Origin of the sequence: Bacillus sp. UMB0893 (genome assembly GCF_002858905.1) — a bacterium.
In the GTDB taxonomy this organism is placed as follows: Bacteria; Bacillota; Bacilli; order Bacillales; family Bacillaceae; genus Bacillus_P.
Genome location: NZ_PKLB01000001.1, coordinates 404308 through 461053 on the forward strand (window position 1 = coordinate 404308; position 56746 = coordinate 461053).

A 56746-nucleotide genomic window follows, 5' to 3' on the forward strand; every position below is an offset into this window, starting at 1 on the left:
AATGATCAACGCAAAACCGCCGCCGTAACCACCGCCGTAGCCTCCGCCATATCCGCCATATCCGTACATATGTTCTCACCTCTCTTTTTTGTTTAGAGCTTATTCGCTCTCTCTAATAATGTATGTATTAAGAAGAAGTTGGCTTAGACAAACGTTCAATTTAATAGAAAATGGATGTATGTCTATGAGAGTTATTGATCACTATAATATAAATGCCTATATTTAGAGATAATGTTGCAACAAACGATAACTTTCATCTATAAAAATACGGGCAAAAATCAATATTAACAAAAATTATAGGATTTTTCTGATATCATACCTCACAACAAACCGAACAAAATTAATAAAAGCATATGTCTCAAACATATGCTTTTACCTTTGAAAGTGAAAAAGAGGTTCAGTATGGGTTACGGAGGAACCTGAGATACTTGCGTTCTCTTACTATAAGATACGGCATAAAACTAAAAAGGATTGGACGATTATTAAGGTAATAGCGGATATTTGAAAAGATAAGCAGAATTAATCAAGAGCATATATCTATAAATTATCTAGACTTATTCTGGGTACCAAAATAACAAGGTAAGGACGTTTCAGTTTTACAACATATGTAAAAATTCACTTATTATAAAAAACAAACAGACGTTGGTGAATGATGATCCATACAACCTGCACTAAAGTCTCTCTTTTTCATTAAAGTCAGCACTACTTTAAAAGTAATCCTGCTTTTATATCTAATAGGAAGCTTTACTTATTATTTGAAAAATTAAATCGAAAAAATGAACCTCTAGGCTCTCTTTTGGTAATAAATAAGTGAAAGGAGGCATTATTGTTATTCAACAATCGGGGGCTTCGTATTATAAGGTCAGTCAGATTTATTTCTGGTTGACCTATTTTTTATAGGTGCTATTTATAATGCTAATTAATATGTTTGCACCCCGCAACCGAACCCGTTAATTTTGGATTCACTCTTTTTTTTATTTAAGGGATGATATGGCTCCTATTATTTGATTTAAAAACTGAACGATTACAAAACAAGATAAGTATTATTCCCGATAGATTTAAACCTGAAAGGGGAAAAATTCAGACTGAACTCTTTTACCTCCTGTACATCTTTCTTTCTAAATAAATTCCACTTCTTTTGTCCGTTTCCACTTATACAATATGGGAAGGGGTAGTGGCTTAAATCACTATTATGTTTAATAACATAAGGAATAATTATATTGTTTGAAGTTAACATTATGACTTGATTGCTAAAAAAGCTCTTTTCGTAAAGTTTGTTGCTTTTAGAAAAAAATGGTTAAAACCTTTAGTGGATTGTAGCGGAAAGCAAGTGCCTGCAGCGGAAATCCACGGGTACTAATTAATAACCAAAAACAACAATCAATGCGAAAACAGCCTAATAAAAAGAGAGGGGGCTTTACTATGAACAAACAACGTGCACAAGAGATTGCTGCATCGCCAGTTATGGCTAATGTAACCTATAACGATGTTCCAATCTATATTCAGAATGTGGTCGAAAATAATGAAACAGCTAGAATTTATCCTATTGATGAACCACAGAATGAACAAGTGGTTCCTTTGTCTAACTTAAAAGAACATTAATTCTTCAAAGCGACTTTATTCGATGTTAGGGTTGAAATCCATTCCCACATTGGAATGACTGCGTAAACCCCGATTTGGTTTGGAATCTGTATGAATTTTTCAAGATCGTACTATATTTGCGGCCGTAAAGAAATTATTATTTACCCTGAAAAACATTGCAAAGTATAAGGTTGATGAAAGGTAAAACGATTAAAGCACTCTTCGAGAAAATGAATTTTCCTCTAAGAGTGCTCTAATTTAACGAATCGATCAATGAGGTAAAATTGCATGAACACCTTTAACCCCATTTACAAACTGTGTAATTCGTAAATCAACGGCCACACTTGAAAATGCCATTGTTTCTACTTTTTCAAGTTCCGTAAAACTCTTGCATGAGATGTACCATTTCATCCGATACTGCTGTTGCTTCATTTAAATCCTCATGAAATCCAAATGTTACCCATCCTGATGGAGTATTTGCTCTAGGCATATTGATTTGCATATCACCTCTAACGATTAAAGTGACATCAACAAAGTCCATCGGACATTCAATAGCCGTTCCGGAAACCTCCCCATTTCCCTGTACGGCATGACCATCACCAATAGAAAATAAAGCTCCATCTACTATATTGGAAAAAGGATACTGCCTCTAACAAGTTATTTGCAATCAATGCTCCCTCCACAATAACGTGGTGGTGATGTTGTGTGATTAAGGCTCTTTTCGTAAAGTTTGTTGCTTTTTGAGAAATGGTTAAACCCTTAAGTGGATTGTAGCGGAAGGCACTTGACTCCTGCGGGAAATAGAGGCTCCCATCCCTCCTGCGGAAAGCAAGTGCCTGCAGCGGAAATCCACGGCACCTTTCTTTTCAATTCTTTTCGTTTCTTTCACAATCATTTCAGTGATATCAAAAACTATCTCTTTATCACTCATACTTTGAGAATGATACATGGCGATAGCCTGATGCTGCTAATCTTGGGCGAAAGGAATCATTTGAACATAGAGAAAAGGAATTTTTATGAGAAACCTTGAATGTAGAGGGTGAGAGAAATTTAATCCTAAAGAGGTGAAAGAAATGAAAGCAGATGCCGTTTTTGAAGGCGGCGGAGTAAGGGGACTTGCTTTCACGGGAGCCATTTTGGCAATGGAAGATGAGCAGGTAGAGTGGGAAAGACTTGCAGGTACCTCGGCTGGTGCAGTTATAGCTGCACTTCTGGCCAGCGGTTACAGAAGTGCTGAAATTCTGGAGCTGCTGAAAGAGATGGATTTCTCAAAATTCAGAGGCAAATCATTTTTGAATTATATTCCGATTGTCGGCAGCTTGTTTGAGCTGATGATCCATTTAGGATTATATAATAATAAGTATTTAGAGGAATGGATGGACTCGATTCTTGCTGCTAAAGGCATCCGGACTTTTGCTGATCTTCCTGAAGATAAATTGAAGATTATCGCTTCAGATGTTTCGAATGGAGAAATCCTTATTATGCCTGATGATTTAAGTAAATACAGGATGACACCTGGAGATTTGAAAGTGTCAACAGCCGTCATGATGAGCGCTTCCCTGCCCTTTTTCTTTCGGCCAGTCATATGGAAATCAAAAGGGAGATATAAATCTTACATTTTAGATGGGGGACTTTTGAGCAACTTCCCTATCTGGATATTTGATTCAAAAGAAGAACCCCGTTTTCCGACGTTTGGCTTTCGGTTTGTGAAAGATGAGATTAAGATGGGAGCGGTAATCCCGACACCAGTCCATCTTTTTAAAAATATTTTTAAGACGATGCTGCAAGCACATGATCTTAGGCATCTGACGGAAGAGACAAAAGAACGCACGATACAAATTCCGACTGGAGGCATTAGCGCTACTGATTTTGAATTATCTGAAGAGGAAATGAATTTCCTTTATGAATCTGGGTATTCATCAGCAAAAGCATTTTTGGAAGGCTGGGATTTCGAAAAATACAAAGAAATGCGTAAAAAGAATAAAAAATTATAGTACTCGGGTATGAAGTATGAAATGTCAAAATCGAATGGTCATTATATCGGATTTTTTCGGTCATATATCGATCAATTTGGGTCATAAATACCGAGTGGTGTTCTGAGACAGGTCTATATCTAAGCGCGCTAATCTGAAATCGTTTTTAAGCACTTGAATCACGAAAATCACAAATTCAGGGTACCATAGGGGCAGTATTGTGCCCTCATTTCTCCAGGAAAAGAGCACATTTGCATGCGTAGCAGGTTCCACGAACAACAGGATTCCGGCTTTATTATCCGAGAAAGGCCACTCACTCTCCGCAGAATCTGTTTTATGATCCGAAAACCAGGTTTTATAATCTGAAATGCGCAGCTTATGATCCGAGCCGCAAACTCGATTGAAAATGGACCATTTTCCATAGCTCAATCTCACATTCCAACCCCAAAATGGCCCTTTTCTAGCTGCCCTTGGCCATTTAATGTAGTTACTGCAGGAAAAGAGCACATTTGCATGCGTAGCAGGATCCCGGAACAACAGGATTCTGGCTTTATTATCTGAGAAAAACCATAAACTCTTCGCAGGACCCGCTTTAAAACTGTACAACCTTACGCAATCATCTTGTGCATAATTAAAGTAGCATTTATACCCTCGAATCACGAAAATCGCAAATCCAGGGTACCAATGAAGCCGTATGGTGCCCTCAATTTTTTTATCTGCATTCATTATCTCAGGTTATTTTGGATAAAAAATCCTTCAAAAGATAGAGAATAGATAAAATGCGGCACCGTCATGGGACATCCTTTCTAGGAGTCTTTCGATTATCGAAATAATTGATATATCTTTTGAACCAATTTACGCTTATTCATAAAAGTAATGAAATTTTATGAGCAATATAAACTATTCTTAATTTTTTGAAAATAATTATTTTTTCCTCTATCATAATAAGGACAATATAAAATGAGGAGGCACTCTATGAAAAAGGTACTTCAGAAAAGCTCGATTCCAGTATTACTGACAGCCAGTTTTTTATTCGCTCCAGCCGTTCAGGCCCAAACGCCTTATTACGGAAAGGAATACAGTCAGCCAGAACAGGTTAGGCCATTATTTCCAGAAGTTGAGGTAACCGATGGCACACCAGCTTTTGTGAAAGGGGAAGAAGCATTTACAACCCAGGAGGAAATGCTTGCCTACATAGAAGAGCTGAAAGGGAAGAGTCCATATTTAACTGTTAAAAATATTGGAGCGTCACAGAATGGGCTTGAAATTCCGGCACTTTATTTTACTAAGGATCAAAAAATCAATCCAAGTTTCATGTCCCGCAAACCAACAGTCTGGATCCAAAGCCAGATCCATGGAAACGAGCCTGCCAGCGGCGAATCCGTCTTAGCAATTGCAAACCGCTTGACGGGGGAACTTGGTGAGGAAGTATTGGATAAAATTAATGTCATCGTCGTTCCGCGGGTTAATCCTGATGGATCCTATAATTTCAAGCGCCAGCTGCAAAATGGTCTTGATGGAAACCGCGATCATGTGAAATTGGAATCGCCGGAAGTACAGGCCATTCATCATGAATACAATCGATATACACCAGAAGTTGTCATTGATGCTCATGAGTATTCTCCATATACGAGTTCATTCGATCAATTTGGAGATGAGGGTTTATTGAAGTATCATGATATCCTGCTGTTATCTGGAAGAAACTTAAATATTCCTGAAAAGATTCGTACAATGTCTGACAGCTTATATGTTGATCCTACCTTGGACACGTTGGAACAAAACGGCTTCACGGGTGATCGTTACTATACAACAGGGGTAACAAATGGAGAAATTGATATTCTTGAAGGCGGCACAGAACCGAGAATCGGCCGCAACGCATTTGGCCTGCAGACGGCCTTCTCATTTTTAGTTGAAAGCCGTGGGATAGCGATTGGCAGAGAAGACTTTGGAAGACGGGTTGCTGCTCAGATTGCGACTCACGAGAATATTTTAAGACAAACTGCTGCGAATGCGAAAAAAGTAAAAACGACCGTAGCAGCCGAAAGAGCTAAGCTTATCAAAAAAGGTTTGGTTTCAAATGATAAAGATCCGATTTTTGTAAACAGCGAAGCAGCCGAAATAGAAAATCAGACACTTGAGATGGTTGATATCGCAACAGGAACCTTGAAAGATGTTCCAGTTAACTACTTCAGTGCAACAGAAGCAAAGCCAACTTTAACTAGAGAACGGCCAACTGCATATGTGTTAAACCCAGATCAGTCAGAAGTAGCAGCTAAGCTTCAGAATCAAGGCTTAAAAGGATTTAAGCTTCCGAAGCAGATGAAGCTTTCTGTTGAAGCATATGATGTAACATCAAAAGAAAATACTGAGAAATACGAAGGCAAACAGCTTGTAGAAGTAAAGACAGAGCTTGAGCGGAAAGACGTTCTATTCCCGAAAGGCACGTATGTATTCTTATCTGCTCAGCCGCAAAATAATCTGCTGTCGCTGTCCTTAGAGCCAGAATCGATCGACAGTTATGTAACGTTTGGATTTATTCCTTCAGAGGTTGGACAGGAACTGCCTGTTTATCGTTTTATGTTTGATGGGAAGAAGTTGAAATAAGCAGTAAAAAAAGCAGCCGGGGGATTGAGGTCCCGGCTGCTCTTCTTATTATAATACGATACTTACAATAATCGCAGATAAAATACTTACAAGCGTCGCACCGTAAAGCAATTTCAATCCAAAGCGGGCAACAACGTTACCTTGTTTTTCATGAAGACCCTTAACAGCACCAGCAATGATTCCGATGGAAGAGAAGTTTGCAAACGATACAAGGAATACCGAAATGATGCCAAGTGTACGTTCACTGAAGTTCTTAGACACGTTTGCCAAGTCCATCATTGCTACAAATTCATTTGTTACTAATTTTGTTGCCATGATTCCGCCGGCAGCAACTGCTTCACTCATTGGTACACCCATGATGAACGCAACAGGCGCGAAAATATATCCTAAAATACCTTGGAATGTAATTCCGAAAATCATATCAAAAATATTGTTTACAGCAGCGATTAAAGCAACGAAACCGATAAGCATTGCACCTACGATAATGGCTACTTTAAATCCGTCCATGATATATTCGCCGAGCATTTCGAAGAAGGATTGTTTTTCTTCTTCTTGAATAACGAGAATATCTTCTTCCTCTGATACTGTATAAGGATTAATGATCGAAGCGATAATAAATCCCCCGAACAGGTTGATGACGATAGCCGTTACGACATATTTTGGCTCGACCATTGTCATGTAAGCACCTACGATTGACATGGATACAGTTGACATTGCCGAAGCACAAAGAGTATAAAGACGCTGTGATGATAATTGGCCCAGCTGTTTTTTTACAGTAATGAAAACTTCTGATTGTCCTACAATGGCAGATGCCACAGCGTTATAAGATTCCAATTTACCCATTCCATTGATCTTACTTAGAACAAGTCCGATTCCTTTCATAATAAAAGGAAGAATCTTGAGGTATTGCAAGATCCCAATCAGTGCTGAGATAAAGACGATTGGAAGAAGAACATTTAAGAAGAATGGCATTTGTCCATCATTTGCAATTCCGCCGAAAACAAAAGAGATTCCTTCATTTGCATATCCAAGCAGTTTTCCAAATCCATTTGCAATGGCTGTAATCATTATTAGGCCAAATTTAGTATTCAGTAAAAGGAAAGTTAATAGAATTTGAATCACAATCATTAATGCTACAGGTTTGAACTTGATTTTTTTACGATCGCTGCTTGCAAGCCATGCTAATCCTAAAACAACAGCAAGTCCAAGAAGGGCTATTAGATATTTCATTTTTTTCACCTCTATGATGTATTTAAAAGAACTTTTGGACAGAATCTGTATACGCTTTCATCTATTGCCAAAAAGTGAGTCAGCGTCATCTGATGTCTGACCTCTGACCTAATCAACTATAATAGATTTATAGGAACAAAGCAACCCTATTTTTAAAGAAATTTTATACCGTCATTTTTTTATTTATAAGATAGTTTGCTGCTCATTTTAAATAATAAACCTTCAAATTTAGGGTGAAAATATTGAACAACAAAACCTAATGTCAGCGTGACAATAAAAGTTCCGATTCCAATGGCTCCTTGAAATAAGAAAGCTAGAAATAATGCAAAGGCTTCACTGATGATTCTTGAATTTCTAAGATTTAATCCAAAGCGTGTGTGTATGGCTACCATAAGTGTGTCCATTGGGCTTGCAGGGAATTTTGCCTGTAAATAAATCGCTACTCCAACTCCCATTGAAATGATGCCTGCTGCAAGAGCAGTTAGTTGGAAAAATAAAACTTCAGGAGAATAATGTTTTAAAACGACGAGAAGCCAAAAATCAATTAGGGCGCCAATTAGAAGAATACTGCCCGCTGCCATGATTTCAGGTTTTTTCTTAAGTAAAAACGCATTGATGAATATTAAAGCGATTCCATTTATGAAAATACAAGTGCCGACAGTAAGTCCGAATAAGTTTGATTCGCCTACTGCAAGAGCATCCCAAGAAGAGGCACCTAATCCCGATTTAATAATTAATGAAACACCTAGCGTCAGGATCAGTAATCCTGTAATAAAAAACAAAGCTCTTTCTTTCATTGAAAATCCCCTCTCAAGCTGTTATCTATTGTTAATTTTTGGATGTTAGTCATCAGACCTCTTAACCGTTTTCATCATACTGAATTCTTTTTGCAAAAGCAATATGAAATTTATTGAAGATGGGAAATAAAAAACGTGAGATATTGAAATCTCACGTCTCATATGGCTAATTTAATTGTGTCGTTTTTAGAAATTCTTTCGTGCGTTCTTCTTTTGGATTTGTAAAAAAATCTTCTGGATGTCCTCTTTCAATAATAGATCCTTCATTCATATAAACAATCCAATCAGCAACTTCTCTGGCAAATTGCATCTCGTGGGTTACCACAACCATCGTCATGCCTTCTTCAGCAAGTTCCTTCATTGCAGCTAAAACTTCTCCGACAAGTTCTGGATCAAGCGCTGAAGTTGGTTCATCAAAAAGCATGATTTCAGGCTTCATCGCAAGTGCACGTGCAATCGCAACCCGCTGCTTTTGTCCTCCAGATAATTTGTTTGGGTATATATCTGCTTTGTCTGAAAGTCCGACTTTTTCAAGGAGAGACCTGGCTTCAGCGAGTGCCTGTTCTTTTGGCATTTTCTTAACCATTATTGGCGCTTCCGTGATGTTTTCAATCACTGTTTTGTGAGGAAACAGCTGAAAGTGCTGAAATACCATACCGACCTTTTGGCGAACCTCATTGATGTCATGTGTAGACTGTAGAATTTCTTCACCGTTTATTATTATGTTTCCGTTGTCTTTTTTCTCAAGAAAATTTAAACATCTAAGCAGGGTGCTTTTCCCTGAACCGCTGGAGCCGATTAAACAGACAACATCACTTTCATTTACTGTTAAATCAATATCCTTTAAAACATGCAGATTCCCGAATGATTTATTCAGCTTTTCAACTTTGATCATTTGTTTCGATTCCAAAAATGATTCCCTCCTTAGCGGTCACTAATTGACATTTTCTTTTCAAGTCCGTTGACAATCAGTGTTAATATTGCAACTAAAATTAAGTAGTAAACAGCGACAATTAATAAAAATGTCATCTCATCAAAATTATTTGACCCTAATGTGGTCGCAACGTTAAAGAGCTCGTTTATAGAGATAAAGGCTGCAAGAGATGAATCCTTCAGTCCAATAATCACCTGATTTCCGAGGGGAGGAAGAGCACGTCTGAAAGCCTGCGGCATAATGATTCGTCTCATTGTAAGGCCTCTTGTCATTCCTAGAGAACGTCCAGCTTCCATTTGGCCTTTATCTATGGATTGAATTGTCCCCCGGAAAATTTCAGCAATATAAGCACCATTATGAAAAGCAAGTGCAAGGGAAGCTGCCCAGAAATCAGGGATTAAAAAGAGTCCGCTGAAGCCGAAATACAAGATGAAAATCTGAACAATCAGCGGTGTGCCTCTAACTAAGTAAATGTAGGCATCCGAAATGATGCTGAGGACCTTTAGTTTAGATATTTTTAAAATGGCAAAAAAGAGACCGATTACAATCCCGATTAATATGGAGACAACCGTTAATTGAAGAGTAACAAGCATCGCGTCCAAAAATACGCCTTTATTGTCAATTAACGAATTCCAAAAATGTGAAAAACTAGGCAAAATGAACAACATCCTTTCTATACAAGTGGTGGTTACTCAGGTTTTGTCGTAATATCTTCTCCGAAATATTCGATGCTGATTTTCTTAAGCGTTCCGTCCTGTCTAAGATTGTCCAATGCTTCATTTACTCGTTTCAAAAGAACTGGATTATCCTTCGGAATAACAACAGCCTGTTCGCTTCGTTCAATCAGCTGCTGCCCGGCGATATCAAAACCGCCTTTAGCTGCACTTTTTCCTGTTACAAAATCAGTTATGACGGCATCATGCCGTCCTGTACTTAGCGCTTTTAGGGCTGTAATGTCACTATCATACATTTTTATGTTCTTTGTGTATTTCTCAGCGGTTGCAGCATATGTAGAGCCTTTTGCAACGGCAACTTCTTTCCCTTTTAAATCTTCAACTGTTTTGATGTCACTGTCTGGACGTGTGAAAATTTGAGGACCAGAATAGTAGTAGGGGGCAGAAAATGAAACATGCTTGGCGCGCTGATCATTAATCGTGTGGCTGGCAACTGCTGCATCTGCACGGCCAGTTTTGACTCCTTCTACAATTCCTTTGAATTTTATTCGTTTCTGAACAGGTTCGAGCCCGAGTTCCTTAGCGATGGCTTCACCTACGGCAATATCAAAACCAGTCATCGTCATATCGTCCTTGACATAGCTGAATGGTTTGAATTCTCCAGATGCCGTGAAAACAAACTGATCTTTATCAATCAGCTCTGTTCCATCTGACAATTTTTCTTTTTCTGCGCAAGCAGTAAGCATACTGACGAGAAAAAGGGCGGATAAATAGAAAATTGCTTTTTTTCTCATTGAAGTTTCATAGCTCCTTTCTTTTAGCGAAATAGCGCGATTATGGTAAACAGGAAAAAATGCCCTAATTGTTTATACCCGAATTTTAAATATTCTAATCTATGTATTTGGAATCATGGAAATAAAAGTGATTGGAAAAAAAACAAAATTGGCTGATGAAAATTGGGATTCACCTGAAATGCTGCATTAAAATAAGTTCGTTTTGCAAATAAATGAGAAGGTAACCTGGTGCAATTCTTTAAGTATGAATTGCGGCTATTTTTTTAGAATGAAAAAGAAAATTATGGAATTTACAAGGAGAAAAGTACATATAGAGAGAACATATTTAGTTATGTTTTGAAGTTAATTGTTTAAATGCACTAGAAGCAATTCATAGTGGTTTTATTAAAAAAGAAACATAAGAGTTGGAGAGATCGAAAACAGAGGACACATAGGAATGAATTTTGTTTTTTATGATTTAGATGGTAATTAATTTGATGTTTGGAGTGAATTAAGTCCAATTTTCAAAGAAAAAAATCTAATATCTGAATAGAAGAGGAGGGGAAAATGAAAAAAATAATTAGCATCAGACTTGCAAGTAATATAATCATCACCATTAATACTTTAGCGTTATTGATGCATGTCCTGATCCTTTTAAACCTTTTGCCGCATGATTTCGTATGGGGAGGACGATTAAAGAGTGAGGCCGATTTAATCATCTTCGAAAGTATATCAATCGTTGTGCAAATACTATTTATTTCAATTATTGCTGTAAAAGCAGAGTATGTGTTCAAAGGAAAGTTCAAAAGAACTGTGAATGTCGGAACATGGGTAATGTTTGGACTTATGGTGCTTAATACAATCGGCAATTTAGTCTCAAACTCTGGTTTGGAAACACTAGTAATGACTCCATTAACCTGCATGCTTGCACTTTTAGTATTCAGATTAGCAATTGAAAAATAAAATTACATAACGGCCGAAAAAAATATAAAAGCGAAATTAATTAATAGATAAGGGTACTAGAAAATAAGTAGGAGGAGTTTTTTTGAATAGTCCTATTTTAAATCAAATCGGAACGGTCTTTATTCCAGTAAGCAACATAGAAAAAGCTCGAGAGTGGTATTGTGACATTTTAGGTTTACAGCCAAATGGAGAAATACAGTTCGGTCATATTTATGTCTTACCTATGAATGGGACAGGGATTGTTTTAGATAGCAAGATTTTTTCAGAAGATAATATATTAAAAACCCCCCCCTTTCATTTTAATACAGAAGATATTGAAGAAGCCTATAAGTTTATGAAGAAAAAGAAGGTTCATTTAATAACTGAAATTGAACATAATCACTATTTTAATTTTAAAGATCCTGATGGAAATCATCTAATGATTTGTAAGTGTTAATTAAACAGTTTGAGCTAACTGGGCAATAATTGCTCTTTCTTTATGTAAAAGGGTTGAATATCCTAGCGTTTGGATAAGTTTTATAAATAAATATGTATACATTAACAGAAGCAGGAATCAAGAAGGTCGTGAATAAGATGAATTCAGCAAATGAACATTTAATGGAAGATTGGAAAAAAAATATTATTCTCTTTTTGAGCAGTCAGACGATATCCCTTTTTGGTTCGTCCTTGGTTCAATATGCGATTATGTGGTATATCACACTTACTACGGAGTCTGGTGTGATGATGACGCTGTTTATCATTTGCGGCTTCATACCTACCTTTATTTTATCCCCAATTGCGGGTGTGTGGGCAGATCGCTACAATCGAAAAATGCTGATTATTTTATCAGATGGACTGATTGCGATTGCAACACTTATTCTCGCTATTGTATTTTTTATGGGATATGATGCGATTTGGCTGCTCTTTGTTATGGCTGCAGTCCGTGCAATCGGGACAGGCATTCAAACCCCGGCAGTAGGTGCCATTTTACCGCAAATTGTTCCAAAGGATAAGCTGACTAAAGTGAACGGAACAAACGGAAGTCTTCAAGCGATTATTATGTTCGTGTCTCCAATGGTTAGTGCAGCACTGTTGACAATGGCTTCCATCGAAATGATTTTTATTATCGATGTCATTACTGCAGCTATTGCGATTCTAACATTACTGGCGTTTTTTAATATTCCGGTGCATGAGAAGGCATCCGAAAAACAAACAACAAGCTATTATTACGACTTTAAAAAAGGATTAACGTACATTAATAATCATGATTTCCTTAAGAAATTTTTTCTGTTTTTCGCTTTTTTCTTTGTCTTAATGGCACCTGCTGCATTTTTAACGCCACTGCAAGTTACACGGAGCTTCGGTGACGATGTATGGCGATTAACGGCTATCGAAATTGCTTTTTCGATTGGGATGATGGCGGGTGGAGGAATTATTGCTTCTTGGGGAGGTTTTCAAAATAAAGTTTATACGATGACCTTCGCAAGTCTTTTAATGGGAGTTTGTACGTTTGCTCTCGGGATTGTTCCTGTCTTTTGGATTTATTTAATTTGTATGGCTGTATTTGGAGTGGCTATTCCATTTTTTAATACGCCAACTATGGTTTTATTACAAGAGAGAGTAGAAGAAAATTATCTAGGGAGAATCTTTGGAGTATTTGGGATGATATCGACCTCGATGATGCCGATTGGGATGCTCATTTTCGGTCCAATCGCAGATATAATAAAAATTGAATGGCTGCTTATTGGAACAGGGTTACTTATTTTAATACTTGCAATCTTTTTAGGCAGAAACAAAGTATTACTTGAAACCGGAAAGCCAATTTTGAAGGAACATTCCAATTAGTTAGGGTTATCGTTATTCCATAAAAGGGCGCGCTTCTACAGGAAGGAGGCGTCTTTTTGTATAGGGCCATCTTGTTGAGGAACGCTAATTGAGATTCTGCAGGTTTACAATTAAACGAACGAGAGCAGTATTGTTCAAAAAGTGATATTTGTTTTCAAAAGCAGTATTAAAATGAATTTAAATAAAAAGAGTTCCTCCTCCTTCTTAGTCTATTTTATGAGTTTACTTTTGGGAAATTTGATGATTTATATATGTATTCAATCATATTTGTCAAAATTATTATATCTTAAGGGCGAGATTGTTTAAGGAACTAAAGATTGCATAAAATATATTAAACACTTTTATAACCCCCGTCCTAACTAAGAACGGGGGTTATTTGTGTTTGACTTGTATTGTCAATTTTCAGCTGATCAAATATGTTAATACATTTCATTCCATTCAATTTTGCCTGCTTGCTTATCATAATTAATCCTTACTTTAAAGTCGTGCTTTTCATAAAAATGCACAAGACGGTCAACATGATCCCAGTCTCTTTTGGCGATATCGCCAGTGATATAGGGAATGTTTTGATCTTTCGCGAACTCTTTTAAATAATTCATGCAAATGGATCCATAGCCCTTATTTGCCGGGCCTTTAATATCTCCGATGTGGATCGCTTTATCGTCTTTGTATGTGGCATGAATGGAAAAATCCCATGTGCCCCGATAGGCAGATTCACAATCATTCAGCATCACCTTGCATGAATCACCGTCATTTTGTGCATAAACCACAACCCAATTATCCTCTTTCGTTTGATCAATTCCGACAACTTGCCATCTTTTTGCAATTTCTTTTAGATTATCCTGCATTCTAAAGAGCTGAAACTCAAGTTCCTCTGCGTCTTTTGGTGCATGATCGCTGCGTGTTAGTACAGAATTATACATACCTGACTCCTTCCGCTTTATTGGTTCGAACGTAAAACACAGTTTTCTATTTTACTAGAAACAGATGACAGAATCAATTGATTCGCTTCATTTGGAAGGAGTTGCAGAAATGTCTATTTTTATGTAATTGCGTGGAGGGGATAAATAAAAATGCACCTTCAATTGAGAAGGTGCCGTTTTTCAATCCTCTTCACTGTCATAAATGAGGTGTTCATAACTATTATTGTGAATTTGATTGAGTTCTTCGAGTTTGTATATTAAAAATTGATGATCATCGCCATATAGATCAAGTTTATTCGTTATTTTATATTCTTCTAAAGCTTTGCGTGCTTTTTTCTCTTCGGTAAAAATACCGACAACATTTGAAGCTTCTCCGCAATCAGAGCAGCCGATATCCACTACTACGAAATACATGCAATCACCTTCTAGTGTTTGTTCTTATTCTTTATTTTCTCATGCAGCTCTTACGAAAACAAGAAATTGGCCCCATACAAAAACGGCAAGTCCTATGATTGCCGCTTCTGTACCATTTATAGTTCTAGAGTTTGAGGTGAATCATACTCGCTATTCATTAATCTTATTTTATTTGGCTTAATAGCTAAAACGACATATTCAGGATCATTAGGGCCTTCAAACCAATTTTTCAAATTTTCGTTCCATAATCTTTCCTTTAATTCTGCCGATTCATCGATGCTTGCTTTTCCTTCAAATTCAATGTAAGAATCTCCAAAACCTTCACCTTCATATCCAAGCAGTACATGAACGTTTGGGTTTTCTTCAATTTCTTCAGCTTTATGAGTGTTCTTATTTGTAGGGGTATAAAGCATAAGCTCATCATTGAAAAATGTCATATAGCGTGAGTGCGGCTTATTTTTTACGACAGTTGCAAGTGTTCCGACCTTATGTTTTTCCAATATATCTAATATTTCTTTATTTAGTTTCTGCTTATCCATGTAAAACATCTCCTTTTAGTTAGTGCTATTTTATTTATTCCTTTTTATAGCGAGGTTAAAACATTTTAGGTGGATCATGTTGCAAGTTAGAACTCCTGATTAGGAGGTATATGGAAAAAAGAAAGTAAAACGCTTCATTCGGAAAGTAGCGCATCCATATTCGCAAGTAAAAAGGTAAATCCGCAAGTAAAGGTCCAGTTTTTGAAAGTAAGACAAGATTCAGCAGTAATATATGGATATATCGTACATTAGCAAAGTGCATTTTCAAAAAGAGAACTCATTTTTTCTGTTTTTATAAAAAAATTCTCTAACTACCTTATTGTTAAAAATAACCACTAAGTGTAAAATGTAACTATAATACACATTTTTCTATTTGGTGGTGGTTCTGTGAAAAAAAGGTATATTCTTATTCTCGTATTCGGATTTATTTTTACTTTTACACTTTCAATGAAAGCTGCTTTTAAAGAAGAAAAAAATGTTTCGCTCATGATGACAGATGTAAGCAGATTGATGCCTGTAAAGATTGATAAGATTGTGAAAGGAAAAGAAATCGAATCATTCAAACAGGCTATAAATGAAGCGAAAGCGTCAAATAAAAAGATTGCCATTGCAGGCAAACAGCACAGCCAGGGAGGGCACACGTATTACAAAGATGCGATTGTGCTTGATATGACCTCCTATAATGAAATTCTGGAATTTGATAAGAAGAAAAAAACGATTACGGTTCAAAGCGGGGCGACTTGGGATGATATTCAGCGTTTCGTCAATCCCCATGGACTTGCCGTGAAAGTGATGCAGTCCCAAAATATTTTCACCATTGGAGGATCTATGAGTGTAAATGTGCATGGACGGGATATCCGCCATGGATCTTTAATTGAGAGCATCAACTCGTTTCGTTTGCTGAAAGCAGATGGGGAAATTGTGAATGTAAGCAGAACGGAAAATGCAGAACTTTTTCCGCTTGTTATTGGAGGATATGGGTTGTTCGGCGTCATTTTAGATGCTGAAATCAGCTTGACGGATGATGAGCTCTACGTCATGAAATCTGAGTCTCTTGATTACAAAAAATATGCAGATTATTTTAAGCAGAAAGTAAAGGGCAATAAAAAGGTAAAGATGCATCTTGCCCGTTTATCAACGGCACCTGATACTTTTTTGAAAGAAATGTATGTGACGAACTATGAACTTGCAGGTGAACAAGGCGCCCGCACAGAATATGATGAACTAAGTGAGGAAAAGCTAGTCCCGCTCATGAAGTTCGCATTTGGATTATCAAGGAATTACGATTGGGGTAAAAATGCTTTCTGGAATGCCCAAAAGTCATATTTTGTGAGTGATGAAGATACTTATATTACTAGAAATAATGTGATGAGGTCGGCGTCAAAGTTTCTGGAATATGAGGATGACAAGAATACCGACATTCTTCAGGAATACTTCATACCGGTTGATATGTTTCCTGACTATGTGGATAGCCTGAGGGAGACACTGACAGAGGAAGAATTGAATCTGTTTAATATCACGATCCGGTATGTCGAGAAAAATGAAGATGCCGTTTTATCTTACAGCCGCGACGATATGTTTGCTTTTGTACTATTAATCAATCAGGGGTTATCTGAAGAGGAAATATATAAGACAAGGAGCGTGATTCAAAAAATGATTGATGTCACGCTTGCTTATAATGGAACTTATTATTTGCCTTATCAGCCTTATCCAACAAAGAAACAAATGGAGACTGCGTATCCGAAAGTGAATGAGTTTTTCGAATTGAAGAGTAAATATGACAAAGAAGAAATTTTTATGAATTACTTTTATGAGGAGTATGGAGGCGATGAATAATAGATCCTTCAGAAGATTCATTGCAGCTCAAAGCACGTTATTTTTCGCAAGTAATTTTATTTTTCCTTTTTATATCTTGTTTATCAATAATGTCGGGACATCTTTTTCTCAGTTTGGAATTTCGTATGGGTTGTTTGGACTTTCAGCAGCGCTTGTTCATCCGTTATTAGGGCACATTTCCGGAAAGATAAACGATAAAGTGATTTTAGCGGTATCTTCAGTTGGCATGGCATTTCTTCTTTTATATTACCCGTATATTGGTACGATTTCAGAAGTTTATGTGTGTCAAATTTTGATGGGAATCTTTGGTGCAATGCAAAAGCATGGAGAAAAAATGCTTCTTTCCCAGTGGACAAATGAGGAAAAAAGAGGCGTTCAAATTGCCAATTATCACTTTTGGACATCCCTTATGGCTGCCGCTGCTATCATAGGAGGGGGCTTCTTAGCTCAATACTTTACGATTACTTTGCTCTTTTTTATTGCTTCTGCGATCTACTTCGCAAGCGGCATCTTCGTTTTAAAAATAAAAGATTCATACTTTGAAAAGGAACAGAAGGTGGCAGACCATGCTCATTCAGCTGCATCCCATAACGAAGCATAATTGGGAGACATGCATTTCCCTTAAGGTTGAAAAAGATCAAGAAAAGTTCGTTGCAAGTAATTTGTAATCATTGGCAGAATCAAGGTTTGAAAACTCCTTTTTGCCGCTTGGCATTTATGCAGAAAATCAAATGATCGGATTTGCGATGATTGGCAAAGATCCTGCAGATGGCGTCTACTGGATTGTAAGATTCATGATAGATAAAGACTATCAGGGGAGAGGATACGGGTGGGAAGCGCTGCAGATTATCCTCAGTTTCATGAAATCCCGTTATGATGTCAGCCCGTTTCTTTTACTTGGCGTTAATCCAGACAATTTACAGGCTAAGAGACTTTATCAAAAAGCGGGATTTCGGGATACAGGTAAAATAGCAGATCGAGAAGTGATTTATAGATTTAACATTTATTAATGAATGAGTCGTGCATGATAAGATGACGGTACTTTTTAAGGCGTAGAAAGGTATGGATTCCTTTGGGCAAGCTCTCTAAAAAAAGCATCCTCATCTTTCGGCAAGGAAACTAGGGCAAATCTGGTTGATGAGCCAGGCATTGTTCCCAAAGGTTTTGCATATACAATTTCAAGCCTTTTCAACGTCCATGCAGGGGCAGACAGCGGATTGTTTGAATACCTGATCTCTTTAATATCTTTAATATGTATTTCTTTTTTAATAAGGCCGAATACGATGATTAATTTTTCATCCTGAATGAGAAAATATGATTTTAGGAATGCGTGTGCTAAAAAGGCTGACAGCAAGAAAGGTATGATCATGGATGCAAGTGATTCTGACTCATTGAAAAGCAGGAAAAAGGGCAGAACGATTAAAAAAAGTACGATTAATACGAGTATGGGATTTCGTTTAATTTTAAAGATCATTTAAAGACCTCCTCGTTCAATTATTTTAGCATATTCATTATATGGTGCAATTTGTTAAAAAAAATTTAGATTAACTGGTATAGATAACTAGTTGAATACATGTTATATTAATATTGAAAACGAATACAAGGAGTCGTTTTTAAATACAATAAAGATCACTTATACCTCTTTATTATCTTATACTTTATTTTGGGGGAATGTAAAAAATGATGAAATATCTACAGAAAATCGGCCGTTCATTGATGCTGCCGGTAGCAGTATTACCTGCTGCAGCGATTCTGATGGGAATCGGTTATTGGATAGATCCTGCAGGCTGGGGATCTGGAAGTCCAATAGCAGCCTTCTTAATTAAAGCCGGATCATCCATTATTGATAATATGGCCATTCTGTTTGCAGTTGGCGTAGCATTGGGTATGTCGAAAGAAAAAGATGGTTCCGCCGCGCTGAGTGGTTTGGTGGCCTACCTGGTTATTACAACTCTGCTTTCAACAAACTCAGTGGCTATGCTTCAGGGAATTGACCCGGAAAATGTCAATGCTGCTTTTGCAAAAATAGGTAATCAATTTGTGGGGATTCTTTCAGGGATCGTAGCTTCCATTATGTACAATCGTTTTAGTCATGTACAATTGCCGGCTGCTTTATCTTTCTTTAGCGGAAAACGTTTAGTTCCTATTATGACAGCTGTTTCAATGCTGCTTGTTTCAGTCGTGCTTTTCTTCGCATGGCCGGTAATCTTTACTGGATTAGTTGCTTTTGGGACATGGATCAGTAAATTAGGATTTATTGGTGCAGGATTATACGGATTCTTCAATAGGATCCTCATACCTACAGGCTTACACCATGCATTAAACTCGGTATTCTGGTTTGATGTAGCTGGTATTAATGATATTGGGAATTTCTGGGCAGGTACTGGAACAAAGGGAATAACAGGAATGTATCAAGCAGGATTCTTCCCTATTATGATGTTTGGTCTACCAGCTGCAGCGTTAGCAATGTACCATACTGCAAAAACGAAAAGAAAAAAACAGGCGGCATCGTTGATGTTAGCTGCAGGTTTTGCTTCATTCTTTACTGGGGTCACAGAACCTCTTGAGTTTTCATTCATGTTTTTAGCTCCTGCACTTTATGTAGTTCATGCAGCATTAACAGGTCTTTCATTAGCGGTTGCAGCATTTTTCCATTGGACAGCAGGATTTGGTTTTAGTGCAGGATTTGTTGACTTTGTGCTAAGTTCTAGATTACCTTTAGCTAATCAGCCTTATATGTTACTTGTGCAAGGGCTTGTAGTAGCAGTCATTTATTATGTATTATTCCGATTCTTAATTACAAAATTTAATTTAGCAACTCCTGGAAGAGAAGATGATACAGATGAAATGATTGAAGAAGGGTCAAGCAGTGATCAATCTCACGCAAAAGGCTCTAAATTCGCAGTGATGGCTGCCAAGATCTATGATGGCCTAGGCGGAGATGCTAATGTGACTTCTGTCGATAACTGCGTTACGCGTTTAAGAATCGAAGTGAAAGATATGAATGCGGTCGATCAGAAAAAAATTAAAGATACAGGCGTACCGGGAATTAATATTGTCGGAAAAAACAGCATTCAAGTAATTGTGGGTACACAAGTACAGTTCGTAGCGGATGAAATAGAAAAAATCAGAAAATAAATTGGGTTTGATTGAAAAACTAAATTTTATTAATCAATAAACTAAAATTCCCTTCTTTGATGCAAATTAGCATATCATCAAAGGAGGGAATTTTTCCTTCACCTATACTGGTATAGACAACTAGCTGAATGGGTGTTATAGTAAGGGTGAGAATAGATGCAAGGAGCTGTAACCATGCCGAAAACCTATTTAATAAACGCAAAATTATATACGGGTGAAGTCGTTTTTCAAAACGGTTTTATCATCATTGAAAACAATAAAATTACTGGAATTGGTGACTTAGCGGAAATGCCGGAACCTGCAGCTGATGATAAGGTGTTTAATCTCAGAGGCAGTGCTTCCATTCTGCCGGGTTTTATTGACATTCATATCCACGGTGCAGCAGGTGCAGATGTGATGGATGCGACGAAAGAAGCGATTTTAACGATGAGCAGAGCTCTTCCGAAAGAAGGGACTACGAGTTATCTCGCAACAACGATGACAGCTGGTCAAGACCAGATTAAAGACGCGCTGAAGAATGCTGCTGATTATATTGCACGTGAAAATAATGAAGGAGCAGAAGTGCTTGGTATTCATTTAGAAGGACCTTTTTTGAATCCAAAACGGGCAGGTGCCCAGGCTCCAGGCAATATCATTGAACCGTCAATCGAAATTTTTAATAAATGGCTGAAAGATGCAAAAGATCATATTAAGCTGGTCACACTTGCACCAGAATGCAGGAATGGATACGAACTGGCCCGGCATTTAACATCTGCGGGCATAACAGCCTCAATTGGCCATAGTGATGCCGTCTATTCAGAAGTTGAAAAGGCTGTTGAAAGCGGCGTAAACCACGCCACACATCTTTTTAATGGAATGAGAGGCATTCACCACAGGGAACCAGGTGTAGCGGGTACTGTGCTTATGATCGATGAAGTGAAAACAGAAATGATTGTGGATGGTATTCACATTGCCCCTGAAATGGTGAAATTTGCTTATAAAGTAAAGGGCAGTGCGGGAACGATATTAATTACAGATGCCATGAGAGCTAAAGGTCTTGGAGCAGGCAAATATGACCTTGGCGGGCAAGAAGTTACAGTTGATGCTTCCCGGGCAACGCTTGCTGATGGAACTCTTGCAGGAAGTATTTTGACATTCAGAGATGCTGCAGTGAACATGATGAATTATACAGGATGTTCACTAGAAGAGATTGTGAAGATGTCATCTGTTAATCCTGCTAAACAAATTGGCGTTTATGACCGTAAAGGAAGTTTATCAATCGGAAAAGATGCTGACATCGTCGTCCTTGATGAAAATAGTGAAGTGCTGATGACGTTTTGCAGAGGCAAAATCTCTTTTACAGGAAGTGTTGAACAATGAAACTAATAGAAGCAAAAGATTATCATGAAATGAGTATGCTTGCAGCTGAGGTTATATTAGATCAGATCAAGGCAAAAACTGATTCTGTGCTTGGTTTGGCAACTGGCGGCACTGTGCTGGGAACATATCAGCAGCTGATTCTGGATCATAAGCAAAACAATACAAGCTACCGTAATATTAAAACATTCAATCTTGATGAATATGCCGGCTTATCAAAACAAGATGAAAACAGCTATCATGCTTATATGAAGAAACACTTTTTTGATGAGGTCAATATTCCTTCTTCTCAAACCTTTCTTCCAAATGGGGAAGCACATGATATGAAAGCGGAATGCGAGAATTATGATCAGAAAATTGAGGGATTAGGCGGAATTGATCTTCAGCTTCTTGGCATCGGCCAAAATGGGCATATCGGATTTAACGAACCGGGAAGTTCTTTTGAATCAAAAACCCATCTGGTTGCTTTGGAACAGTCAACCCGTCAGGCAAACGCACGCTACTTTGATTCCATTGAAGAAGTTCCGACGCATGCAGTAACAATGGGGATCGCTTCCATTATGAAAAGCAAAAAAGTGCTGCTTCTCGCTTCAGGATTGCAAAAATCAGCCATTTTATATGATCTGTTTCATTCAGATGTTACTAACTCTATTCCGGCGACAATTTTAAGAAATCATCCGGATACAATCATCATTGCAGATCAAGAAGCCTTGTCTAAATTGCATCATGATGAAAGGAAGATGTTTGCCAAATGATTCAAAAGAATTCTCCGCTCCCAATTTATTATCAGCTTGAAGAGGGAATAAAAGAAGCCATTCAACAACAAGAATTAAAGCCTGGTGAGATGATTCCTTCAGAAAGAGAATACGCTGAAAAGTATGGAATAAGCAGGATGACGGTGAGACAAGCTCTTTCGAATCTGGTGAATGACGGCTATTTATACAGGCAGCGCGGGAAAGGAACCTTCGTTGCTCATCAAAAAATTGAGCAGCCTCTGCAAGGCTTAACAAGCTTTTCTGAAGATATGCGGTCAAGAGGACTTGAACCGAGCACACGCGTCATCAGTTTTACAGAGGTGAAAGCAAGTATTGATCTTGCTGCGAAGCTTGAGGTTGAAGCAGGTGCTCCTCTTTTCGAACTGAAACGGGTAAGGCTAGCCGATCAGCTCCCAATGGCGTATGAAATGCTATATATTTCTAAAGAGCTTGCACAGGGTCTTACGAAAGACATAGCTGTGAATTCTATCTATGATTATGTTGAGAACAAGCTTGGCTTAAAAATACAGCATGGAAGACAAGTGCTCGAAGCCTCCTTTGCCAGAAAAACGGAGGCTGAGATGCTCCAGGTAGCTGAAGGTGCACCAGTCCTGCTGATTGAACGGCGAACAACGCTCGATACGAACAAACCGTTTGAGGTCGTCAGGTCCGTCTATCGCGCAGATCGCTATAAATTCACGATTGATATGGAGCGTTTATAATGGTGCGTAAACCAACTGAAGAGAGAAATGAGAGAACGGCGCGTATTGATGAAATGGATTCCTTTCAGATTGTGGAAATGATGCATAAAGAAGATTCAGCGATTTTGACAGCAGTAAATGAAACACTCCCGCAAATTTCCAAAGCTGTTGATGCAATCGTGAAACGATGGAACGATGGCGGCAGAGTCTTTGTCATCGGAGCGGGAACCAGCGGCAGAGTAGGCATGCTTGATGCTGTGGAACTTGGTCCGACCTTTTCAGTAGAAACCGGGAAATGGACTGCCATTGTATCAGGCGGAAATGAAGCGATGTGGCAGCCTCTTGAAGAGACGGAAGATGATGTAAGCGTTATTCGAAATGAATTACAATCCTATCAGTTAAATGCTTCTGATTGCGTGATCGGTCTTACGGCCAGCGGTTCTACACCGTTTGTGATAAGCGGACTGTCTTATGCAAAAGAGACAGGGTCTTGCACTATTTCGATCAGCAACAATACGAATACAACCGTTTCCGAAATAAGTGATGTGGCAATTGAATTGACAACAGGTCCTGAAGTCATTAGAGGTTCCACAAGACTGAAGGCAGGCACAGCCCAGAAAATGGCGCTTAATATGATATCAACTGCAGTCATGATCCAGCTCGGAAAAGTTTATCAAAATGAAATGGTCGATATGAAGCTCATTAATCTAAAGCTGAAAAAACGGGCTGAAACGATTTTAATGGATTTGACTGGCATGGAAGCTGAATCAGCTGAAACTGCCATGAATCAAACACAATACAATTTAAAAGAAGCCATTTTTATGACTGTTACTCAATCTTCACAAGAACAAGCTGCAGCTTATATTGAACAGGCAGAAGGGAAATTGAAACTGGCGATCCAGCGTTTTTTCGGTAAAGATAATAGGTAAGGGAAATACGCGGGGCAAAACATTGCAGCTTCCAAATTTCATATTGCCCGCAGCTGATTATAATAATAAACTTCCAGTCCATGACGGAGCAATCGGTCATTCTAAGGATGCCGCAGAGTCTCTATACTTGCTGGTAAAAAATGCTAATAAAAAAACGCTTGGTCTATAATTATAGTCCAAGCGTTTTTTTAGATAACAAGCTTTAATGAGTTTTTTTCTTTTATAAACTGAATCGCTGCTGTATTAAATTGTTCAGGCTGATCGATATTGCAGACGTGGCCTGAACTTTTTATGTAAATGGCTTTGACTTCTTTATGTGAAGCTTCAATTTCTTTAACTGCAGTCAAAAACAAGTGGTCTTCATCACCCATTATAAAGAGTGTCGCAATCCCGTGGAAATCCTTCTGCAGCTCAATTAAATAAGGATTCACGTAACGTGTTAAGGAGAACCATTGTATAAACTCCTTTTGACACATTTTCTTCGCCTGGGAAATAAACATAGAGCGGGCTTCTTTATGATGTGAATATGGCATGATAATCCATGCAAAGAAAGAATACAGCCATATATATGGCAAAATCCGTTTCCCGATATTTCCGAGGATCAGTAAAAACCGGGTGAAGGCATTCAGCTTCGTTATGGCTCCGCCTAACAGCATTGACGAAAGCAGGAATGGCTGCAGTCTTGCAATAGACTGGATGACGATTGTACCAAGCGAGATGCCGACAAAGTGAGAAGAACTTATTTTCAAATGAGTATGTACATCAATGACTTCCTGGGCAATTTCTTCAAAGCCGTCACCCTTATTCCACATGCCTTTTTGTGATTTGCCATGCCCGCGAAGATCAATAAGCAAAATATTAAACTGGCTTTTAAACTCTCTAATTTGTTTGTACCATATTGCAGAACTTCCGCCTGCACCGTGGATAAACGTCACCCATGGCTTTTTTTCATGATTTCTCAGTGTCCGATAGTATAAGATAGTCCACACCTGCAATCTTCAAAAGATAGTTTTATAAAAGCGAGGGGTTATTGTAAATCTCAGAAAGAAAAGGTATTCCGGCCAATATCTTGATGAATTCGGCCAAAAGTCCAAATAATTCGGCCAATATCTGAATGAATTCGGCCAAATTCGAGGAAATTCCGGCCAAATGCCCAATATCCGGCCATTATCAGCTAAATGAAAAAATGTCGACAGACTGATTTCAATAGGAACCCACAAATAATGCATGAATCTCCATCTTAATATGTTTAGAGAGTAAATGGACAGCAGAATCAGAAATTGTAAGAAAAGCGACACATTTCTAAGAAATTGAAAAGGCAGCATGAAGCCTAAAAAAATATGAGAAACGGTTGCGGGACAACCTTGAATTTGGTATACTAAGAGTAATTATTTTTGTTCGTAATATGATTAAAAAGGCACTCGTCTTGAAGAATATTATGTAGAGCAGGGATAGTAATACAATTGTGCGGATTACGCACTAGGAGGATACACACATGTTACAAGGTAAAGTTAAATGGTTTAACGCAGAAAAAGGTTTCGGTTTCATCGAAGCAGAAGGTCAAGAAGACGTATTCGTACATTTCTCTGCTATTCAAGGCGAAGGCTTCAAAAGCTTAGAAGAAGGCCAAACAGTTACTTTCGAAATCGTTGAAGGCGCTCGTGGACCACAAGCAGCTAACGTTCAAAAGTAATTGAACGAAAGGACTCCCTTGCCGGGGGTCTTTTTTTGTGTCTAAATAAGTGTAATCTTGCCGGATCGTTATTTCTTTAGGCTCTTTTCGTAAAGTTTGTTGCTTTAAGAAAAAATGGTTAAAAAATTTAGTGGATTGTAGTGGAAGGCACTTGACTCCTGCGGGAAATAGAAGGGAATGGGAGACCCCACAGGCATACCCGAGGAGGCTCCCATCCCTCCCAGCGGAAAGCAAGTGCCTGCAGCGGAAATCCACGGAAAAAGTTTATGATCCAAAAACAACAATTAATGCGAAAACAGCCTATCTTTAAGAAGACGTATGCGGTGAGAAAATTGCCCGTTCGGTAAATAATATGAATAACTTGACAAGAACGATTGGAGGAAAGAAATGATGAATGAATTACCAAATTGTCCAAAATGTCATTCGGAATATACGTACGAAGATGGAAGCCTTATTGTTTGCCCGGAGTGTGCTCATGAATGGGGAGCAGAATCAGAAACTGAGAAAGAAGATAAAAAAATCTTCAAAGATGCAAATGGAAATGTCTTAAACGATGGCGATTCTGTAACAGTCATCAAAGACCTTAAAGTAAAAGGAACTTCATCTGTAATTAAAATAGGTACAAAAGTAAAAAGTATACGTTTAGTTGATGGAGATCATGATATTGATTGCAAAATTGATGGTTTTGGAGCTATGAAATTAAAATCCGAATTTGTTAAAAAGGTATAAATAAGGATTTAATAAGGGTATACATTTGCTTAAAAGATCCATTCCCCTATACATAATCAAAAGGACAAGTGGAACCTCTTGTCCTTTTTTCATGCCTATTGTAATTCAGCATCCAGCACCTTCAACGGTTTATCTGCAGGTCCTTCAATCACATCTCCGCTATATGAAAATCTGGATCCGTGGCAAGGGCAGTCCCATGTTCTGTCGCCGTTATTCCATTCGACCTCGCAGCCTAAATGAGTGCACGTTGTATCGACAAGGTGAAGTACGCCCTTGTCATCTTTATACGCCCCAGCCCGTTTTCCTTGAAATATAACCGGACTGCCTTCATTTGCTTTTAAGTCTTGGGGCCTTTTAGATGGAGGATTGATCTTCCCGGAAATTAAGTGCTTGGCAACATCAGCATTTTGTTTTAAAAACTCTTTTACACTTGGATCTGATTGAAAGCGTGAAGGTGTAAAGAGATCAAGGTACAGTGATTCTTTTTTTACAATCAGGTCTCTCAGCATGAGGGCTGCAAATGTTCCATTTGTCATTCCCCATTTATGAAAGCCTGTTGCTGTATAAATGTTTTTATGGTTTGAAGTGAGGTTTCCAATGTATGGCACTTTATCAAGTGTGAATAAATCCTGAGCTGACCACTTATGTGTGATTTCATTTAGTCCGAAAACAGTTTCCCCAAAGGACTCAAGGTTTTCATAAAGCCTTGCAGTATCTTTGACTTGTCCTGTTTTATGTCCTTCGCCGCCGATAATCACAACGGTTTCCCCATTATCGGTTGCTGAACGAAGAGATCGTTTAGGCTCGTCGACACTTAAAAACATACCGCCAGGATAAGGCTTCGAAGTTTTTGCACTTACTACGTAAGAACGATCTGCATACATTCTCGCAAAATAAAATGCAGATCCATCAACAAAAGGAAAGTGTGATGCAGAGATGACATGCTGGCAGGTGATTTCAAATCCTTCATTCGTGATCAGCTTAGGTTCATCCTCGGTTCCTTTCATATCAATAATCACTGTTTTTTCAAAGATTTGAACACCAGCTTGAGACATTTCCTGAACCAGAGTATGTAAATATTTCAGCGGATGAAATTGAGCTTGATTTTTTACGATGAGTGCACCTTGCATTTCGATATCAAGCGGAATCTTATCTGTAAATTCAAAAGGAATGCCCAGTTTTTCGTATGCTTCTTTTTCTTTAAGCAATTTTTTCATCGATTCATCAGACACAGCGTAAAGGATCGCATCTTCTGTCGTAAAGTCACACTCAATGTTTTTTTCGTTGACCGTTTTCCTGATAAATTCAAGGCCGCTCAAGTTCGCTTCATAGTAATGCTTAGCCTGCTCTGCTCCAAAGTGCTGAATGAGTTCATCATATATGATGTCATGCTGAACCGTTATTTTTGCAGTTGTATGACCAGTAGTCCCATTTAACAATACATCTGAATCAGCTAATGCTACGTTTAATCCTTCTTTTGAAAGCAAATAGGCAGCAGTTATGCCGGTTATTCCGCCTCCAACAATCGCCACATCCACGTTCAAATTCTTGGCAAGTTTTTGATGAGTTGGCAGCTGAACGGTATCTCTCCAGTATGGCTCTGGAATCTTGGGAAGCTTAGAGCTTTGATTTTTCAAAGTAAATCCCTCCTTTATGTCACATATATGTTTACCAAATAATACAAATAAATGTATTTGAAATAATTGATTGATAATTTTGACAGTCATCGGTTATACTAGATGTAACTAATGGGACGGAGGTGGATCAGAGATGAGTTTGAAAGTGTCGCACGGTAGAGTATTGTCATACCTTTATTTATGTCGTGCAATTTTTCATGCAATTGCGGTAAACGGGATACGTATGCCCTTTTTTACAAATTGCATAGACACAATCAAACGTTAAGAAGATTCTCTTATCCATTAATCAATAGGGATGATGCGGAGGGCGCTTATTAGCTCTCCGTTTTTTTGTCATATATGGCAGTACCGCCCAACTCTTAAGTATTTTGGAGCTGCAGGCGGTTCCGCTTTTCTGATTGACCAGGATAGGCAGGAAACTGCTTCGTTCTGGTCTTTTTTATAGTCTCTTTTCGTAAAAATGGTTGCTAGAGCTAGTTAGTAAAAAAGCGGGTTTTGGATTTTTTACAGTATTTACTGGGTTCAAAATAGTCATGTATCTTGAAATAAGAGGAAAAGAGCACGACCGAGAACTTTGTGCGTGCGCAATAACTATACGCAATGCAACAATCAATGCGAACACAGCATTTTTATATTTGAAAGGGGTTTTTATTATGACAATTTGTTCAGTCCACCAAGTAGCAAAATCATATGGAAGTCAGCTTATTTTTGAAAATCTTTCGTTTGAAATAAATGAGAATGAAAAAATTGGATTTGTCGGACGAAACGGAACGGGGAAGACAACATTATTTAAATGCATATCAGGAATCGAGCATCCCGACGCAGGAACCATTTCGATACGAAAAGGAATGAAGGTTGGCTATCTTGCCCAGATCCCGATGTTTCCTTCAGGTACTGCAGTTGAACAGGTTTTAAGACAGGCATTTGCTGAGTTAATTGAATTATCAGCCGAGCTTGCCGTTCTTGAGAAAGAGATGTCTGAAACGGAGGATCAAATACTTCTGGAGAAAGCTGTTGAACGATATGGCATTTGTCAGGAGAACTATGAAAATCTTGGCGGGTATGAAATGGATGCAAAAATAAGTGCTGTCGCTAATGGTCTGCAGCTGCAGCCGCTATTGGATGCAGATTTTGAAACACTAAGTGGAGGCGAGAAAACAAAAGTATCACTCGGGTTAATGCTGCTCCAGGCACCAAACCTTCTTCTGCTTGATGAACCGACCAATCATCTAGATATCGCAGCTGTTGAGTGGCTGGAAAACTTTCTGAAGGAATATAAGGGGACAGTCGTGGTGATTTCGCATGATCGGGCATTTCTGGATGAAGTGGTTACAAAAATTATTGATCTGGAAGATGGTGAAGTCACAGTTTACCATCATAATTATTCAGGTTTCATTGCTGAAAAACAAAAGCGGCTGATGGCTGAGTTTCAGGCCTATCAGGATCAGCAAAAGAAAATGAAAAAAATGAGAGAAGCGATAAAAAGATTGAGGGAATGGGCAAACCAGGCTAATCCGCCGAACGAAGGTCTTCATAAGCGGGCACGAAATATGGAGCGTGCGCTTGAACGCATGGAGAAATTGAAAAAACCCATCCTTAACCACAGAAAGATGGATTTGCATTTTGAGGGGACGGACCGAAGCGGCAAAAAAGTTCTTACTCTAGAAAATGTCTCAAAAAGCTTTGGAAGCAAATCAGTCATTCATAATGTCAGCATGCAGCTTTCATACAAGGACAGGGCTGCCATTGTCGGGGAGAATGGATCTGGAAAATCAGCGCTGTTAAGATTGGTGATGGGGGAGCAAGAGCCTGATGAAGCTGGGGTATGGCTTGGAAGCAATGTGAAAATAGGGTACCTCTCTCAGCAAATCATACTTCCAGACTCAGACCTCTCAATCATTGATTATTTCAGGGAAGATATTGTGGTGACAGAGGATGATGCCCGACATATTTTAGCGAGGTTTTTATTTTACGGCCCAGCCGTGTTCAAGAAGATGAAAAATACGAGCGGGGGAGAAAGAATGAGGATTCAGCTAGCTAAGCTGATGCAGAAGGATCTCAACTTTCTCATTCTGGATGAACCGACCAATCATTTGGATATCGACTCAAGGGAAGTCCTGGAGGAAGCGATTGAACAGTTTGACGGCACGATTCTCGCTGTTTCCCATGATCGTTATTTCCTGAATAAACTTTTCTCAAAAACGTATTGGATCTATCAAAAACAGCTTTATTCATTTAATGGTCATTATGCTTGGGCCCGGGAAAAGATGAAGCCGAACATGTCTGAAAAAGAGATTCCAAAGACATTGGTGCCTAAAAATGACTTGAAAAAACCAAACCAATCGAAGCATATTTCACCGCCGGATATAGAATCACAAATAGAACAGTTCGAAAACGAATTATTTAGCCTTGAAAATCAGATGCAGGCTTTATCTGATTTGGGAGAACTGATGGAGCTGAACAAACGCAAAGAAGAAAAAGAAAAGCAGATCGAGCGTTTATATGACGAGCTTGAATCCATTAGTTAGAAAAATCAAAGGTCCATTACCTTGTAATGGACCTTTTTTGCGAAATGAAAACTCTAAGCTAGGTCTAGGGTTTCAAAAGCTTTCAGCTAAAAAACTCTTCTTAGGTGCTTAAATATATTTGGTTCGCAAAGCAATATCTTAGCTATTCCATTCAAATGGTGCCCTAGAAACCGGATAAACTGAAATCCATGTACCATTTCCATCCGCATGTAAGCATATATAGATCCATTAGCTGAAAAAAAGGATAGAAAAACAAAAGGAAATAAGCAGATGGCATTCAGTAAAAGACTTTCAGCCACAGAGGAAACCACCCGTTCTCTCACGGGTGGCTTTCATTTGAAATTTTTAATTTCATCAGGATTGTTAGAGTGATTATCCTCTAAAATCCCGTATTCTTCAATGTGACGTTTCGCTTCTTCATCCCCAAGCAAATAAATCATCGCAAAAATCTTCCTCAGAGTATCATCATAATCTTTGTTTTCCTGATCATGATGATATTCGCGAAATGGCACCTGTGCACGCTGAAAGGTTTGAAAATCAGCTGTACTGTTTTCGCTGTAAAAGGACTTTAGCTCATTCAGCTCAGATTGATTCGCAAGGATTTTAAAGCTGGGAATGGATTCTACTGGGTTTTCTAAGATTTCTCCACTGGCGATATTGACGAAATAGGTTCGTTTTTCTTGTTCCATCTTAGTCCATCTCCTTTAGGGTGTTTAGTATGCATTTACCACTAAAGGAAGGTAGTTAATCCTAATTCTTTTTAACTGAGCATTACCTTATCTGAAAGCGGTCCATTTCCTTTAATCTTACCAAACTCATTCAATAGTGAAGGAACAGTGAGTTTTTTCTTCTGCTCGCCTTCAGCTTCAAAAATGATGCGGCCATTGTCCATCATGATTAATCGATTGCCAAGATCGACTGCCTGCTGCATGTTGTGAGTAATCATCAAAGTTGTCAGACTTCCATTCGCAACAAGTTTCTTCGTGAGTTGTGTGATAAGCTCAGCCCTTGATGGATCGAGTGCTGCGGTATGTTCATCGAGCAGCAGAATGTCTGGATGTGTAAAAGTCGCCATCAGCAGGGAGAGAGCTTGCCTTTCGCCTCCAGATAGCAGACCTACTTTTGCAGACAATCTGTTTTCAAGGCCAAGTCCAAGTGATGTAAGCTGTTCTTTAAAAAATTCTCTTCTTTTCGCGGTAACGCCAGGTTTTAATGAACGTTTATGAACGCGAGAATAGGCAATAGCTAGATTTTCCTCAATGGTTAGTGTTGGAGACGTTCCAGCCATAGGATCCTGGAAAACACGTCCGATATATTTAGAGCGGTTATGTTCACGAACGAAGCTTACGTTTTTTTCTTTAATGATAACATCGCCGTCATCAGGATAAATCCTGCCTGAAATGACGTTCAGCAATGTCGATTTCCCGGCGCCATTGCTGCCGATCACAGTCACGAAGTCTCCTTTTTTAAGAGAAAGAGAGATGGAGTTGAGTGCCTTCTTTTCATCGGGAGAGCCTTCGTTAAATACTTTTTCAATCTGTTTCAGCTCAAGCAACTCGAACACCACTCTTTCTTCGCAAGGCTTTTTTCCGTTTTTCCTTTTGTTTGGCCAGCAGCTGCGGGACGACCAGCGCTGCAATGACGATTAAGGCAGTAATCATTTTCATGTCTCCGGTTTCAAGGAAATCAACTCTAAGGGCAAGGGCAATGATCATTCGGTAAAGAATGGCTCCGATAATGACAGCAAGTGTAGCCCGAATAATGGTTTTCGTTCCAACCAGCGCCTCTCCGATAATGACCGATGCAAGACCGATAATGATCATTCCGATACCCATGCCAACGTCACTGAAGCCGTTTAGCTGTGCAATGAATGCACCTGAAAAAGCAACAAGTGCATTTGAAATGCCAAGACCGATGACTTTTAATAAATCCGTGTTGGCTGAAAAACTCGAAATCATTTTTTCGTTATCCCCTACAGCACGGATGGCGATCCCAATTTCTGTTTTCAGGAAATAATCCAATACAAGCTTGATCAAAACAATAATAACCAGAGCAGCTGCAAGAACTGACCACGTTTTTGGAACAAAGCCAGAAAGACCTATGGATATGAATAATGATTGCATAAATGAATCAATGCCGAGCTGATTCCAGCCATTCAGCAAAACTGTAAAGACCGTACTTTCCTGAAGAAGAGGGACATTTGACTGTCCCATGATCCGCAGATTAATAGAATACAAGGCGATCATCATTAAAATTCCTGCAAGCAATGGATTAATGTTTCCTTTTGTATGAAGGATTCCAGTCAAGCAGCCTGCAGCAAAACCGATAATCAATGCTGCAAGTGTAGCGAGAAATGGATTTACTCCGTTTATGATCAAAGCAGCACAGACGCTTGCTCCAGTTACAAAGCTTCCGTCAACAGTTAAGTCAGGAAAATTTAATATTCGAAAAGAAAGGTAAACACCAAGCGCCATTATGGCGTAGATAAGTCCGGATTCTACGGATGAGAAAAGTGCGGTAAACATGATGGATCCTCCTTAGTCTATAATTTCTGCATCGTCCCATTCTTCTTTGATTTCAACATTCATGGCTTCAGCAGCTTTCTTGCTGATTTGCAATTTAAGTTTTTGGGGGTAATCGACAGGAATCTCACTTACTTCTTTATCCCCTGTTAGAATGCTGACCGCTTTTAATCCTGCTTCATAGCCGATGTCTTTGTAATCAAATCCATATGCTGCAAATCCGCCTCTGGCCACAGAATCGAGCTCTCCAACAAATAAAGGGATATCTTCATCACCAGCTACAGATACAACTGACTCTAAAGCTGATACAACAGTGTTATCTGTAATGATATAGAACGAATCGACCTTTCCGACAAGCGATTCAGCAGCTTGTTTGACTTCTGCTGAGGTAGAGACAGAGGCTTCAACGATTTCCAAATCCGTATCTTTCATTGCTTTTTTGACCAGTTCGATTTGAGCGACTGAATTTTGTTCACCTGAGTTATAAATCATGCCGACCTTTTTACCATCAAGATTTTCATCAATGAATTTGATCGTACTTGGAATCGCATCAGGATGAGTATCTGTTGTGCCTGTAATGTTGCCGCCAGGCTCTTCAAAGCTTTTGACAAGTTTTGCACCAATTGGATCTGTAACAGAAGTAAACACAATCGGAATATCTTTCGTCGCATTTAATGCGCTCTGAGCACTTGGTGTAGAATTTGCGAAAATGAGATCAACGTCATCCCCGACAAAATTGCTTGCGATGGTTTGGTTGTTATTCTGATCACCGGCTGCAATTTGAACATCATATTCGACGTTCAGTCCTTTTTCTTCAAGGGCTTTTTTAAATCCTTCAAGTGCTGCATCCAAGGAAGCGTGCTCCACAATTTGTGTGACCCCGATTTGATAAGTCTTTTCATTTCCTGAATCGCCTGCTGTTTCTTTTGAACCGCAGCCTGCAGAAATTAACAGTCCAGCAATTGCCATACTCATTCCAAACTTTGTTTTCCAGTTCATGATTATGCCCCCCGTTTTTATCATGCTTTTACGCTTTTATGCTTTTATTCATTAAATTATAACTCATGTTCCACTTTCTTCAATCATTATTTTCAGATTTACCTGAAATTTCTGTTCCTTTTTTATTTATGTTCAATATGAAGGGGAAGAAACCTCCTAAAAACTCACAAAAATATAACAAAATAATGATATCTATATTACAAAACAATAATATGAAACATTTGCACTAAGACAATATGTATACTTATCTGTAACAGATTGGATTAGGTGGCCAAATCATGAACATAAATGAGCAAGCATTATTGAATCTTACAAAACTATATTCGAAAATACTGGGCTATCTGCTTATGAAAAGAGACACAGATGGAAATGTGGCATATCAGATTCGTGAACTGTCAGTCGAGCTTGGTGTTTCAAAGCGATCTGCGCTGCAAAAAATGGAACAATTAGAACAGTATGGGGCAATCAAAACCAAACAAAACGGTGTATGCAGAATCATCAGTACACGCGTAGAAAATACGCCAATCAGTTTATGTTATCAATCACTTGCAGCTATCAAAAAAAGTCCTTCACTCGCTGACAATCCTGTAAAGCTTGCAAATGAAATGAATGTAAAAGAAAAGGATGCAAAAATGATTCTGCAGATGCTGACAAAATGACAAAGAGATTAAATACCCCGAATGAGGAAGTTTTATAACTTTCATTGTTCAGGGTATTTTTATGTTTCTGAAAAGTCCAAAGAAAAAATAGTTTGTTCAGTACCTTGCAAACAAAAGAAGAGTATTTGACAACGTACCTTGCTGAATCGAATGAAGGACCGCCTCGTAAATATTACTCACTGACTGAAAAAGGAAGAAGAAATATGAATTTGCTTGTTGAAGAATGGAAGCAGTTTTCATTTGCAGTTAATCAATTTATTGAGGAGGGTTCAAAACATGATCAATAATGAATTCTTAGAAACATTGAACTCGCTGCTCAGCAGAGTTCCAGAAAAAGAAAGGCAGGAAATGCTCTACGATTACCAGGAGCATTTCGAAATTGGCTGCGCCGATGGCAGAAGTGAAAAAGAGCTTGCAGAAGAGCTTGGCGATCCAAATGTGATTGCGAGAGAATTGCTTGCAGACTACTTAATCAGCAAGGCTGAAACCGATCAAACAGCCACAAACATGTTTCGGGCCATCTTTGCCGCAATCAGTTTAAGCTTTTTCAACATTGTGTTCATTGTCGGCCCTGTTGCAGCACTCTTGGGAACGTATTTGGCACTATGTGTAACATCAATCGCGCTGACTCTTTCACCACTGGGAATTATAGCATCTTCATTAATGGGATACAGCACTGAAACCTTCGCGTTTAGCTTCTTTGTTTCTCTAACACTAGTAAGTTCAGGATTGTTAATGAGCATTGGGATGATTTACGTCGGCAAGTATTTTTACTATCTAATTTTGAGATACATTAAATTTAATTTGAGAATGGTTAAAGGGGATAAAGCGGGATGAAAAAACTTGTCTATGGTTTACTAATATTATTGGCAGCAGGAATTGCCGGAACAGTTGCCGCAGCCGGCGCTGCAGGCGGATTTAATTTTAACGCCAAAGAAGTATTTGATGAAAAAGTAATTTCCAATAAAGAAATAAAAAACATCGAAGTGGCTCTATCGTCTGCTGATCTTACTTTTCATCAAACATCCGATGAGGATATAAAAGTTGAGCTGAATGGAAAAGTAAACAAAAAATACAAAGATCGTTTACAATTAGAAGTGGAAGAAAAAGGGGATACCCTTGAAATCGCCCTATCTGGAGAAGACCGTTTGGAATTCAATTTTGGAATCAATATTGTAGACACAAATGTTGAGGTGTATTTACCTGAACGAGTATTTGACAAAATTCATGGAAAATCATCATCTGGAGATATTAAAGGAACTGACCTGCAAGCGAAAGAAGAAGTTGTTCTGAATTCTAGTTCAGGCGATGTTGCGCTGGAACATTCAAAATCGGCCGAACGCATGATGTTGAAAACTTCAAGCGGGGATATTCAATCTCTAAAGAATTCTGCAGAGGATTTTGAATTAAAAACAAACAGCGGGGATCTAACAATTCGTGATCAGCAAGGAAAAGAAACGGTACTAGATACCTCTTCTGGTGATATTACAATCAGCGAAGCTTTAGGCAATCTAAAGGCAGATTCTTCATCAGGAGACATATTAATAGAAAATAGTGAACTAACAGGAAACATTGATGCTGAGGCAACAAGCGGCGAGATTTCCATTGAATTTGATAAGGAGCCTTCATCCATGGAAATTGTTTTTAACGGCGTTTCAGGTGAAGGTACCGTTGAATTGGCAGGCATGAGTCCGGTTCAATACCGTATCCACACCAGCCAATTAGCAGCATAATATAAAACTTTAACTTTTGGGGGTCACATCACACCTAAAATTGGTGCTGGCTCTTTTTTTCAATCGATAAGATTCTTTTTAATGACACTTTCTCTAAGCAAATCAGGAGCAGTCAAGTAGACGAGACCGTTTCCTTCCTGGGTTTTTGGATTGCCATATGGAATAGTTCTTCTTATTAATTGGGCGTAAACTTCTGCTTCAGTGAATTTTCTGTCAAATTCCTGCTGTTCAAACTGTTTAATTAATGCAATGGCTCCTGCGACGTGAGGTGTCGACATGGAAGTTCCGCTGAAAGCTGCATATTCGCCGCCGGGAATGGTTGAAACAATTTTTTCGCCTGGTGCGACAAGGTCAATTTCGTTATTGGAGTTTGAAAAGTAGGATGATTTTTTTTCGAATCCGACAGATCCGACAGAAATGACTTCATTATAAGAACCAGGGTAGGAAAACTCAGGTGTGCTGCCGTCATTGTCGCCTTCGTTTCCAGCGGCACAGACTACCGCTATCTGACTGGCAACGGCTTTTCGGACAGCTTTTCTAAGTTCCGAATGATCTGAAGGTCCGCCAAGTGACATTGAGATGACATCCACTTTCTGTTCAATCGCATACAAAATTCCATTCGTGATCCATGCATACTCTCCGCTTCCTGACTCACCTGCAAGTACCTTTACTACCAAAATCTTTGCTTGGGGTGCAACGCCTACATTTTTAGCCGCCGCAATCGTCCCTGATACGTGTGTACCATGACCGTGATAGTCTGTCAGACGATTAGGGTCTCCGTTATCATCAGTAGTAAAGTTCCGTCCTCCTGCAATTTTTCCGCGTAGATCAGGGTGAGTCACATCACAGCCAGTATCTAATACGGCAATCGTGATTCCTTTCCCTTGAATACCCTGTTCCCAAAGCTTAGGAGCACCTATCATAGCAACCCCTTCAGAAATAGCTTTTACACTTTTGACAATAGGTCCATATTTATGAGGCAGCAGCCGAACTTGTCCTTCCACATTACCGTCTCCTTTATTCGTAATGATTAAGGTATATGTTGAAACTGGAAAATCAATGATAAAAGATTGCTCTTTTTATGAGGACTATTCCGAGGTGAAACTTACAGCTTACAGCTTGAAGTCCGCTAGTTAACGGCTGAAGCATTCAAATTAAAGGGGACCAGCATCCAATTGAAAAAGCTGAAAAGAAGCCTGGATCAATTCAGACTCAAGAAAGCAATTGGAATCGGGATTTCAAGGTTCTTCAATACATCAAAATAAAAAAGGTGAGTCCGGTTTCAACGGGCTCACCTTTTGTGCGTAAAATGCTCAATGTGCCGGCTGCTGCCGTTCTTTGGAAAGTGGCTGAAATGGTGCGAAGCAAGAAATAAACGGCCAATTCTCATGGCCGTTTTTCTTAAAAAATATTCGCTAATCCCCACATGATAATTGCCGCAACGGGAATAAGAACCCATACGTTTTGCCCGAACGTACTGGGCTTTCGGTTCATTTTTGATTCGAGGCTATCAAGCTTTTTATTCAGTTCATCCAGCTTTTTTTCAAGATCATATTGCTGTGTTTTTTCATCAGTCATTGTCATCAGCCTTTCATTTGTTCTTCATATTATCTGTATTGGCGATTGACGGAAAATAGACTTTAAAATCGAACAAAGCGGGCAGAACTTGTAATTATGTTAAAAGCAAAATGGCCAAGTGCGGCTAGAAACAGGCCATCACGGATTATATTAGGAGGTTTATGGAAAAAAGAAAGTATTCAGGATGATTTGGAAAGTATTCAGCAAGTTTGGAAGGTATTTTCCGCAGAATAGAAAGTATTTCTATGATATTGGAAAGTAAGCAGGAATCTCACGATGGAATAGAACTGCAAAAAAGCATATTTCATTATAAATTGTTACATTTCTTTTTATTAAATGTGCAATTGTGTCCAGCGTGGATAATACCAAATGGCCAAGTGCAGCTAGAAAAAGACCATTTTAGTCACTGCATACAAAAAAGTGCACGAAAATCAATCTTCGGGCACTTTGTCTTTTTAGCTTATTGCTTATTCTCATCGTACTGCATATATACAGCGTGTGTGACGGTAAAGTCTTCTATGCCATGTTTTCCATCTGCACCGCCGAGTCCTGATTTGCGGACACCGGCGTGATAGCCTTGAATCGCTTCAAAGTTTTCCCGATTGATGAAAGTTTCTCCGAATTTAAGTTCATTTGCAGCTCGCATCGCTTCATGGACGTTATCTGTATAGATAGAGGAAGATAGTCCATAATCGGAATCGTTAGCTAGTTCAATGGCTTCATCAAGAGTCTTATATGTCATGATTGGCAAAACTGGTCCGAAAATCTCTTCTTGGATGATTTCAGAGCCCTGCTTAACGTTTGTAATAATAGTTGGTTCATAGAAGAAGCCGCTGGTCATGGAAGCTCTTTTGCCTCCTGTCAGCACTTTAGCTCCATTGTTAGCCGCATTTTGTACCATGTTATCCACAACATCCAAACGGTCTTGACTAACAAGGGGTCCCATTTCGGCATTCTTATCATTTGGCATGCCAAGCTTGGTATCTTTCATTGCTTGCGTCATTTTCTCAATGAATTCTTCTGCAACGTCTTCATGGACGTAAACACGTTCTGCATTTGTGCAGGCTTGTCCCGCATTGGTAATTCGTGATGTTTTGATGCTATTTACAGCTGTATCCAGATTGGCGTTTTTCGTCACAATGGCTGGTGCTTTCCCGCCAAGTTCAAGATTAACCTTTGTAATGTTTTTAGCGGCAGCTTCCATAACTTTTGTACCGGCTTTTACACTGCCGGTCATCGTCACAATCCCGACTTTCGGATGGGATGCCATCACTTTGCCGATCGTTGAGCCCTTGCCTGTGATGAAATTGTAGACGCCTGCTGGTATCTCCTTCATTTCATTAATGATTTTTGTAAATTCTGCCGCAGTATTCGGAGTTTGCTGACTCGGTTTTAGGACAATTGTACATCCAGTAATGAGCGCGGTTGCCACTTTTCTGGCCAAAATAAAAACAGGGAAGTTCCAAGGCACAATTCCTGCTACAACTCCAATTGGCTTTCGGAACATCAGGATATTCTCGTTCGTGCGATCACTCGGAATAATTTCTCCCTCGATTCTGCGGGCCCATTCAGACATATAAGAAAAGTAATCAATGGCCGTATCAACCTCGCCGCTTGCTTGTTCATACGGCTTCCCTTGTTCTTCGCTAAGCAGTTCTATAAAAGTTTCACGTCTTTCTTTTAGCTTATCTCCAAGCCTGCCGACGATTTTTCCTCTTTCAGCTGATGCAGTCTTTTCCCAGTTTTTCTGCGCTTCAAAAGCAGCTTCAATGGCCTTGTTTGCATCTTCTTCAGTGCCTGCTGGTATTTTTGAAATTACCTTTTCAGTGGCTGGATTGATGACATCAATTGTTTCATTAGATGTGGAATTTATATATTCACCGTTAATATACAATTTATGCTCTTGCATGGTTAGCCTCCTTAATTGATTGTACTTAACACGTTCCACTCTCGCTTTAATCTTAAACGTGATTCCACTTTCAATGTGATCTAAAAAATCGGACAATCTTTCTTTTGAAACTTTTTTTTAATTAGATTCGTAGTACAATAGAAGCAGACTTCCTTTTTTGGAAAATATTAAACGAGGTGATGACATTGTCAATTTCTTTATCTAAGGGACAGCGTATTGATCTTACAAAAACGAATCCTGGTTTAACTAAGGTAATCATTGGACTTGGCTGGGATACGAATAAGTATTCAGGCGGGAAGGATTTTGACTTGGATGCTTCTGCTTTTCTTGCAGATGGGAGCGGTAAAGTTCAAAATGATTTAGAATTTGTTTTTTACAATAACTTAAAAAGCCCGAACGGAGCAGTTGAGCATACTGGAGACAACCGTACTGGAGAAGGGGACGGAGATGATGAGCAGATGATCATTGATTTTTCATTATTGCCTTCTCACGTCGAAAAGATCGGAATAACGGTAACAATCCATGATGCAAAAGGACGCCATCAAAACTTTGGACAAGTATCCAACGCTTTTGTGCGTGTCGTGAATGCAGATAACTCAGAAGAAGTTCTTCGCTACGATTTAGGTGAAGATTTCTCAGTTGAAACAGCAGTTGTTGTCTGTGAGTTATACAAACACGGACAAGACTGGAAATTCAATGCGATCGGAAGCGGATTTTCCGGAGGACTTGCAGCACTTTGCAGAAATTATGGATTGGATGTCTAAGAGGCTATCTTTCACTTAAAGGGGACTAAAAACAGTTGAGCTCTATCAATCTAATGAAAAAAACTGCCGGCATTGTTCTTGAGAAAAAGAAGCTGACCGGTGTTGTAGCCCGAGTGGGACTAGTTCTTGATATTTCGGGTTCGATGAGAAATCTCTATAAAAATGGATCTGTTCAAAAAGTGGTTGAACGGATTTTGGCAGTTGCCAGTCAGTTTGATGATGATGGGATGCTTGATATTTGGGTGTATGATAATGAATTTTCACGGCTTCCATCCGTTACGGAGAGAGATTTTGAAAACTACGTGAACTTGCGGATTTTAAAAAATGAAAGCATACATAAATTTGGCCGCAATGATGAACCGCCTGTGATGTACGATGTTATGAAGAAATATTTGCAGGAAGAGCCAAGTAAAGATCCTGCTTTTGTTGTTTTTATTAACGATGGGGGCTGCAAGCGAACGATCAAGAAGCCTGTTGTCTCCTCGTCAAACAAACCAATTTTCTGGCAGTTCGTCGGTGTGGGCAGCTCCAATTTTGAAGTGCTTGAAAACCTGGACACGATGGAAGGCAGATTTATTGATAATGCAAATTTCTTTCACGTTCAAGACATCGATGCTACGACTGATGAGCAGCTGTACGATCAGTTATTAAATGAATTTCCTGAATGGATTACAGAAGCAAAGCAGAAAAATGTTTTATAGAAAGCAGCAGCCTGGGATTTGGATCCTGGGCTGTTTTTCTTTTGGGTTTGCCGTTCGGTTAATAAAACCGGTATTTCGGATCATAAGAAACTGCTGAAGGAGAATAAGGATCGTTTTTTCGATAATAAGCAGGACATTGTTTATTTGAGGTTGCTTCAGTAAGCTGAGTTAAGCGCTTTCTCTCTGCGAGATGATGCCAATGGCCAAGTGCAAATAGAAATAGGGCAAGAAGGATGGTTTTTAATATATTATTACTCGAAACCCCGTACACAGAAAAAAACTATTTTTCATAAATTGAAAAAATCATTCTAATGAACTATTAATTCGGATTCCTGCCTGAAACAAAATGCCATATTAATTAATTGCAAACACATGTGATGAGAGTTTGTATGCCGAATGAACTGATTATTTGGATGTTCTTTTCCTGGTTTGCTGAATTTCCTCTTGTAGCATAGTCATAAAAGCGCTATCATTATGCATATAATTTGAAACATAATTTCATTATTTAAAAGAATAAATTGAAATTATGTTTATAATATAATATACTGAAAATTGAGAATTCGATCATTAGGAGGCTTTACCCGTTTATGGAAAAACAACTGAGTTCATTAACGACAGAATTGCGAAATGAACAAACTATGAATATTGACAATGCAAACACACTCGAAATTCTTTCAATGATGAACAACGAAGATCTGAAAGTGGCGGTTGCTGTGCAGGAAGTGCTGCCGGAAATTAAGGCAGCGGTTGAATGTGCAGTTGAATCGCTGAAGAAGGGAGGAAGATTAATTTACATTGGTGCTGGAACAAGTGGAAGACTGGGTGTACTGGATGCTGTAGAATGTCCGCCAACGTTCAGCACCTCTCCTGAAACGGTCATCGGAATCATTGCAGGCGGTGAGAAAGCTTTTGTCCGTGCAGTAGAGGGAGCAGAGGATAAAGAAGAATCTGGAGCTGAAGATTTAAAAAATATTAATCTATCAGCTGATGACACGGTTGTTGGAATTGCCGCAAGCGGGCGAACTCCATATGTCATTGGTGCACTCAGGTACGCAAAAGAAAAAGGTGCTAAAGCAATTGCGCTCTCATGCAATAAAAATGCACGGATATCCGAAGCTGCAGATATTGGCATAGAGGTTGTCGTCGGTCCGGAGGTTGTAACAGGTTCGACTCGAATGAAAGCTGCAACGGCTCATAAAATGGTGCTCAATATGATTTCTACTGCAACAATGATCCGAATTGGAAAAGTATATGAAAATCTCATGGTGGATGTAAATGTCAGCAATTATAAGCTGAAGGAGCGAGCCGTCAGTATTATACAGACAGTCACTGGTGCTGAATATGAGCTTGCAAAGGAAACACTTGATAAAGCCAGACTTAAAGTAAAACCCGCAATTGTGATGATAAAAGCGCAAATAGCGCTGGAACAGGCTGAAGAGCTATTAAATCGTGCGGATGGAGATGTCAGAAAAGCCATCGCACTTCATACGGATTAAGGAGAGAGAACAATGGCAACAGGCGGATTATCCATAATTCAAACGATGCTGAACAAACTTCCCCAGTCAGAACAAAAGCTTGCAGATTATATTTTGCAGCATCCGCATGAGGTCGTAGACAGTACTGTCAGTGAATTAAGCACATCAGCCCAGACGAGCGGGGCCGCCGTGATCAGACTGTGCAAGTCACTTGGATTAAAGGGATTTCAGGACTTGAAAATGAGAATTGCCGGTGACTTGATGAAGTCTGTTGAGCAGGGATACCGTGATATTGAACCTTCAGAATCCTTGTACAGAGTTGTTGAAAAAACAACGAGCAATACGATTCAAATCATCCGTGACACGGCGGAAATTATAGATCATGATAATCTCAAAACGGCAATCAGCATGCTGCTGAACGCAAAGAACGTTCATTTTTGCGGAGTTGGCGCTTCGAACATTGTTGCTGCTGACGCACAGCAAAAACTGATTCGGATTAATAAAGGGGCAACGGCTTTCACAGATATGCATTTAGTTGCCACTCTGATTGCTAATGCGGATAAAGATGACGTCCTATTCGCCATTTCATTTTCGGGTGAAACACAAGAGATCATCAATGTGCTGAAGCTTGCAAAAGAACGCGGAGTTAAGACAATCGGGCTTACTCATTTCGGACAAACGACAGTGTCATCGTTATGCGATGTATCGCTTCATACCTCTTTTTCTAATGAAGCGCCGTTCCGAAGTGCAGCTACGTCTTCCCGTCTTGCACAGCTTTATATGATTGACATTTTATTTTTAGGAATGGCAACTGAACGGTACGATGAGACCGTTCAATATATTGATAATACAAGATCGGCCATTAAATCAATGACAGAAAAATATAAATAGGCACTTACAAAGGGGGCTTTAAGATGGCAAAGGGGAGCAATCGAAACTTAATCATTGCGGAACAATTATTGGAGCATCTGGGAGGAGCAGCTAACGTTGCGACATCAGGACATTGCATGACCAGACTGCGTGTCACGCCGCAGGATCGTTCAAAGGTAAATATGGAAGCAATTAAAAAGACAGAAGGGGTTCTGGGTGTAGTAGAAGAAGAAACGATTCAAATCATCCTCGGACCAGGTGCAGTGAATAAAGTTTCTGCGGAATTTGATAAGCTGCTTGCAGCAGCAGACGATTTTGATTTAAAAGACACGGCTTCTAAGAATAAATCTGAAATTGATAAAAAGAATGCGAAACCTTTTAAACTATTTTTAAGAAGAATCGCAAGCATCTTTATTCCTCTGATTCCGGCTCTTGTAGCTTCAGGATTAATTACAGGTATTACAAAAGCGATCGTACAGGCAGGATGGCTTGCAGCAGATTCACAATTAGCTATTATTTTAACCGTTATCGGATCTGGACTGTTTGCTTACCTCGGTATTTTAGTCGGTACGAATGCGGCGAAAGAATTTGGAGGATCGCCAGCACTTGGCGCACTTGCCGGAATCTTGGTCATTAATCCTGCAGTCGGCGATATTGCCTTGTTTGGTGAGAATCTTCTCCCGGGACGCGGCGGATTAATCGGGGTTCTGTTTGCAGCTATCTTTATCGCTTTAGTTGAAAAACAAGTTAGAAAATTTGTTCCGCAATCACTTGATATCATTGTCACGCCTACTATTGCTTTACTTATTACCGGTATCGTAACTTACATTGTTTTTATGCCTGTAGGCGGTTTTCTTTCAGACACAATCACGAAAGGCTTGCTGAGTGTGCTTGACGTTGGCGGTGTCGTAGCTGGATTTGTGCTTGGCGCAACATTCCTTCCGCTTGTTGTAACAGGACTGCATCAAGGGTTAACACCTGTTCATCTTGAATTGATTAACTCCATTGGAGACGATCCATTGCTTCCAATTCTTGCAATGGGCGGTGCAGGTCAAGTCGGTGCAGCATTTGCAATCTATTTTAAAACAAAAAAGAAAAGCTTAAAACGGGCAATTGGCGGGGGACTTCCTTCAGGAATGCTTGGAATCGGCGAACCTTTAATCTTTGGTGTTACGCTGCCGCTTGGGCGTCCGTTTTTAACTGCATGTTTAGGCGCAGGCGTAGGGGGAGCATTCCAGGCCCATTTTGATATCGCAACAATCGCAGTCGGAGTATCAGGCCTTCCTCTCACATTCTTAGTTCATACGAACCAAATTATTCTTTTCCTTGCTGGACTATTCATCTCTTACGCAGCTGGATTTATTTTCACTTACCTATTCGGATTTAAAGATGAAATGGCAGCTGAGTTCAAATGATCGGCATTTCATTTTATTTGCAGGATCAGGGTGCTGAAAAACAAATTCTTCATGCAGCCAATTTAGGAGTGAAGCGAGCTTTTACCTCGCTTCACATCCCTGAAGAAAAAGGCGATCTCGTCCAAAGGATGTCTGGGCTATTAAAACTGGCAAATCGCCATGATATTGAAATTCATGCAGATGTGTCATTAAATACATTGAACCATCTTGGAATAAACAGATTTGAAGATTTATCATCATTTGGGATAAAAGGAATCCGGCTTGATGATGGATTTGACTATGAAACTATTCATGCATTAGCTGGCGTCTTTTCTTTATCACTAAACGCAAGCACGCTTACTGAAAAAGAGCTGCAAACGATTCTTGGAAACGGCTTCTCTCCTGAAAGGCTCATTGCCTGGCACAACTTTTATCCTCGGCGCGAAACAGGTTTAGACGAAGAATTCTTTCATAAGCAAAATCAGCTGTTTAAGAAATACGGTATCCCGATTGCTGCCTTTATTCCGGGAATGGGAACAAAGCGCGGTCCGCTTTATGACGGACTTCCGACGCTTGAAAAACATAGATACATAGATTCTTATACAGCAGGAATTGAGATGCTGCAGCATGTGAAGGAGGTATTCATAGGGGATCCAGGTACAGACAATGAATTGCTGGAGAAGCTTTCTGCTTATGAAAATCAGAATATTCTTGTAATTAATGCTGAATCTACTAAGCTTTTAAGCGGCATTTATCAATTGCGCCCAGATTTATCAAGGGATGTCCATCGACTTGTTGATACAAGGACTTCTTCTGGGATTGAAGCGGATAACACCATTGCACGAAAAAAAGGAATGATTACGATGGACAATGATGGCTACGGACGTTATCGCGGTGAAATACAAATTTGCAGACGGGATCTGGATGCAGACAGCAGGGTTAATGTCATAGGTCAGGTTGCAGAAAAAGATCTTCCGCTTCTTGATCTGGCGCACCCTGGGCAAAAGATCAAGCTGATCGTTTCATAGTTTACCAAAATACGATTTTAAAGGGGAATCATGATGAAAAAATGGACAAGCTGTGCATTAAGTTCCGTTCTGGCATTCTCATTACTTGCACCTTCCGCATCTTTTGCTCAAACGAATGCAAATCCTGCTGATCATAAACCAGCAGTGACCCAGTATCCGATGTTAACAAAAGCAAAAAAGCCTGAAGAAGTCGGTTTTTCATCTGAAAAGCTTGAAAAGGTAGATCAGCTGATTGAAAAAGAAGTAGCTGCCGGATTCCCTGGAGCTGCCCTGATTGTCATAAAAGATGGGAAAATCGTTAAAAATGAGAGCTATGGCTATAAACAGAAATTTGTTGGGCATACACCGCTTAAGAAGTTTCTGAAGATGGAAAATGACACCTTGTTTGACCTTGCTTCTAACACGAAGATGTATGCAGCAAATTTTGCCTTACAGAAATTAGCCAGTGAAGGCAAGCTTGATATACATGCGAAAGTTCAGCAGTACATTCCTGAATTCAAAGATACAGAAGCAGATGTCATCAAAGGAAAAGATACAATGCGGATAATCGATGTTCTTCATCACACTGCCGGGTTTAAACCGGATCCGCAATACCATAATCCTAAGGTGTCAAAGGAGCTTTATTCACAGGAGCGCGAGAAAACGATTGCATTCATTAATAAAACTCCGCTCACTTATGAACCTGGAACTCAAAATGTCTACAGTGATGTCGACTATATGCTGCTCGGCGCCATTGTTGAAAAAATCACAGGACAGAAGCTGGACACATATGTTGAAAATGAATTGTACAAGCCGCTAAATTTGAAAAATACGAAGTTCAATCCGCTTCAAAAAGGGTTTAAGCCGAAGGATGCTGCCGCCACTGAGTTACTTGGCAATACACGTGATGGCGTAATTGATTTTCCAAACATTCGAACGTACACGCTTCAAGGGGAAGTGCACGATGAAAAAGCCTACTATTCAATGGGAGGCGTTTCAGGTCATGCCGGTCTTTTCTCAACAACAAGTGATCTCGCTGTCCTTCTTCAAGTGATGCTGAATGGCGGAGGATACGGAAAACATTCTTTGTTTGATCAGGAAACAATCAATGAGTTCGTTGCACCATCTGATATGAATCCGACTTACGGCCTTGGCTGGAGACGAAATGGAGATGCCAGCATGGAATGGATGTTCAGTGCATATGCAAGCGACAGTGCATATGGTCATACTGGATGGACTGGAACCGTTACGATTATTGATCCTGAAATTGACCTTGGCATTGTTCTGCTTACAAATAAAAAGCATTCGCCGCTCGTCAATCCTGCTGCCAATTCAAATCAGTTTTTCGGCGACCTTTTCAAAACAGGAAGCTATGGCAGTGTAGTGAGCGCTGTGTATGAAGCATTAGAATCAAATTAATCGGCTCTTTTCGTAAACATTGTTGCTATAGCTAGTCAGTAAAAAATCGGGTTTTGGATTTTTTACAGTTTTTACGGGGTCCAAAATAGTCTGTATCTGTGAAATTTGAGGAAAAGAGCCCGACCGAGACTTTTGTGAGTGTGCAATTACTATACGCAAAGCACCAATCAATACGAACACAGTCAATTAATTAAAGGGGGATGGGAAAATGAATAAAAAGAAATGGGTATCTGCCGGCTTAGCTGCTGTACTGGCCGTTTCCGCTTTTGCAGGCATGAAACCTGCTAAAGCTTCAGCTGAAACAACTGATGTGAAAGCGATTGTAGAAAACATGACGGTGGAAGAAAAAGTGGGTCAAATGCTTATGCCGGATTTTCGAAACTGGCAAAAACAGGGGGAAAGCAAAGCAACCGGTTTTACGGTCATGAATGAAGAAGTCGGAAGCATCATTGAAAAATATCATTTGGGAGGCGTCATTCTCTTTGCTGAAAATGTCGTTGGAACGGAGCAAACAGCCCGTTTGACGGACGGCCTGCAGAAGGCGAGCCCGGATCTTCCGCTTTTTATAACGATTGATCAGGAAGGCGGAATTGTCACACGCCTGCAAACAGGAACAAACCTACCCGGCAATATGGCACTTGGTGCAGCAAGAAATGAAAAATATGCCTATCAAACAGGAGAAATTATTGGAAAAGAACTATCTTCTCTAGGCATCAATGTAAACTTTGGCCCAGCTGTAGATGTGAATAACAACCCAGGGAATCCTGTTATTGGTGTCCGTTCATTCAGTTCAAACCCTGAGCTTGTCTCAAAGCTTGGCATTCAAACGATTAAAGGGTTGCAAAGCCAAAATATGGCTGCAACAACAAAGCATTTCCCGGGACATGGCGATACTGCTGTTGACAGTCATTACGGTCTCCCTCTAGTGTCACATGACAAGGAAAGATTGCGTTCGGTTGAGCTTGTTCCTTTTCAAAAGGCAATTGATGCTGGTGTTGATATGATGATGACTGCCCACGTTCAGTTTCCAGCATTTGATGATACAACTTATATCAGCAAAAAAGATGGACAGGAAATTATGGTTCCAGCTACACTTTCTAAAAAAGTATTAACGGGTCTGCTTCGCGAAGAAATGGGATTTGACGGTGTAATTGTAACAGATGCGCTCAACATGAAAGCGATCGCTGACAATTTTGGACAAGAAGAAGCTGTTGTCTTAGCTTTAAAATCGGGCGTTGATATCGCTTTAATGCCTGCACAAGTCAACTCTCTGCAAATGGAAGGGAATTTAAGTTCCGTATTTAATGCTGTTAAGGAAGCAATCGAAACAGGTGATCTTCCAATCGAACAAGTAAATGCTTCAGTTGAAAGAATTCTTGAACTCAAAGTGAAACGCGGAATCTTGACTCCTGACAACACGCCAATTGAAGAAAAAGTTGAAAATGCTTTAAACGTTGTCGGAAATAAAGATCATCTGAAAAAAGAAAAGAAAATGGCCGAAGATGCCGTGACTCTTTTGAAAAATGAGAACAATACATTGCCTTTTAAACCGAAGAAAAATGACAAAGTACTTGTGCTGGCTCCTTTTGCGGATCAAGTAGAAGCCATGACAAGAAGCATTCATGAATTAAGTGGCAAGAATAAAAAAATCTCTGTAACAGGGTATGCTTTTTCAGGAAAATCATTTAACGAAGAAGTGGCTGCCATGATTGACGAAGCCGATTATGTCATCACGGGATCTTACGTCGTAAAAAATGATCCAGCTGTAAATGATGGCGTCATCGATGATAGTGTTCAAGATTCAAGCAAATGGGCAACTGCCTTTCCAAGAGCCGTGATGAAAGATGCTCATAATAAGGATAAAGAGTTTGTCCTGATGAGCTTGCGCAACCCTTATGATGCGGCGAATTTTGAAGAAGCAGATGCTGTGCTTGCGGTATACGGATTTAAAGGTTATTCGAATGGAGCGTATAGACAGCCAAATATCCCGGCTGGAATTAGAACCATCTTTGGAGAATCAAAACCAAATGGGAAATTGCCGGTGGATATTCCATCTGTTATAAATCCAGATCAAATTCTTTATAAGTTTGGCCATGGGTTAGATATCCGTTCTGGCAAGCAGCTTAAATAACAAAATAAGGGGAGGAGTTATCTTGAAACGAATTCTATTGCTAATTACGATTCTGATGGTAGCATTCAGCGCAATTCCTGCAGAAAAAGATGTCGCTGCGCATAAAGAAAAGAAAAAGAATAAGGTGACACCCGGAGTTGAGGTTCTTTTAAAAGATCAAAAAGAGCTTTTAAAAGGAAAGAAGGTAGGGTTAATTACGAATCCAACCGGCATTGACTCAGGTTTAAACAGCATTGTTGACCTGCTGAATGATGACCCGGAAATCGAATTAACGGCATTATACGGTCCTGAACATGGCGTTCGCGGCGACGCACAAGCTGGCTCCAGCGTCGAATTTTATATCGATGAAAAAACAGGATTGCCTGTTTACAGCTTATATGGAAAAACGAAAAAACCAACACCTGAAATGCTTGCAAATGTAGACGTCCTTGTATTCGACATCCAAGACGTCGGAACCCGATATTACACGTACATTTATACAATGGCATATGCAATGGAAGCAGCAAAAGAAAATAATATTCCGTTTATCGTGCTTGACCGTCCAAATCCGCAGGGTGGACTTTCAGTAGATGGACCCGTTCTTGAACCTGAATTTTCATCCTTTGTAGGTTTGTATCCAATTCCGTTAAAGCACGGCATGACAGTAGGTGAGCTTGCTTCATTCTTCAATAAAGAGTTTGAAATCGGAGCAGATCTGACGGTTGTAAAAATGAATGGCTGGAAACGCTCAATGAATTTTGATGAAACAGGCCTGCCATTTGTGCTTGCATCACCAAACATGCCAACGGTTTCAACAACATTTGTCTATCCGGCAACTGGTTTAATCGAAGGGACGAATGTCTCAGAAGGAAGAGGAACAACTAAACCGTTTGAACTGATTGGAGCACCGTACATCAACAGTACAGACCTTGCTGAAAAACTGAACTCACTCAGCCTGCCGGGTGTAAAATTCAGAGCAGCTTCCTTTACGCCAACCTTCTCGAAACATGCTGGAAAACTAAGTCATGGAGTCGAGATTTATGTGACAGACCGCGAAGAATTTGAAGCTGTTCCAACTGGCTTACACATTATTAAAACGATCCATGACATGTATCCGGATGACTTCCAGTTTTTAGCTGCGAACAACTTCAGTTTATTGATTGGGAACGACTGGGTCAGAACAATGATTTTAGAAGGAGCAACTGTTGCTGATATTATGAACGAGTATCAGGATGAACAGGATGAATTTAAGAAGGTTCGGAAAGAGTATTTGATTTATAAATAAAATGTTAGAGTCCAAGAAAATGAGTCCAGATCGCTTATGATCTGGACTCTTCTTTTTTAATGAAATAATAAGGCATAAATGATTAAAGCCCCGCATAATCGCAGGGCCTTAATAGCTAAGTATTTTTTCGCTGTTCTTGAATCCACCAGTCAATATGATCTAAATTAAACGCAATCATATTGTTGATAGGTCTGAGATGAGGTATGCCTTTACTTTGTATTAATTCATTGATTTTTTCTTCAGTAATTGGATAATTTACTGAATGAAGGTACTCAATCAAACTATTTATTCCAAAGACCTTTCTCATATAATCACCTCCCGCCAAGGTTTCTTTCATGGAAAGAAACCTTAGCGGTAGATATTAAGTGAGTCAGGTTTATATGTTTATACCCTTTTGAACAATAATATAAGCATCTTCCATTGTATAGCTTTAAAATGAGCGCAAACGCCAATTAATATAAGAGCAACAACATGATTGCAATCGAATGTTTGTTCGTATACTATTAGGCTATATAAGAGAAAAAACAGCATCTGAGTTTACTGATAACTATCAGAAGAAGAATTACTTACTATTACACAAGATTTTCCGGAATTGAGGGTGTAACAATGGCAGAAGAACTAAGGCAAATATTTAATGAAACTTTTATTGAGAAATTAAGCTCAGCAATTAAAAGAGAATATGATTTATTTGATAAAGATGAATTTCGAACGCGAATTTTTCAAGATGACTGGAAGAGTTTAGCCTTAAAACAGCGGATGAGAAAAATGACTGTTTGCTTACATGAACAATTGCCTCAAGAATACGGGGAAGCTCTTAAAATTTTAGCAGGGGCTGCACCACAATTCACCGGACTCGGAGGTATCATATTTCCAGATTATGTCGAGCAGTATGGATTAGAAAAGTGGGACGAATCAATGTGTGCCCTGAAGTATTTCACAACGTTTTCTACATCCGAATTTGCAGTCCGGCCTTTTCTATTGAAAGATGGGAAAAAGTTGCTAGATCAAATGCTCAAATGGTCCATTGATCCAGATGAACATGTCAGAAGATTAGCAAGTGAAGGCAGCAGACCAAGACTTCCTTGGGGTTTAGCAGTGCCTTTATTGAAACAAAATCCAGAACAAACCTTGCCAATCCTTGCCAATCTAAAAGAGGATGGTTCTTTGTATGTACGCAAAAGTGTAGCGAATCATTTAAATGATATCTCCTACATAAATCCGGACATCGTTTTAAACATTGCAAAAGAATGGTATGGAAAAAACAAAAATACAGATTGGATAATCAGGCATGCTTGTCGATCGTTATTGAAAAAAGGAAATAAACAAGCGCTCTTATTGTTCGGATACATTGATGACACCGCTATAAAAATAGAGCAGCTGAACATTGAGCGAGATCCTATTTTTATTGGAGACAGTATTCAGTTTTCATTTATGATGGCATCAGAAAAATCACTTAAAGTTCGAGTGGAATATGGAATTGACTATGTGAAAGCCAGAGGTCAGCGAAACAGAAAAGTGTTTATGCTAAAAGGGATTGACATGAAAAAAGGGGATAAAACCTTAATAACTCGCAGTCATTCATTTAAAGATTTAACAACAAGGAAACATTATAAAGGAACACATACACTATCAATTATTGTGAATGGAGCAGTAAAAGCTTCGATCGATTTTAAGATTGAATGAGTCAATTAAATCCAAAATGTCTATAGAAGTGGCTTTTAATGAAAAAAGGACTAAACATATCCTGTTTAATCCTCTTAATGGTGCAGTTTTAAGCCGTAGCAGAAATTTGGTCTTCCTCTGAATCTGCTGCCTGACTTTCCCGCTCGAGCGGAGCTTTTTTATGATATCTGCCAAGAATGGCGGTCATGACAAAGATCGCCACTGCTGAATAGACAACTTGCATCATTCCGAACACAAGAAGAGCGGAACCGACGATCATTAAATCTGTGATGAGCATGGTTATGCCGGGATTGAATCCAAATTTTTTCTCTAAGAATAAACAGAGAATATTCATGCCTCCCAGTGAAGATCCGTTTCTAAAGAGAAAAATTAACCCGATTCCAATGGAAATTCCGCCAAGTATGGCAGCAATAATCGGATGAGGGAAATGGACAATAAAAACTTGCTGCAGAAATTCTGAGGTGATGGACAAGATGCTTACGCTGATAAACGTCCGAAGTGCAAAGGGAATGCCGAGCTGTGCAACAGCAAGTGCATAAAAAGGCAGATTAATAATAAAGAACAATGTTCCAAATGAATAGTTTGTCAGATGCTGTGATACAATGCCAAGGCCGGCTGTTCCGCCAATCACAAGTTCTGAGGATGATAGCAAATGAACGCCTAAGGCCACTGCAATGCAGCCGATTAAAATGCTGACCCAACGAATTACGAAATGCATAATTTGGACGACTCCTTCTCAGAATGGAATATGTATCAAAAATCCATTATACATGAAGAAATCACAAACCTATTTGTTATTGAAAAATGGAAATGTTAAGAAAATTAGATGGAAACCCATTCATTATTTGGCATTCTTAACAAGTCGAAGTATCGGTTAAATAATAATAGAATGGTAAAAAAGCTAGAATCACTGTGATTCTAGCTTTTTATATAGTCCGGATAATCCGTTGTTATCCCATCTAATTCTAATCGCATAAAGGCTTGCGCAGTTTTTCGGTCGCGGATCGTATAGGGGATAATTTTCATGTTTTGTTCGTGTATTCGAGATATCAGTTTTTTGGTAACCAGTCTTTTATTGGGATTTACATAGTCTGCATAGGATTTAAAATCTTTTAGCTGCGCATTTGATATTCCTCTTGGCGTAAATTTTACTAGGACACCTATTGGCATGGCAGGTGAGATCTGGCGAAAAAGTTTCATAGAATTCGTATCGAATGATTGGACGATCACGTTCGATTGCTGATTGGCAATAAGCCCTCTGCTTGCTAAAACATCTGCCACTTTCTGCTCGATGCCGGGATATAGCGCTGGGCTTTTCAGCTCTATGAGCAATCCGCATTTTTCGATATAACGATCAAGCACTTCATCAAAAGCCGGAATCTTTTCGCCTGAAAAGGATTCGTGAAACCAGCTGCCTGCATCCAGATTTCTGAGCTCCTGATAGGTAAGGTCTCGTATGTTGCCTTTTCCATTTGTCGTTCTTTCAACTGATTCATCATGAATAACCACTAATTGGCCATCTTTGCTCAATTGCAGGTCAATTTCAATAAAATCAGCCTTCAGTTCTATTGCTTTATCAAATGAGGCAATCGTATTTTCCGGTGCATAGCCTGAGGCGCCTCTGTGAGCGACCGTCAGCATGGCACGTACGTTACCTTGTTTAGGATTCATCCTTCTTAGCAAATATAAAGCCATCAATAAACAAACTGCAATCAAAATGATGATCGTTTCTATACCAAACACCCCCGGGCAGCTTTTCTTTTCTTACACTAAAAGATTTAAAACTCCGTCTTCAATGTCCAGGCCCGCCGCCAGACTCTGAGAGCTAAACAGGCGGTGCCGCTTTTCTATCGTAACCCAGATTTTTATTCAATGCCAATAGGAAGGGAAAGTTTTTCCTTTTTATATGCTATACTGCTAGTAAAAAACCGAGTCAGGGAGGCCTTTATGGAAAAAGAGAAAATTCTGATTGTAGAAGATGAAGTGAAAATTGCCAGAGTTCTCAAGCTTGAGCTTGAATTCGAAGGGTACTCGGTTCATGCGGTTCATAATGGCTTAGAGGCACTTGAACAAATTCGCACATCAACCTGGAACCTGATCTTGCTTGATGTCATGCTGCCAGAATTAACAGGCATTGAAGTGCTTAGAAGACTAAGGTCAAATGATCAGGAAACACCGGTCATTCTCTTAACAGCAAGAGATTCTATCCCTGATAAAGTGAGCGGGCTCGATCAGGGAGCGAACGATTACATAACGAAACCCTTTCAAATTGAAGAATTGCTGGCCAGAATCCGAGTTTGTCTAAGACAAAATAAACCATCTCAGACATCTGCTGAGGAAGGCGTGTGGAAAGCCTCTGATTTATCTGTAAATGAAAAAACAAGAGATGTCAGACGGGGAGCTTGCGAAATTGATTTGACTCCGCGGGAATTTGATTTGCTGGTCTTTTTAATGAGTCATAAAAATCAAGTATTGAACAGAGAGCAGATTTTGACTCATGTATGGGGATTTGACTATTTTGGCGACACAAACGTTGTCGACGTTTATATTCGATATTTGCGGAAAAAAATAGACAGTGATTTTGAGCATCCCCTGATTCAAACAATCAGAGGAGTCGGGTACTCCATCAAGGAGCCTTCTTCATGAAAATAAACCATAAAATTCAGCTGTTTTCAACGGTTTGGATGCTGATCATTGTACTTGCGATTAATGGTGCCATCTATTTTTTGTTTTTAACGATTACTCAAAACAGTGAGCTCGATCGATTAAAGCTGCAAGCTGAAACCATAGCCGGTGCAATCAAGCCTGATGAAAACCAGCCTGTTAATTCTTCCGATCTTTTAAGAGCCTACTTGCCTTCAAATGGAATGATCAGAATCATTAACGATGATTCGAAAGCAATTGCAGCTGTGTTTAAAAACTCAGACTACCCAGATATTTTAATTCCGCAATTTTTTTCTTCTGAAAAAAGCGAGGTCATTCATGCTGAAGGTGTTTCTTTTGCAAAGACTGTCATTCCGATTATCTGGAAGGATGGTCAAGTCGTACAGCTTGAAGTAACGGAAAACCTGGAGAAACTGAATGAAAATATGGATGTATTGAAAATCGTTTTAGCCATAGCGTCTCTATTCGTACTGATTCCTTCTTTTTTTGCAGGAAGAATGCTGAGCAGGATGATTCTGAAGCCAATACACTCTTTAATCGGCACGATGGAAGAAATCGAGAAAAAAGAAACATTTAAAAAAATTGAAAGGATCGGGAATTCTAAGGATGAACTTCATCAGATGGCAAATGCATTCAATAATATGATTGATCTGCTTCAGAAAAACTTTGAAAAACAGCAGCAATTCATTTCCGATGCATCGCACGAACTGAAAACGCCATTAACCATTATCGAAAGCTATGCGAAACTTTTAAAACGCTGGGGAACAAAAAAGCCGGAGGTTATGGAGGAGTCAGTAGATGCCATTTATTCAGAAGCGGTGCGAATGAAAGAAATGACGGCTCAGCTTCTGCAATTGGCAGAAAATGAATCTCACATGAGGCTGAACTTAGAAAAAATTGACTTGGTTTCCCTTTGTTTTCAGTCAGGACGGACAATTGAACAGGTATATAAAAGACATATTGACTTTCTTTTTGATGAAAAAGAACTGTTTATTGCGGCTGATGAGCTTAAGATGAAACAGCTCCTGTTTATTTTGTTCGATAATGCAATGAAGTACAGTTCGAGGGAAATCACATGTTCTGCAGTACTTCAAAATGAAAAAGTCCATATTGCAGTGAGAGACCAAGGCATCGGCATTCCAAAAGATGAAGTAAACCTCGTTTTTGACCGTTTTTTCAGAGTAGATAAGGCGCGCAGCAGGGAAACTGGAGGCACAGGTCTTGGCCTTTCGATCGCAAAAAAAATTGTTCAAGCTCATCAAGGAGAGATTTCTATTGAAAGCATAGAGAATGAGGGGACAACCGTTCATATTTATTTACCCAATAAGTGATTCTCATGAAGTTTTAATCTTTGTCAGCTAAAATACATATGCAGGAAAGGAGGAAACGATGAAACGAAAATGGATCTTTATCAGCATAGCTGCGATTGTCGGTGTGATTGGA

Annotated in this window: 58 protein-coding genes and 3 pseudogenes (1 of these 61 cut by a window edge); 38 read left to right on the forward strand and 23 right to left on the reverse strand. The window is 39.2% G+C overall.

Translation table 11 applies throughout. The annotated features are described in order from the left end of the window. Positions 1-1422: 1422 nt before the first annotated feature. Positions 1423-1602: a small acid-soluble spore protein H gene (locus tag CYJ36_RS02065; RefSeq protein WP_101564308.1), complete on the forward strand. Its 180-nt coding sequence runs from the start codon at positions 1423-1425 to the stop codon at positions 1600-1602. 249 nt (positions 1603-1851) lie between these two features. Here the strand turns inward: CYJ36_RS02065 and CYJ36_RS24715 are convergent. Continuing rightward, a pseudogene (locus tag CYJ36_RS24715) lies at positions 1852-2289 on the reverse strand (acetamidase/formamidase family protein); the annotation flags it as partial. 365 nt (positions 2290-2654) lie between these two features. Between CYJ36_RS24715 and CYJ36_RS02080 the strand changes: the two are divergent. Together CYJ36_RS02080 and CYJ36_RS02090 are read left to right on the forward strand one after the other, a co-directional pair. Continuing rightward, a complete protein-coding gene (locus CYJ36_RS02080) occupies positions 2655-3575 on the forward strand; it encodes a patatin-like phospholipase family protein (protein WP_101564310.1) in 921 nt (306 codons plus the stop codon). A gap of 954 nt (positions 3576-4529) precedes the next feature. Beyond that, entirely contained in the window at positions 4530-6158 is a 1629-nt protein-coding gene (locus tag CYJ36_RS02090; RefSeq protein ID WP_101564312.1) for a M14 family metallopeptidase, read from the forward strand. Positions 6159-6206: 48 nt separating this feature from the next. Here the strand turns inward: CYJ36_RS02090 and CYJ36_RS02095 are convergent, their stop codons facing one another. The 5 genes from CYJ36_RS02095 to CYJ36_RS02115 all read right to left on the reverse strand — a co-directional run bounded on the left by CYJ36_RS02095 (position 6207) and on the right by CYJ36_RS02115 (position 10587). Beyond that, positions 6207-7388 carry a NupC/NupG family nucleoside CNT transporter gene (locus tag CYJ36_RS02095; RefSeq protein ID WP_101564314.1) on the reverse strand — a complete coding sequence of 394 codons (1182 nt, stop codon included), beginning with the start codon at positions 7386-7388 and terminating at the stop codon, positions 6207-6209. 179 nt (positions 7389-7567) lie between these two features. Further along, positions 7568-8185 (reverse strand): YczE/YyaS/YitT family protein, encoded by a 618-nt coding sequence (locus CYJ36_RS02100; protein WP_101564316.1) that lies wholly within the window; start codon positions 8183-8185, stop codon positions 7568-7570. A 166-nt stretch (positions 8186-8351) separates the two neighbouring features. Beyond that, entirely contained in the window at positions 8352-9080 is a 729-nt protein-coding gene (locus CYJ36_RS02105) for an amino acid ABC transporter ATP-binding protein (protein ID WP_101565606.1), read from the reverse strand. 29 nt (positions 9081-9109) lie between these two features. Further along, complete coding sequence (locus tag CYJ36_RS02110) at positions 9110-9775, reverse strand: amino acid ABC transporter permease (RefSeq protein ID WP_101564318.1); 666 nt, start codon at positions 9773-9775, stop codon at positions 9110-9112. Positions 9776-9807: 32 nt separating this feature from the next. After that, on the reverse strand, positions 9808-10587 hold the full coding sequence (locus CYJ36_RS02115) for a transporter substrate-binding domain-containing protein (protein ID WP_101564320.1): 780 nt from the start codon (positions 10585-10587) through the stop codon (positions 9808-9810). A gap of 329 nt (positions 10588-10916) precedes the next feature. Between CYJ36_RS02115 and CYJ36_RS02120 the strand changes: the two are divergent. The 4 genes and pseudogenes from CYJ36_RS02120 to CYJ36_RS02135 form a co-directional block, all read left to right on the forward strand. Further along, positions 10917-11059, forward strand: a pseudogene (locus CYJ36_RS02120) (VOC family protein); the annotation flags it as partial. 74 nt (positions 11060-11133) lie between these two features. Further along, positions 11134-11529, forward strand: coding sequence for a hypothetical protein (locus tag CYJ36_RS02125; RefSeq protein WP_101564322.1), 396 nt, complete (start codon positions 11134-11136; stop codon positions 11527-11529). A gap of 82 nt (positions 11530-11611) precedes the next feature. After that, complete coding sequence (locus tag CYJ36_RS02130) at positions 11612-11965, forward strand: VOC family protein (RefSeq protein WP_101564324.1); 354 nt, start codon at positions 11612-11614, stop codon at positions 11963-11965. A 137-nt stretch (positions 11966-12102) separates the two neighbouring features. Continuing rightward, entirely contained in the window at positions 12103-13353 is a 1251-nt protein-coding gene (locus tag CYJ36_RS02135) for an MFS transporter (RefSeq protein ID WP_101564327.1), read from the forward strand. 419 nt (positions 13354-13772) lie between these two features. Here CYJ36_RS02135 and CYJ36_RS02140 read toward each other — a convergent pair whose 3' ends face one another. From CYJ36_RS02140 to CYJ36_RS02150, 3 genes are all read right to left on the reverse strand, one after another. Then, the gene (locus CYJ36_RS02140; RefSeq protein WP_101564329.1) at positions 13773-14276 is read right to left on the reverse strand and encodes a GNAT family N-acetyltransferase; all 504 of its coding nucleotides are present in this window, start codon (positions 14274-14276) and stop codon (positions 13773-13775) included. A 180-nt stretch (positions 14277-14456) separates the two neighbouring features. Beyond that, complete coding sequence (locus tag CYJ36_RS02145) at positions 14457-14690, reverse strand: hypothetical protein (RefSeq protein ID WP_101564330.1); 234 nt, start codon at positions 14688-14690, stop codon at positions 14457-14459. Positions 14691-14806: 116 nt separating this feature from the next. After that, positions 14807-15229: a pyridoxamine 5'-phosphate oxidase family protein gene (locus CYJ36_RS02150; RefSeq protein ID WP_101564331.1), complete on the reverse strand. Its 423-nt coding sequence runs from the start codon at positions 15227-15229 to the stop codon at positions 14807-14809. Positions 15230-15616: 387 nt separating this feature from the next. Between CYJ36_RS02150 and CYJ36_RS02155 the strand changes: the two genes are divergently transcribed. The 3 genes from CYJ36_RS02155 to CYJ36_RS02165 all read left to right on the forward strand — a co-directional run bounded on the left by CYJ36_RS02155 (position 15617) and on the right by CYJ36_RS02165 (position 18075). Then, complete coding sequence (locus CYJ36_RS02155; protein ID WP_142382665.1) at positions 15617-17065, forward strand: FAD-binding oxidoreductase; 1449 nt, start codon at positions 15617-15619, stop codon at positions 17063-17065. Next, positions 17058-17666 (forward strand): MFS transporter, encoded by a 609-nt coding sequence (locus CYJ36_RS02160; protein ID WP_101564332.1) that lies wholly within the window; start codon positions 17058-17060, stop codon positions 17664-17666. Before CYJ36_RS02155 ends, CYJ36_RS02160 begins: the two co-directional genes overlap by 8 nt. 70 nt (positions 17667-17736) lie before the next feature. Next, entirely contained in the window at positions 17737-18075 is a 339-nt protein-coding gene (locus tag CYJ36_RS02165; RefSeq protein ID WP_101564333.1) for a GNAT family N-acetyltransferase, read from the forward strand. Positions 18076-18110: 35 nt separating this feature from the next. Here CYJ36_RS02165 and CYJ36_RS02170 read toward each other — a convergent pair whose 3' ends face one another. After that, complete coding sequence (locus tag CYJ36_RS02170; RefSeq protein ID WP_101564335.1) at positions 18111-18539, reverse strand: PH domain-containing protein; 429 nt, start codon at positions 18537-18539, stop codon at positions 18111-18113. 206 nt (positions 18540-18745) lie between these two features. Between CYJ36_RS02170 and nagE the strand changes: the two genes are divergently transcribed. The 6 genes from nagE to CYJ36_RS23965 all read left to right on the forward strand — a co-directional run bounded on the left by nagE (position 18746) and on the right by CYJ36_RS23965 (position 24113). Further along, positions 18746-20203, forward strand: coding sequence for an N-acetylglucosamine-specific PTS transporter subunit IIBC (nagE, locus tag CYJ36_RS02175; RefSeq protein ID WP_101564336.1), 1458 nt, complete (start codon positions 18746-18748; stop codon positions 20201-20203). Between the two features lie 174 nt (positions 20204-20377). Further along, a complete protein-coding gene (nagA, locus tag CYJ36_RS02180) occupies positions 20378-21562 on the forward strand; it encodes an N-acetylglucosamine-6-phosphate deacetylase (RefSeq protein WP_101565610.1) in 1185 nt (394 codons plus the stop codon). After that, entirely contained in the window at positions 21559-22314 is a 756-nt protein-coding gene (gene nagB / locus CYJ36_RS02185; protein WP_101564338.1) for a glucosamine-6-phosphate deaminase, read from the forward strand. The genes nagA and nagB overlap by 4 nt, the downstream gene beginning before the upstream one ends. After that, the gene (locus CYJ36_RS02190; protein ID WP_101564339.1) at positions 22311-23036 is read left to right on the forward strand and encodes a GntR family transcriptional regulator; all 726 of its coding nucleotides are present in this window, start codon (positions 22311-22313) and stop codon (positions 23034-23036) included. Before nagB ends, CYJ36_RS02190 begins: the two co-directional genes overlap by 4 nt. Then, positions 23036-23944: an N-acetylmuramic acid 6-phosphate etherase gene (gene murQ / locus CYJ36_RS02195; RefSeq protein WP_101564340.1), complete on the forward strand. Its 909-nt coding sequence runs from the start codon at positions 23036-23038 to the stop codon at positions 23942-23944. Before CYJ36_RS02190 ends, murQ (CYJ36_RS02195) begins: the two co-directional genes overlap by 1 nt. A gap of 22 nt (positions 23945-23966) precedes the next feature. Beyond that, positions 23967-24113, forward strand: a complete 147-nt coding sequence (locus tag CYJ36_RS23965) for a hypothetical protein (protein ID WP_219621053.1) — start codon at positions 23967-23969, stop codon at positions 24111-24113. Between the two features lie 19 nt (positions 24114-24132). On the opposite strand, the gene CYJ36_RS02200 is transcribed toward CYJ36_RS23965, so the two are convergent. Continuing rightward, a complete protein-coding gene (locus CYJ36_RS02200; RefSeq protein WP_308315253.1) occupies positions 24133-24933 on the reverse strand; it encodes an alpha/beta fold hydrolase in 801 nt (266 codons plus the stop codon). Between the two features lie 506 nt (positions 24934-25439). Between CYJ36_RS02200 and CYJ36_RS02205 the strand changes: the two genes are divergently transcribed. Further along, a complete protein-coding gene (locus CYJ36_RS02205) occupies positions 25440-25637 on the forward strand; it encodes a cold-shock protein (protein ID WP_101564354.1) in 198 nt (65 codons plus the stop codon). A 390-nt stretch (positions 25638-26027) separates the two neighbouring features. Then, on the forward strand, positions 26028-26366 hold the full coding sequence (locus tag CYJ36_RS02215) for a zinc ribbon domain-containing protein YjdM (RefSeq protein ID WP_101565614.1): 339 nt from the start codon (positions 26028-26030) through the stop codon (positions 26364-26366). A gap of 95 nt (positions 26367-26461) precedes the next feature. On the opposite strand, the gene CYJ36_RS02220 is transcribed toward CYJ36_RS02215, so the two are convergent. Beyond that, complete coding sequence (locus CYJ36_RS02220; RefSeq protein WP_257962367.1) at positions 26462-28003, reverse strand: FAD-dependent oxidoreductase; 1542 nt, start codon at positions 28001-28003, stop codon at positions 26462-26464. Positions 28004-28136: 133 nt separating this feature from the next. Between CYJ36_RS02220 and CYJ36_RS24610 the strand changes: the two genes are divergently transcribed. Continuing rightward, complete coding sequence (locus CYJ36_RS24610; RefSeq protein WP_308315254.1) at positions 28137-28268, forward strand: RAxF-45 family protein; 132 nt, start codon at positions 28137-28139, stop codon at positions 28266-28268. A 388-nt stretch (positions 28269-28656) separates the two neighbouring features. After that, positions 28657-30531 carry a ribosomal protection-like ABC-F family protein gene (gene abc-f / locus CYJ36_RS02225; RefSeq protein WP_101564357.1) on the forward strand — a complete coding sequence of 625 codons (1875 nt, stop codon included), beginning with the start codon at positions 28657-28659 and terminating at the stop codon, positions 30529-30531. A gap of 332 nt (positions 30532-30863) precedes the next feature. Here abc-f and CYJ36_RS02230 read toward each other — a convergent pair whose 3' ends face one another. The 4 genes from CYJ36_RS02230 to CYJ36_RS02245 all read right to left on the reverse strand — a co-directional run bounded on the left by CYJ36_RS02230 (position 30864) and on the right by CYJ36_RS02245 (position 34052). Next, a complete protein-coding gene (locus CYJ36_RS02230; RefSeq protein WP_180850013.1) occupies positions 30864-31220 on the reverse strand; it encodes a hydrolase in 357 nt (118 codons plus the stop codon). Between the two features lie 71 nt (positions 31221-31291). Further along, the gene (locus CYJ36_RS02235) at positions 31292-32086 is read right to left on the reverse strand and encodes an ABC transporter ATP-binding protein (protein ID WP_101564358.1); all 795 of its coding nucleotides are present in this window, start codon (positions 32084-32086) and stop codon (positions 31292-31294) included. Next, a complete protein-coding gene (locus tag CYJ36_RS02240) occupies positions 32079-33056 on the reverse strand; it encodes an ABC transporter permease (protein WP_101564362.1) in 978 nt (325 codons plus the stop codon). Before CYJ36_RS02240 ends, CYJ36_RS02235 begins: the two co-directional genes overlap by 8 nt. Positions 33057-33068: 12 nt before the next feature. Then, positions 33069-34052 (reverse strand): ABC transporter substrate-binding protein, encoded by a 984-nt coding sequence (locus tag CYJ36_RS02245; protein WP_101564365.1) that lies wholly within the window; start codon positions 34050-34052, stop codon positions 33069-33071. Between the two features lie 278 nt (positions 34053-34330). On the opposite strand from CYJ36_RS02245, the gene CYJ36_RS02250 reads away from it, so the two are divergent. The 4 genes and pseudogenes from CYJ36_RS02250 (at position 34331) to CYJ36_RS02265 (ending at position 36444) form a co-directional block, all read left to right on the forward strand. Further along, positions 34331-34711: a hypothetical protein gene (locus tag CYJ36_RS02250; protein WP_101564367.1), complete on the forward strand. Its 381-nt coding sequence runs from the start codon at positions 34331-34333 to the stop codon at positions 34709-34711. A gap of 110 nt (positions 34712-34821) precedes the next feature. Then, a pseudogene (locus CYJ36_RS02255) lies at positions 34822-34998 on the forward strand (PadR family transcriptional regulator); the annotation flags it as partial. After that, the gene (locus tag CYJ36_RS02260; protein ID WP_101564372.1) at positions 34988-35548 is read left to right on the forward strand and encodes an HAAS signaling domain-containing protein; all 561 of its coding nucleotides are present in this window, start codon (positions 34988-34990) and stop codon (positions 35546-35548) included. The pseudogene CYJ36_RS02255 and the gene CYJ36_RS02260, both read left to right, overlap by 11 nt. Beyond that, a complete protein-coding gene (locus CYJ36_RS02265; protein ID WP_101564374.1) occupies positions 35545-36444 on the forward strand; it encodes a DUF4097 family beta strand repeat-containing protein in 900 nt (299 codons plus the stop codon). The genes CYJ36_RS02260 and CYJ36_RS02265 overlap by 4 nt, the downstream gene beginning before the upstream one ends. Positions 36445-36503: 59 nt before the next feature. Here CYJ36_RS02265 and CYJ36_RS02270 read toward each other — a convergent pair whose 3' ends face one another. Further along, a complete protein-coding gene (locus tag CYJ36_RS02270) occupies positions 36504-37448 on the reverse strand; it encodes a S8 family peptidase (protein ID WP_180850015.1) in 945 nt (314 codons plus the stop codon). 397 nt (positions 37449-37845) lie between these two features. Then, positions 37846-38022 carry a hypothetical protein gene (locus tag CYJ36_RS23365; RefSeq protein ID WP_257962368.1) on the reverse strand — a complete coding sequence of 59 codons (177 nt, stop codon included), beginning with the start codon at positions 38020-38022 and terminating at the stop codon, positions 37846-37848. 96 nt (positions 38023-38118) lie between these two features. On the opposite strand from CYJ36_RS23365, the gene CYJ36_RS23970 reads away from it, so the two are divergent. Continuing rightward, positions 38119-38256: a hypothetical protein gene (locus CYJ36_RS23970; RefSeq protein ID WP_219621054.1), complete on the forward strand. Its 138-nt coding sequence runs from the start codon at positions 38119-38121 to the stop codon at positions 38254-38256. A gap of 226 nt (positions 38257-38482) precedes the next feature. Here the strand turns inward: CYJ36_RS23970 and aldA are convergent, their stop codons facing one another. Beyond that, positions 38483-39931, reverse strand: coding sequence for an aldehyde dehydrogenase (aldA, locus tag CYJ36_RS02275; protein WP_101564376.1), 1449 nt, complete (start codon positions 39929-39931; stop codon positions 38483-38485). 185 nt (positions 39932-40116) lie between these two features. Here aldA and CYJ36_RS02280 point away from each other — a divergent pair, with 185 nt between their 5' ends. Then, positions 40117-40695 carry a TerD family protein gene (locus tag CYJ36_RS02280; RefSeq protein ID WP_101564379.1) on the forward strand — a complete coding sequence of 193 codons (579 nt, stop codon included), beginning with the start codon at positions 40117-40119 and terminating at the stop codon, positions 40693-40695. A gap of 35 nt (positions 40696-40730) precedes the next feature. Further along, the gene (locus CYJ36_RS02285) at positions 40731-41396 is read left to right on the forward strand and encodes a vWA domain-containing protein (RefSeq protein ID WP_101564381.1); all 666 of its coding nucleotides are present in this window, start codon (positions 40731-40733) and stop codon (positions 41394-41396) included. 58 nt (positions 41397-41454) lie between these two features. Here CYJ36_RS02285 and CYJ36_RS23975 read toward each other — a convergent pair whose 3' ends face one another. Further along, on the reverse strand, positions 41455-41667 hold the full coding sequence (locus CYJ36_RS23975) for a hypothetical protein (RefSeq protein ID WP_219621055.1): 213 nt from the start codon (positions 41665-41667) through the stop codon (positions 41455-41457). A gap of 316 nt (positions 41668-41983) precedes the next feature. Between CYJ36_RS23975 and murQ (CYJ36_RS02290) the strand changes: the two genes are divergently transcribed. From murQ (CYJ36_RS02290) to CYJ36_RS02320, 7 genes are all read left to right on the forward strand, one after another. Next, the gene (gene murQ / locus CYJ36_RS02290; protein ID WP_101564384.1) at positions 41984-42892 is read left to right on the forward strand and encodes an N-acetylmuramic acid 6-phosphate etherase; all 909 of its coding nucleotides are present in this window, start codon (positions 41984-41986) and stop codon (positions 42890-42892) included. 12 nt (positions 42893-42904) lie between these two features. Then, a complete protein-coding gene (locus CYJ36_RS02295) occupies positions 42905-43762 on the forward strand; it encodes a MurR/RpiR family transcriptional regulator (protein ID WP_101564386.1) in 858 nt (285 codons plus the stop codon). 23 nt (positions 43763-43785) lie between these two features. Continuing rightward, positions 43786-45156, forward strand: a complete 1371-nt coding sequence (locus CYJ36_RS02300; RefSeq protein ID WP_101564389.1) for a PTS transporter subunit EIIC — start codon at positions 43786-43788, stop codon at positions 45154-45156. Then, positions 45153-46163 carry a MupG family TIM beta-alpha barrel fold protein gene (locus CYJ36_RS02305; RefSeq protein ID WP_101564391.1) on the forward strand — a complete coding sequence of 337 codons (1011 nt, stop codon included), beginning with the start codon at positions 45153-45155 and terminating at the stop codon, positions 46161-46163. Before CYJ36_RS02300 ends, CYJ36_RS02305 begins: the two co-directional genes overlap by 4 nt. Before the next feature lie 33 nt (positions 46164-46196). After that, a complete protein-coding gene (pbp4b, locus tag CYJ36_RS02310; protein ID WP_101564394.1) occupies positions 46197-47561 on the forward strand; it encodes a penicillin binding protein PBP4B in 1365 nt (454 codons plus the stop codon). Between the two features lie 208 nt (positions 47562-47769). After that, positions 47770-49692: a glycoside hydrolase family 3 protein gene (locus CYJ36_RS02315; RefSeq protein ID WP_101564396.1), complete on the forward strand. Its 1923-nt coding sequence runs from the start codon at positions 47770-47772 to the stop codon at positions 49690-49692. A 19-nt stretch (positions 49693-49711) separates the two neighbouring features. Beyond that, a complete protein-coding gene (locus CYJ36_RS02320; protein ID WP_374702776.1) occupies positions 49712-50956 on the forward strand; it encodes an exo-beta-N-acetylmuramidase NamZ family protein in 1245 nt (414 codons plus the stop codon). A gap of 115 nt (positions 50957-51071) precedes the next feature. On the opposite strand, the gene CYJ36_RS02325 is transcribed toward CYJ36_RS02320, so the two are convergent. Beyond that, positions 51072-51263, reverse strand: a complete 192-nt coding sequence (locus CYJ36_RS02325; RefSeq protein WP_101564398.1) for a hypothetical protein — start codon at positions 51261-51263, stop codon at positions 51072-51074. 299 nt (positions 51264-51562) lie between these two features. Between CYJ36_RS02325 and CYJ36_RS02330 the strand changes: the two genes are divergently transcribed. Further along, a complete protein-coding gene (locus CYJ36_RS02330; RefSeq protein ID WP_101564400.1) occupies positions 51563-52639 on the forward strand; it encodes a DNA alkylation repair protein in 1077 nt (358 codons plus the stop codon). An 88-nt stretch (positions 52640-52727) separates the two neighbouring features. Here CYJ36_RS02330 and CYJ36_RS02335 read toward each other — a convergent pair whose 3' ends face one another. After that, positions 52728-53357 (reverse strand): YitT family protein, encoded by a 630-nt coding sequence (locus CYJ36_RS02335; RefSeq protein WP_101564402.1) that lies wholly within the window; start codon positions 53355-53357, stop codon positions 52728-52730. A gap of 200 nt (positions 53358-53557) precedes the next feature. Continuing rightward, positions 53558-54382, reverse strand: coding sequence for a glycerophosphodiester phosphodiesterase (locus CYJ36_RS02340; RefSeq protein ID WP_101564403.1), 825 nt, complete (start codon positions 54380-54382; stop codon positions 53558-53560). A 204-nt stretch (positions 54383-54586) separates the two neighbouring features. On the opposite strand from CYJ36_RS02340, the gene CYJ36_RS02345 reads away from it, so the two are divergent. The 3 genes in view from CYJ36_RS02345 to CYJ36_RS02355 are tightly spaced (at most 58 nt apart) and all read left to right on the forward strand, a layout consistent with a single transcriptional unit that may run on beyond the window. Continuing rightward, the gene (locus CYJ36_RS02345) at positions 54587-55285 is read left to right on the forward strand and encodes a response regulator transcription factor (protein WP_101564405.1); all 699 of its coding nucleotides are present in this window, start codon (positions 54587-54589) and stop codon (positions 55283-55285) included. Further along, the gene (locus CYJ36_RS02350) at positions 55282-56634 is read left to right on the forward strand and encodes a sensor histidine kinase (protein ID WP_101564407.1); all 1353 of its coding nucleotides are present in this window, start codon (positions 55282-55284) and stop codon (positions 56632-56634) included. The genes CYJ36_RS02345 and CYJ36_RS02350 overlap by 4 nt, the downstream gene beginning before the upstream one ends. 58 nt (positions 56635-56692) lie before the next feature. Then, positions 56693-56746, forward strand: the 5' portion of a protein-coding gene (locus tag CYJ36_RS02355; RefSeq protein WP_101564409.1) for a PepSY domain-containing protein. The gene runs 660 nt beyond the window's last position; the window shows 54 of its 714 coding nt (coding positions 1-54); the start codon lies at positions 56693-56695; the stop codon falls past the right edge of the window.

Excerpts from the sequence above, each read along its gene's own strand:
- CYJ36_RS02250 (WP_101564367.1), top strand. The coding sequence starts at position 34,331 with ATGAACATAAATGAGCAAGCATTATTGAATCTTACAAAACTATATTCG.
- nagB (WP_101564338.1), top strand. The coding sequence starts at position 21,559 with ATGAAACTAATAGAAGCAAAAGATTATCATGAAATGAGTATGCTTGCA.
- CYJ36_RS02135 (WP_101564327.1), top strand. The coding sequence starts at position 12,103 with ATGAATTCAGCAAATGAACATTTAATGGAAGATTGGAAAAAAAATATT.
- CYJ36_RS02325 (WP_101564398.1), bottom strand. The coding sequence starts at position 51,263 with ATGAGAAAGGTCTTTGGAATAAATAGTTTGATTGAGTACCTTCATTCA.
- CYJ36_RS02125 (WP_101564322.1), top strand. The coding sequence starts at position 11,134 with ATGAAAAAAATAATTAGCATCAGACTTGCAAGTAATATAATCATCACC.
- CYJ36_RS02100 (WP_101564316.1), bottom strand. The coding sequence starts at position 8,185 with ATGAAAGAAAGAGCTTTGTTTTTTATTACAGGATTACTGATCCTGACG.
- CYJ36_RS02115 (WP_101564320.1), bottom strand. The coding sequence starts at position 10,587 with ATGAGAAAAAAAGCAATTTTCTATTTATCCGCCCTTTTTCTCGTCAGT.
- CYJ36_RS02230 (WP_180850013.1), bottom strand. The coding sequence starts at position 31,220 with ATGGAACAAGAAAAACGAACCTATTTCGTCAATATCGCCAGTGGAGAA.
- CYJ36_RS02260 (WP_101564372.1), top strand. The coding sequence starts at position 34,988 with ATGATCAATAATGAATTCTTAGAAACATTGAACTCGCTGCTCAGCAGA.
- CYJ36_RS02205 (WP_101564354.1), top strand. The coding sequence starts at position 25,440 with ATGTTACAAGGTAAAGTTAAATGGTTTAACGCAGAAAAAGGTTTCGGT.
- CYJ36_RS23365 (WP_257962368.1), bottom strand. The coding sequence starts at position 38,022 with ATGACTGATGAAAAAACACAGCAATATGATCTTGAAAAAAAGCTGGAT.
- CYJ36_RS02245 (WP_101564365.1), bottom strand. The coding sequence starts at position 34,052 with ATGAACTGGAAAACAAAGTTTGGAATGAGTATGGCAATTGCTGGACTG.
- abc-f (WP_101564357.1), top strand. The coding sequence starts at position 28,657 with ATGACAATTTGTTCAGTCCACCAAGTAGCAAAATCATATGGAAGTCAG.
- murQ (WP_101564384.1), top strand. The coding sequence starts at position 41,984 with ATGGAAAAACAACTGAGTTCATTAACGACAGAATTGCGAAATGAACAA.
- CYJ36_RS02295 (WP_101564386.1), top strand. The coding sequence starts at position 42,905 with ATGGCAACAGGCGGATTATCCATAATTCAAACGATGCTGAACAAACTT.
- CYJ36_RS02150 (WP_101564331.1), bottom strand. The coding sequence starts at position 15,229 with ATGGATAAGCAGAAACTAAATAAAGAAATATTAGATATATTGGAAAAA.
- CYJ36_RS02095 (WP_101564314.1), bottom strand. The coding sequence starts at position 7,388 with ATGAAATATCTAATAGCCCTTCTTGGACTTGCTGTTGTTTTAGGATTA.
- murQ (WP_101564340.1), top strand. The coding sequence starts at position 23,036 with ATGGTGCGTAAACCAACTGAAGAGAGAAATGAGAGAACGGCGCGTATT.
- nagA (WP_101565610.1), top strand. The coding sequence starts at position 20,378 with ATGCCGAAAACCTATTTAATAAACGCAAAATTATATACGGGTGAAGTC.
- CYJ36_RS02140 (WP_101564329.1), bottom strand. The coding sequence starts at position 14,276 with ATGTATAATTCTGTACTAACACGCAGCGATCATGCACCAAAAGACGCA.
- CYJ36_RS02105 (WP_101565606.1), bottom strand. The coding sequence starts at position 9,080 with ATGATCAAAGTTGAAAAGCTGAATAAATCATTCGGGAATCTGCATGTT.
- pbp4b (WP_101564394.1), top strand. The coding sequence starts at position 46,197 with ATGAAAAAATGGACAAGCTGTGCATTAAGTTCCGTTCTGGCATTCTCA.
- CYJ36_RS02305 (WP_101564391.1), top strand. The coding sequence starts at position 45,153 with ATGATCGGCATTTCATTTTATTTGCAGGATCAGGGTGCTGAAAAACAA.
- CYJ36_RS02265 (WP_101564374.1), top strand. The coding sequence starts at position 35,545 with ATGAAAAAACTTGTCTATGGTTTACTAATATTATTGGCAGCAGGAATT.
- CYJ36_RS02080 (WP_101564310.1), top strand. The coding sequence starts at position 2,655 with ATGAAAGCAGATGCCGTTTTTGAAGGCGGCGGAGTAAGGGGACTTGCT.
- CYJ36_RS02160 (WP_101564332.1), top strand. The coding sequence starts at position 17,058 with ATGAATAATAGATCCTTCAGAAGATTCATTGCAGCTCAAAGCACGTTA.
- CYJ36_RS02190 (WP_101564339.1), top strand. The coding sequence starts at position 22,311 with ATGATTCAAAAGAATTCTCCGCTCCCAATTTATTATCAGCTTGAAGAG.
- CYJ36_RS02145 (WP_101564330.1), bottom strand. The coding sequence starts at position 14,690 with ATGTATTTCGTAGTAGTGGATATCGGCTGCTCTGATTGCGGAGAAGCT.
- CYJ36_RS02215 (WP_101565614.1), top strand. The coding sequence starts at position 26,028 with ATGAATGAATTACCAAATTGTCCAAAATGTCATTCGGAATATACGTAC.
- aldA (WP_101564376.1), bottom strand. The coding sequence starts at position 39,931 with ATGCAAGAGCATAAATTGTATATTAACGGTGAATATATAAATTCCACA.
- CYJ36_RS02315 (WP_101564396.1), top strand. The coding sequence starts at position 47,770 with ATGAATAAAAAGAAATGGGTATCTGCCGGCTTAGCTGCTGTACTGGCC.
- CYJ36_RS02090 (WP_101564312.1), top strand. The coding sequence starts at position 4,530 with ATGAAAAAGGTACTTCAGAAAAGCTCGATTCCAGTATTACTGACAGCC.
- nagE (WP_101564336.1), top strand. The coding sequence starts at position 18,746 with ATGATGAAATATCTACAGAAAATCGGCCGTTCATTGATGCTGCCGGTA.
- CYJ36_RS02335 (WP_101564402.1), bottom strand. The coding sequence starts at position 53,357 with ATGCATTTCGTAATTCGTTGGGTCAGCATTTTAATCGGCTGCATTGCA.
- CYJ36_RS23970 (WP_219621054.1), top strand. The coding sequence starts at position 38,119 with ATGTTAAAAGCAAAATGGCCAAGTGCGGCTAGAAACAGGCCATCACGG.
- CYJ36_RS02065 (WP_101564308.1), top strand. The coding sequence starts at position 1,423 with ATGAACAAACAACGTGCACAAGAGATTGCTGCATCGCCAGTTATGGCT.
- CYJ36_RS24610 (WP_308315254.1), top strand. The coding sequence starts at position 28,137 with ATGAGTTTGAAAGTGTCGCACGGTAGAGTATTGTCATACCTTTATTTA.
- CYJ36_RS02240 (WP_101564362.1), bottom strand. The coding sequence starts at position 33,056 with ATGTTTACCGCACTTTTCTCATCCGTAGAATCCGGACTTATCTACGCC.
- CYJ36_RS02345 (WP_101564405.1), top strand. The coding sequence starts at position 54,587 with ATGGAAAAAGAGAAAATTCTGATTGTAGAAGATGAAGTGAAAATTGCC.
- CYJ36_RS02330 (WP_101564400.1), top strand. The coding sequence starts at position 51,563 with ATGGCAGAAGAACTAAGGCAAATATTTAATGAAACTTTTATTGAGAAA.
- CYJ36_RS02170 (WP_101564335.1), bottom strand. The coding sequence starts at position 18,539 with ATGATCTTTAAAATTAAACGAAATCCCATACTCGTATTAATCGTACTT.
- CYJ36_RS02350 (WP_101564407.1), top strand. The coding sequence starts at position 55,282 with ATGAAAATAAACCATAAAATTCAGCTGTTTTCAACGGTTTGGATGCTG.
- CYJ36_RS02300 (WP_101564389.1), top strand. The coding sequence starts at position 43,786 with ATGGCAAAGGGGAGCAATCGAAACTTAATCATTGCGGAACAATTATTG.